This window comes from Flavobacterium sp. FlaQc-57, assembly GCF_044007395.1.
In the GTDB taxonomy this organism is placed as follows: domain Bacteria; phylum Bacteroidota; class Bacteroidia; order Flavobacteriales; family Flavobacteriaceae; genus Flavobacterium.
Map to the genome: position 1 here is coordinate 980,416 of NZ_JBIPDA010000002.1, position 57,671 is coordinate 1,038,086.

At 32.9% G+C, this 57,671-nt stretch carries 49 protein-coding genes and 1 riboswitch (2 of these 50 only partly in view); of the genes, 27 read left to right on the plus strand and 22 right to left on the minus strand.

Annotated features, from left to right (window positions below; all coding sequences use genetic code 11):
- The 6 genes from xrtF to ACHRVZ_RS10225 all read left to right on the plus strand — a co-directional run.
- Positions 1 to 452 carry the 3' portion of an exosortase family protein XrtF gene (gene xrtF, locus ACHRVZ_RS10200; protein ID WP_395422275.1) on the plus strand. Its footprint begins 85 nt before the window's first position, so the window shows 452 of its 537 coding nt (coding positions 86-537); its start codon lies off the left edge, out of view; the stop codon is at positions 450 to 452.
- Positions 442 to 888 carry an exosortase F system-associated membrane protein gene (locus ACHRVZ_RS10205; protein ID WP_395422276.1) on the plus strand — a complete coding sequence of 149 codons (447 nt, stop codon included), beginning with the start codon at positions 442 to 444 and terminating at the stop codon, positions 886 to 888. The genes xrtF and ACHRVZ_RS10205 overlap by 11 nt, the downstream gene beginning before the upstream one ends.
- 44 nt (positions 889 to 932) lie before the next feature.
- Positions 933 to 1,331 carry an HYC_CC_PP family protein gene (locus ACHRVZ_RS10210; protein WP_395422277.1) on the plus strand — a complete coding sequence of 133 codons (399 nt, stop codon included), beginning with the start codon at positions 933 to 935 and terminating at the stop codon, positions 1,329 to 1,331.
- Positions 1,332 to 1,446: 115 nt separating this feature from the next.
- Positions 1,447 to 3,453: a TonB-dependent receptor plug domain-containing protein gene (locus ACHRVZ_RS10215; protein ID WP_395422278.1), complete on the plus strand. Its 2,007-nt coding sequence runs from the start codon at positions 1,447 to 1,449 to the stop codon at positions 3,451 to 3,453.
- A gap of 29 nt (positions 3,454 to 3,482) precedes the next feature.
- Entirely contained in the window at positions 3,483 to 3,824 is a 342-nt protein-coding gene (locus tag ACHRVZ_RS10220) for a heavy-metal-associated domain-containing protein (protein ID WP_395422280.1), read from the plus strand.
- Between the two features lie 131 nt (positions 3,825 to 3,955).
- Entirely contained in the window at positions 3,956 to 4,636 is a 681-nt protein-coding gene (locus tag ACHRVZ_RS10225; protein WP_395422281.1) for a DedA family protein, read from the plus strand.
- A 228-nt stretch (positions 4,637 to 4,864) separates the two neighbouring features.
- Here the strand turns inward: ACHRVZ_RS10225 and rodA are convergent, their stop codons facing one another.
- From rodA to purH, 6 genes are all read right to left on the minus strand, one after another.
- The gene (gene rodA / locus ACHRVZ_RS10230; protein WP_395422282.1) at positions 4,865 to 6,100 is read right to left on the minus strand and encodes a rod shape-determining protein RodA; all 1,236 of its coding nucleotides are present in this window, start codon (positions 6,098 to 6,100) and stop codon (positions 4,865 to 4,867) included.
- A 15-nt stretch (positions 6,101 to 6,115) separates the two neighbouring features.
- On the minus strand, positions 6,116 to 8,065 hold the full coding sequence (gene mrdA / locus ACHRVZ_RS10235; protein ID WP_395422283.1) for a penicillin-binding protein 2: 1,950 nt from the start codon (positions 8,063 to 8,065) through the stop codon (positions 6,116 to 6,118).
- Positions 8,062 to 8,568 (minus strand): rod shape-determining protein MreD, encoded by a 507-nt coding sequence (locus ACHRVZ_RS10240; protein ID WP_395422284.1) that lies wholly within the window; start codon positions 8,566 to 8,568, stop codon positions 8,062 to 8,064. The genes mrdA and ACHRVZ_RS10240 overlap by 4 nt, the downstream gene beginning before the upstream one ends.
- Entirely contained in the window at positions 8,561 to 9,385 is an 825-nt protein-coding gene (gene mreC, locus ACHRVZ_RS10245; RefSeq protein ID WP_395422286.1) for a rod shape-determining protein MreC, read from the minus strand. The genes ACHRVZ_RS10240 and mreC overlap by 8 nt, the downstream gene beginning before the upstream one ends.
- Before the next feature lie 110 nt (positions 9,386 to 9,495).
- Positions 9,496 to 10,524: a rod shape-determining protein gene (locus ACHRVZ_RS10250; protein ID WP_395422288.1), complete on the minus strand. Its 1,029-nt coding sequence runs from the start codon at positions 10,522 to 10,524 to the stop codon at positions 9,496 to 9,498.
- Between the two features lie 54 nt (positions 10,525 to 10,578).
- On the minus strand, positions 10,579 to 12,105 hold the full coding sequence (gene purH / locus ACHRVZ_RS10255; RefSeq protein ID WP_395422289.1) for a bifunctional phosphoribosylaminoimidazolecarboxamide formyltransferase/IMP cyclohydrolase: 1,527 nt from the start codon (positions 12,103 to 12,105) through the stop codon (positions 10,579 to 10,581).
- A gap of 166 nt (positions 12,106 to 12,271) precedes the next feature.
- On the opposite strand from purH, the gene ACHRVZ_RS10260 reads away from it, so the two are divergent.
- The 3 genes from ACHRVZ_RS10260 (at position 12,272) to ACHRVZ_RS10270 (ending at position 15,812) form a co-directional block, all read left to right on the plus strand.
- Positions 12,272 to 13,519, plus strand: coding sequence for an ABC transporter permease (locus ACHRVZ_RS10260; RefSeq protein ID WP_395422291.1), 1,248 nt, complete (start codon positions 12,272 to 12,274; stop codon positions 13,517 to 13,519).
- Between the two features lie 97 nt (positions 13,520 to 13,616).
- A complete protein-coding gene (locus ACHRVZ_RS10265) occupies positions 13,617 to 14,663 on the plus strand; it encodes an NAD(P)-dependent alcohol dehydrogenase (protein ID WP_395422292.1) in 1,047 nt (348 codons plus the stop codon).
- 258 nt (positions 14,664 to 14,921) lie between these two features.
- Complete coding sequence (locus tag ACHRVZ_RS10270; RefSeq protein ID WP_395422293.1) at positions 14,922 to 15,812, plus strand: cupin-like domain-containing protein; 891 nt, start codon at positions 14,922 to 14,924, stop codon at positions 15,810 to 15,812.
- Positions 15,813 to 15,905: 93 nt separating this feature from the next.
- Here ACHRVZ_RS10270 and ACHRVZ_RS10275 read toward each other — a convergent pair whose 3' ends face one another.
- From ACHRVZ_RS10275 to ACHRVZ_RS10290, 4 genes are all read right to left on the minus strand, one after another.
- Complete coding sequence (locus ACHRVZ_RS10275; protein WP_395422295.1) at positions 15,906 to 16,373, minus strand: hypothetical protein; 468 nt, start codon at positions 16,371 to 16,373, stop codon at positions 15,906 to 15,908.
- 201 nt (positions 16,374 to 16,574) lie between these two features.
- Positions 16,575 to 17,429 carry an acetyl-CoA carboxylase, carboxyltransferase subunit beta gene (gene accD, locus ACHRVZ_RS10280; RefSeq protein ID WP_041516538.1) on the minus strand — a complete coding sequence of 285 codons (855 nt, stop codon included), beginning with the start codon at positions 17,427 to 17,429 and terminating at the stop codon, positions 16,575 to 16,577.
- A gap of 75 nt (positions 17,430 to 17,504) precedes the next feature.
- Positions 17,505 to 18,572, minus strand: a complete 1,068-nt coding sequence (gene fbaA / locus ACHRVZ_RS10285) for a class II fructose-bisphosphate aldolase (protein WP_395422296.1) — start codon at positions 18,570 to 18,572, stop codon at positions 17,505 to 17,507.
- 58 nt (positions 18,573 to 18,630) lie between these two features.
- Positions 18,631 to 21,204, minus strand: a complete 2,574-nt coding sequence (locus ACHRVZ_RS10290; RefSeq protein ID WP_395422298.1) for a BamA/TamA family outer membrane protein — start codon at positions 21,202 to 21,204, stop codon at positions 18,631 to 18,633.
- Between the two features lie 37 nt (positions 21,205 to 21,241).
- Here ACHRVZ_RS10290 and ACHRVZ_RS10295 point away from each other — a divergent pair, with 37 nt between their 5' ends.
- Positions 21,242 to 21,970 (plus strand): TrmH family RNA methyltransferase, encoded by a 729-nt coding sequence (locus ACHRVZ_RS10295; RefSeq protein ID WP_395422300.1) that lies wholly within the window; start codon positions 21,242 to 21,244, stop codon positions 21,968 to 21,970.
- 9 nt (positions 21,971 to 21,979) lie between these two features.
- On the opposite strand, the gene ACHRVZ_RS10300 is transcribed toward ACHRVZ_RS10295, so the two are convergent.
- The 4 genes from ACHRVZ_RS10300 to ACHRVZ_RS10315 form a co-directional block, all read right to left on the minus strand.
- Positions 21,980 to 22,690: a porin family protein gene (locus ACHRVZ_RS10300; RefSeq protein WP_395422301.1), complete on the minus strand. Its 711-nt coding sequence runs from the start codon at positions 22,688 to 22,690 to the stop codon at positions 21,980 to 21,982.
- Position 22,691: 1 nt separating this feature from the next.
- Positions 22,692 to 23,423, minus strand: a complete 732-nt coding sequence (gene ubiE / locus ACHRVZ_RS10305) for a bifunctional demethylmenaquinone methyltransferase/2-methoxy-6-polyprenyl-1,4-benzoquinol methylase UbiE (protein WP_395422303.1) — start codon at positions 23,421 to 23,423, stop codon at positions 22,692 to 22,694.
- A 580-nt stretch (positions 23,424 to 24,003) separates the two neighbouring features.
- Positions 24,004 to 24,486, minus strand: a complete 483-nt coding sequence (locus ACHRVZ_RS10310; RefSeq protein WP_395422304.1) for a dihydrofolate reductase — start codon at positions 24,484 to 24,486, stop codon at positions 24,004 to 24,006.
- 12 nt (positions 24,487 to 24,498) lie between these two features.
- Complete coding sequence (locus ACHRVZ_RS10315; RefSeq protein ID WP_395422306.1) at positions 24,499 to 24,843, minus strand: 2TM domain-containing protein; 345 nt, start codon at positions 24,841 to 24,843, stop codon at positions 24,499 to 24,501.
- Between the two features lie 238 nt (positions 24,844 to 25,081).
- On the opposite strand from ACHRVZ_RS10315, the gene ACHRVZ_RS10320 reads away from it, so the two are divergent.
- Positions 25,082 to 25,378 (plus strand): isoamylase early set domain-containing protein, encoded by a 297-nt coding sequence (locus ACHRVZ_RS10320; RefSeq protein WP_395422308.1) that lies wholly within the window; start codon positions 25,082 to 25,084, stop codon positions 25,376 to 25,378.
- A gap of 39 nt (positions 25,379 to 25,417) precedes the next feature.
- Here ACHRVZ_RS10320 and ACHRVZ_RS10325 read toward each other — a convergent pair whose 3' ends face one another.
- The 5 genes from ACHRVZ_RS10325 to ACHRVZ_RS10345 form a co-directional block, all read right to left on the minus strand.
- Entirely contained in the window at positions 25,418 to 26,269 is an 852-nt protein-coding gene (locus ACHRVZ_RS10325; protein WP_395422309.1) for a thymidylate synthase, read from the minus strand.
- 114 nt (positions 26,270 to 26,383) lie between these two features.
- Positions 26,384 to 27,007 carry a bifunctional nuclease family protein gene (locus ACHRVZ_RS10330; protein WP_042566126.1) on the minus strand — a complete coding sequence of 208 codons (624 nt, stop codon included), beginning with the start codon at positions 27,005 to 27,007 and terminating at the stop codon, positions 26,384 to 26,386.
- A 165-nt stretch (positions 27,008 to 27,172) separates the two neighbouring features.
- Positions 27,173 to 28,141: an electron transfer flavoprotein subunit alpha/FixB family protein gene (locus ACHRVZ_RS10335; RefSeq protein WP_395422311.1), complete on the minus strand. Its 969-nt coding sequence runs from the start codon at positions 28,139 to 28,141 to the stop codon at positions 27,173 to 27,175.
- An 87-nt stretch (positions 28,142 to 28,228) separates the two neighbouring features.
- Positions 28,229 to 28,975, minus strand: coding sequence for an electron transfer flavoprotein subunit beta/FixA family protein (locus tag ACHRVZ_RS10340; protein WP_395422313.1), 747 nt, complete (start codon positions 28,973 to 28,975; stop codon positions 28,229 to 28,231).
- A 161-nt stretch (positions 28,976 to 29,136) separates the two neighbouring features.
- A complete protein-coding gene (locus ACHRVZ_RS10345) occupies positions 29,137 to 29,814 on the minus strand; it encodes a GLPGLI family protein (RefSeq protein WP_395422314.1) in 678 nt (225 codons plus the stop codon).
- A 358-nt stretch (positions 29,815 to 30,172) separates the two neighbouring features.
- On the opposite strand from ACHRVZ_RS10345, the gene ACHRVZ_RS10350 reads away from it, so the two are divergent.
- The 5 genes from ACHRVZ_RS10350 (at position 30,173) to ACHRVZ_RS10370 (ending at position 37,869) form a co-directional block, all read left to right on the plus strand.
- A complete protein-coding gene (locus tag ACHRVZ_RS10350) occupies positions 30,173 to 31,150 on the plus strand; it encodes a pyruvate dehydrogenase complex E1 component subunit beta (RefSeq protein ID WP_041516526.1) in 978 nt (325 codons plus the stop codon).
- 68 nt (positions 31,151 to 31,218) lie between these two features.
- Positions 31,219 to 33,720, plus strand: a complete 2,502-nt coding sequence (locus tag ACHRVZ_RS10355; protein WP_395422315.1) for a DUF5686 family protein — start codon at positions 31,219 to 31,221, stop codon at positions 33,718 to 33,720.
- Positions 33,721 to 33,954: 234 nt separating this feature from the next.
- Positions 33,955 to 34,554 carry a DNA-3-methyladenine glycosylase family protein gene (locus ACHRVZ_RS10360; protein ID WP_395422316.1) on the plus strand — a complete coding sequence of 200 codons (600 nt, stop codon included), beginning with the start codon at positions 33,955 to 33,957 and terminating at the stop codon, positions 34,552 to 34,554.
- Positions 34,555 to 34,664: 110 nt separating this feature from the next.
- Positions 34,665 to 35,195: an inorganic diphosphatase gene (locus ACHRVZ_RS10365; RefSeq protein WP_395422318.1), complete on the plus strand. Its 531-nt coding sequence runs from the start codon at positions 34,665 to 34,667 to the stop codon at positions 35,193 to 35,195.
- A 112-nt stretch (positions 35,196 to 35,307) separates the two neighbouring features.
- Positions 35,308 to 37,869 (plus strand): sodium-translocating pyrophosphatase, encoded by a 2,562-nt coding sequence (locus ACHRVZ_RS10370; protein WP_395422319.1) that lies wholly within the window; start codon positions 35,308 to 35,310, stop codon positions 37,867 to 37,869.
- Between the two features lie 91 nt (positions 37,870 to 37,960).
- Here ACHRVZ_RS10370 and ACHRVZ_RS10375 read toward each other — a convergent pair whose 3' ends face one another.
- Together ACHRVZ_RS10375 and ACHRVZ_RS10380 are read right to left on the minus strand one after the other, a co-directional pair.
- Positions 37,961 to 38,575, minus strand: coding sequence for a deoxynucleoside kinase (locus ACHRVZ_RS10375; RefSeq protein WP_041516522.1), 615 nt, complete (start codon positions 38,573 to 38,575; stop codon positions 37,961 to 37,963).
- On the minus strand, positions 38,575 to 39,390 hold the full coding sequence (locus ACHRVZ_RS10380) for a hypothetical protein (RefSeq protein ID WP_395422320.1): 816 nt from the start codon (positions 39,388 to 39,390) through the stop codon (positions 38,575 to 38,577). Before ACHRVZ_RS10380 ends, ACHRVZ_RS10375 begins: the two co-directional genes overlap by 1 nt.
- Positions 39,391 to 39,614: 224 nt before the next feature.
- Here ACHRVZ_RS10380 and ACHRVZ_RS10385 point away from each other — a divergent pair, with 224 nt between their 5' ends.
- The 4 genes from ACHRVZ_RS10385 to ACHRVZ_RS10400 all read left to right on the plus strand — a co-directional run bounded on the left by ACHRVZ_RS10385 (position 39,615) and on the right by ACHRVZ_RS10400 (position 47,194).
- Positions 39,615 to 40,520 (plus strand): GLPGLI family protein, encoded by a 906-nt coding sequence (locus tag ACHRVZ_RS10385; protein WP_395422321.1) that lies wholly within the window; start codon positions 39,615 to 39,617, stop codon positions 40,518 to 40,520.
- Positions 40,521 to 40,562: 42 nt separating this feature from the next.
- Positions 40,563 to 43,250, plus strand: coding sequence for a carboxypeptidase-like regulatory domain-containing protein (locus ACHRVZ_RS10390; RefSeq protein WP_395422322.1), 2,688 nt, complete (start codon positions 40,563 to 40,565; stop codon positions 43,248 to 43,250).
- A 92-nt stretch (positions 43,251 to 43,342) separates the two neighbouring features.
- On the plus strand, positions 43,343 to 45,565 hold the full coding sequence (locus tag ACHRVZ_RS10395) for a hypothetical protein (protein WP_395422323.1): 2,223 nt from the start codon (positions 43,343 to 43,345) through the stop codon (positions 45,563 to 45,565).
- A gap of 162 nt (positions 45,566 to 45,727) precedes the next feature.
- Positions 45,728 to 47,194, plus strand: coding sequence for a M28 family metallopeptidase (locus ACHRVZ_RS10400; protein ID WP_395422325.1), 1,467 nt, complete (start codon positions 45,728 to 45,730; stop codon positions 47,192 to 47,194).
- Positions 47,195 to 47,307: 113 nt separating this feature from the next.
- Here ACHRVZ_RS10400 and metK read toward each other — a convergent pair whose 3' ends face one another.
- Positions 47,308 to 48,558, minus strand: a complete 1,251-nt coding sequence (metK, locus tag ACHRVZ_RS10405) for a methionine adenosyltransferase (protein ID WP_395422327.1) — start codon at positions 48,556 to 48,558, stop codon at positions 47,308 to 47,310.
- A 534-nt stretch (positions 48,559 to 49,092) separates the two neighbouring features.
- On the opposite strand from metK, the gene ACHRVZ_RS10410 reads away from it, so the two are divergent.
- From ACHRVZ_RS10410 to thrA, 7 genes are all read left to right on the plus strand, one after another.
- Entirely contained in the window at positions 49,093 to 51,939 is a 2,847-nt protein-coding gene (locus tag ACHRVZ_RS10410; RefSeq protein ID WP_395422328.1) for a TonB-dependent receptor plug domain-containing protein, read from the plus strand.
- A gap of 423 nt (positions 51,940 to 52,362) precedes the next feature.
- Positions 52,363 to 52,551, plus strand: a complete 189-nt coding sequence (locus ACHRVZ_RS10415; protein ID WP_395422329.1) for a hypothetical protein — start codon at positions 52,363 to 52,365, stop codon at positions 52,549 to 52,551.
- A gap of 54 nt (positions 52,552 to 52,605) precedes the next feature.
- Complete coding sequence (locus tag ACHRVZ_RS10420; protein ID WP_395422330.1) at positions 52,606 to 53,910, plus strand: O-acetylhomoserine aminocarboxypropyltransferase/cysteine synthase family protein; 1,305 nt, start codon at positions 52,606 to 52,608, stop codon at positions 53,908 to 53,910.
- Between the two features lie 207 nt (positions 53,911 to 54,117).
- Complete coding sequence (locus ACHRVZ_RS10425) at positions 54,118 to 55,206, plus strand: aspartate kinase (protein ID WP_395422331.1); 1,089 nt, start codon at positions 54,118 to 54,120, stop codon at positions 55,204 to 55,206.
- 557 nt (positions 55,207 to 55,763) lie between these two features.
- A complete protein-coding gene (locus ACHRVZ_RS10430) occupies positions 55,764 to 55,967 on the plus strand; it encodes a hypothetical protein (protein WP_395422333.1) in 204 nt (67 codons plus the stop codon).
- A 188-nt stretch (positions 55,968 to 56,155) separates the two neighbouring features.
- A riboswitch (SAM riboswitch) is annotated at positions 56,156 to 56,264 on the plus strand.
- 78 nt (positions 56,265 to 56,342) lie between these two features.
- Positions 56,343 to 57,326, plus strand: coding sequence for an alpha/beta fold hydrolase (locus ACHRVZ_RS10435; RefSeq protein WP_395422334.1), 984 nt, complete (start codon positions 56,343 to 56,345; stop codon positions 57,324 to 57,326).
- A 1-nt stretch (position 57,327) separates the two neighbouring features.
- Positions 57,328 to 57,671, plus strand: the 5' end (the start) of a protein-coding gene (thrA, locus tag ACHRVZ_RS10440) for a bifunctional aspartate kinase/homoserine dehydrogenase I (RefSeq protein ID WP_395422335.1). 2,071 nt of this gene lie beyond the right edge of the window; 344 of the gene's 2,415 nt are visible here — the first part of the coding sequence; the start codon lies at positions 57,328 to 57,330; its stop codon lies beyond the right edge, outside the window.

A 57,671-nucleotide genomic window follows, 5' to 3' on the forward strand; every position in this document is an offset into this window, starting at 1 on the left:
ATAAATTTTATCTCAACAGTTTTGGCCCCAATGATGTTGACGGAATAACAGTTACCGTTGGAAAGAATGTAGAACAATTAATGCAGATGTTTAATTGTGATATTAAGGTTCATAAAAACAGAGTTGATTCGTGGTTAGAGGTCTGGTATAATGGTAAATATTACGTCCGAATTGTTGAAGGATGTAATGCCGTTAGTGTAATTGTTTTGTTTGTCTCCTTTGTACTTGCCTTTTCTGGAAAATTTAAAACCACATTGTCTTTTATCTTATCGGGAGTGCTGTTAATTTATATATTGAATGTTGTTCGTATCGCTTTGTTAATTGTTTTATTGTTCAATTTTCCTGAGTACAAACACTTTTTGCATGGTACTTTGTTTCCTTTGATTATTTATGGATTGGTTTTTCTTTTGTGGATTTTTTGGGTAAACAAATTTTCGAAATATGCTAAATAAAATCCTTCAGCATAAATTGAAAGTGGTAATAACAATTTTAATCGTATTGTGCTTTGCTATTATCAGGAATTTTGAAAGTCAATTGTTTTACGATCCTTTTTTAAATTACTTCAAATTCGATTTTAAGAATTTGCCGTTTCCAGAAGTAGATTATGTTAAGCTTTTTTGTGGACTTTTGGTTCGATATTTATTAAACAGTTCTTTATCACTACTATTGATTTATGCTTTGTTTCAGGATAAGGATATACTCAGGTTTAGTGCATTTTTATACGGATTCTTTATAATAATCTTGTTGGTATTATTTTTTGTAATTATTGAGTTCTTTCCTCAGTGGAACTGGCTTCTTTTTTATGTTAGACGATTTATTATCCAGCCCATATTTGTAATATTATTTATTCCGGCATTTTACTATCAGCAACTAAATTTGAAAAAATAATTTTTTAGTACAGTTTTTTAAAGTCTTTTGGATAATTTTGCAATATGAAATTAAAGAAATGCACAGGATTATTTTTAGCGTTCCTATTGTTGGTTTCCAACATTGGGTTTGCTTTTGATGTGCATTATTGTGGAGGTGAAATAGCTTCGGTTTCATTAAAAACAGCAACTTCAGCCTCTCCTGAGAAAAAGTGCTGTGGTTCATCTGAAAAAAAATCATCTTGTTGTAAAGACAAAGTAGTTCATTTTGAGAAAAAATCTGATAATGCGACTTTTAAGATTTTCTTTTTTCAATTAGCTTTTCCTCTAGTAATTGAGGAATATCAACCAATTGCTTTTTTGTCGATTCCAAATTTTAAAAGCAATCAGATCATTTCGTATTATTCTGATGCGAATGCTCCGCCTTTATTTAAACTATATCACCAATATATTTTTTATTCCTGATTTTAATGTTTAGAATCAAACTATAACATAGTTTGTGTAATGCTTTGTTGGGTACTTTTTATTTTAGAAGTTTCCAAAAAAAAGTAAATCTAATTCAACATTAAAATAATTTTTTATGCAAAAAAATATAATGCTTTTTGTTATGTTTTTACTTTCTGTTTCAGCGTTTTCACAAGAAGATCTGAAGGAAGTGAAAATTACAAAGAAGCAAAAGGGAATTAAAAAATCCTATACACTTACCGGTAATACAACTGTTATTACTAGCAAAGAACTGCTTAAGGCAGCTTGTTGCAATCTGGCTGAAAGTTTCGAGACAAATCCTTCAATCGACGTGAATTTTTCTGATGCTTTAACAGGAACGAAACAAATTAAAATGCTCGGGCTAACAAGTCCGTATTTGTTAATTGCCGAAGAGAATATTCCTTCAGTTCGAGGAGCTTCACAAGCTTATGGATTGTCATTTACTCCCGGGACATGGATAGAAAGTGTTCAAATCACAAAAGGAGCAGGGAGTGTTATCAATGGTTACGAGAGTATTTCAGGACAGATAAATACAGAGCTTTTAAAACCTTTAAGTGACATTCCGTTTTTTTTAAATGTGTATGGTTCTACTGATGCTCGTTTTGAAGTGAATACTCATTTTAATAAAAAACTTTCTGATAAATGGGCAACGAGTTTGTTTGTACACGGAAATGCCCGTGTGGCAAAAAACGATATGAATGATGACGGATTTTTAGATAATCCGTTAGGAAAACAAATCAATGTATTGAATCGATATCAATATTATAATCCAGAAAGTGGCCTGGTGAGTTTTATCAATTTCAGATATATGAATGATAAAAAACAAACAGGAGAAGTTGATTTTGATAAAGATACAGATCGCGGAACCAAAAATCATTGGGGATCAGAGATAAATACAGAACGTTTTGATGTTTCGACAAAGATTGGTTATGTATTTAAAGATATGCCGTATCAAAGTATTGGTTTTCAAAATGCTTTTAACAGTCATAATCAAAACTCTTATTTTGGTTTAAATATTTATGACATTAGACAGAATAGTTTTTATTCCAACTTAATGTTCAATTCTATTATTAATAACACAAAACATAAATTCACTACTGGTCTGAATTTTACATACGATCAATATCAGGAATTTGTGAATGTAAACGATTATAGTAGAATTGATAATTCCGTTGGTGCATTTTTTGAGTACACTTACGACAATACAGGTAACTTTAGTTTGATCTTAGGTGGACGAGTTGATAATCATAATAGATTAGGCTTTTTTGTAACGCCTCGTCTACATATGAGATACAATCCATGGAAAAATGGAGTTATTCGGTTTTCTGCCGGAAGAGGAAAACGTTCGGCTAATATTTTTGCAGAAAATCAACAGCTTTTTGCGAGTTCCAGAACTTTTTCGATTCTGGACAATAGTGGAAAAATTTATGGTTTGAATCCTGAAATTGCTTGGAATTATGGCGTGAGTTTTTCTCAAAAATTCCATCTTCTTAACAAAAATGCAGAAATTGGGTTTGATTTCTATCGCACCGATTTTAAAAATCAAGCAGTTGTCGATTTGATGCAAAGTCCTCAAGAGGTGTTATTCTATGATTTAAAAGGAAGTTCATTTGCAAATAGTTTTCAGGCCGAGTTTAATTATGAGTTGATTCATAATCTAAATTTAAGAACAGCTTATAAGTATTACGATATTCAGACAGATTATTTAAGAGGAACATTTCAGCGTCCTCTGCAGGCAAAACACCGTTTTTTAGGGAATTTAGAATATGAAACAGCTTTAAATGACGATAAACAATGGAAATTCGATTATACCTTTAACTGGTCTGGAAAACAGCAATTGCCTTATACTGCATCAAACCCTGCTGCAGATCAGTTTCCTGATTTTTCGCCTTCTTATGCTGTTATGAATATTCAGGTAACAAGAGTTTTTTCTTCTGTTTTAGAAGTGTATGTGGGAGGAGAAAATATTGGGAATTACAAACAAGAAAAAGCGATTTTGGGAGCTGCAGATCCATTTGGCCCTAACTTTGATGCTTCTGTTGCATATGCTCCAATTTTTGGGCAAATGTATTACGCAGGATTACGATTTAAAATAAAATAATAAATTTATAAACTTTAATATTAAACAAAATGAACAAAATAGTTTTAATTGCTCTAGTGACTTTTTTAGGATTTTCAGCACAAGCTCAAACTAAAAAAAATAAAAATTTAAAATATACCACTGAAGTAAATGGCAATTGTGAGCAATGTAAAAAGCGTATTGAAAAAGCTGCTTTTGGTGTTCCGGGTGTTAAAACTGCAAGTTGGGATATTAGCTCTCATCAGTTGACTGTAATTTTAAATGAAGAAAAAGCTTCAACTACAGATTTAAATAATGCGATTGCAAAAGTAGGGCATGATACAAAAGAGGCAAAAGCTACGCAAACAGATTATGATAATTTACATTCTTGTTGCAAGTACGTAAGAGAATAAAAAAAATATAAGAACCCAAGTCTAAACTTGGGTTCTTAATAGTTAATTTATCTTTAAAATATGGCATTTTATTGTGGTTGAAACAAATTATTGTTAATTTCACCAACTTATAAATATAACCAAACGCATTTATGAATAATTTTGATTGGACTCAATTAATTAACCCTGAATTTTATATTACACTAAGTATTGGCGGTTTTCAAATTGGTTTATTTATTGTTTTGTTTATCGTTTTTGCAGAAACAGGTCTTTTTGCAGGCTTTTTTCTACCGGGCGATAGCTTGCTTTTTTTAGCAGGTATCTATAGTCGTGATTTAATGTTGAACGTTGTTGATATTCCTTCTGATTTTTTAAACGTATTTATACTTTCTACTCTGGTTGCAATAATGGGAGTTTTAGGTAATATGACCGGATATTGGTTTGGGCACAAAAGCGGATATTATTTATTTAAGAAAGAAGATTCTTTTTGGTTTAAGAAAAAGTACTTGTTGCAATCTAAAGATTTCTTTGAAAAGTATGGTGGGAAAGCTATAATTTACGCACGTTTTCTTCCAATATTCAGAACCTTTGCGCCAATTATTGCAGGTATAGTTTCTATGGATAAAAAGAAATTCATGTTCTATAATGTTTTAAGTTCATTTTTATGGTCTTTTATATTAATCTTCGCAGGGCATTATTTATATGGAGTGTTCTTGAAGCAAGGAATAGATTTAAAGCATCATATTGAATATATCATTATTATAATTGTTATCATATCTACATTCCCGGTTTTGGTAAAACTATTGAAAAAGAGACCAAGCGAAAAAATATAATTAATATAGTATATAATACAAAAAAGTCCGAAGTTTTAAACTTCGGACTTTTTTTATATATGAATGTGTATGATTTGTTTTAATTACCGTTAAAGGCTATTTATCGAGTAATGTTGTTGGATCTATTGAGACGCTTAGAAAGACCTTATTTTAGTTTATTAAGATCTCTACATGATAATCTTTGTTTGGGAATTAGATTTTCTTATTGGATAAATTTACCTCGAAAAACTACCACTCATTTACTTTGTTGGCATCCATTTTTAAGAAAATAAACAACAAAATAGTGAATCCCCAAAGTCCGGAACCTCCATATGAAAAGAATGGTAACGGAACTCCAATTGTTGGGAAAATACCAATAACCATGGCAATGTTTACGAAGAAGTGAGTAAATAAAATACCCGCAACACAATAACCGTAAACTCTACTGAATTTTGTTTTTTGTCTTTCGGCCAGATAAATAACTCTTAGAAAAAGTCCGGCAAAAAGAGCAATTACCACTAATGATCCAACAAAACCCCATTCTTCACCAACAGTTGTAAAAATGTAATCTGTATGTTGTTCTGGTACGAATCCGCCTTTCGTTTGAGTTCCTTCTAAGAAACCTTTTCCTATCCATCCTCCAGATCCAATTGCGATTTCTGATTGGTTTGTATTGTATCCAATACCTTTCATGTCTACACTCTTTCCTAACAAAATATTGAAACGGTCACGGTGGTGTTGCTTGAAAATGTGATCAAACACATAATCGACTGATAAGACAAAAGCTGAAATAATAGCTAGTAATATTGCACTTAGTATTATGTTTCGATCAACGACTCTTCCTTTAAAATGTAAAATGATTAAAACTCCGAGCGCTATTAAAATAACGGCATAGGGTTCTAAAACAAGTGTTAGGACAAAAAGTAAAATAGTAATAAAACCAGTCCAAACATACCAAGAAGGAAGTCCTTCGCGATATAAAACAACTATAAAAATACTGTAAATTAAGGCGCTTCCCGGATCGGGTTGAGGTAAAATCAATAATACAGGTAAAAACACAATTGCTAATGCTTGTACTTGTCTATTTACATCTTTTAGATTGATTTGTGTATCACTTAGATATTTTGCTAATGCCAATGATGTAGCAGCTTTTGCAAACTCAGAAGGTTGTAAAGTAAAACTTCCTATCGCATACCAACATCTTTGACCTGCTATAGTTTTTCCAAAAACAAATAAACCCAAAAGCGATAATAGTGAGACTCCAAAAATAATACTTGCGTATTTTTCGTAAAACTTTCCGTCAACAAAAAGTACGACAAAAATCAATGGAATTGTACAGCCAATAAAAATTAGTTGTTTTTGATAAGTCCCTTCAGTTGATAGTAGTGATGAGGAATAGATATTTAGCCACCCTAATACCACTAACGAAATGTAGATAAAAACGCTTATCCAGTCAATGTTATTTTGTACACTTTGATTTTTCATTTGAAATAATCTTTATTAGTTGTCTTTAGTGGTGTCTAAAGGTGTCTTTTTAATTTCTACTTGTGGTTTGATCATTTTGGCTTTCATAAGTGAATCTTTTGGAGTAGATTCAATCGCACTCGCTTCATTCATTCCTCCTAATTTTGCGTATTGACCTGCCAGGCTCTTATTTAAAACCCGAATTTCTAAATCATTTCGGGTAATTTTCTTCTTTAAATATTTTTCGATCATCAAACTTGCGATTGGACCTGCAATTGAAGCTCCAAAACCACCATTCTCGATCATAATTGCTATAGCAATTTTCGGGTTGTCCTTTGGGGCAAAAGCCACAAATATAGAGTGATCTTCAAGTTTTACTCTTTTTCCTCCAATTTTAGCATAGTTTTCTGCAGTTCCTGTTTTTCCACAAATATCAATTCCTTCGACTCTAAGTCTACTTGCTGTTCCTAAATTATAAACGTCAAACAAACCGCTTATAACAGGAGGGAAATACTTCTTGTCAATTGTAGTCTCGTGTTTAGTCGTAAATTTAGGATCTATTTTTTTACCTTCAATCTTTTTAATGATGTGAGGAGTATAATAATAACCTTGATTGGCTACTGTTGCCATCATATTCGCTAGCTGAATTGGAGTCATTAAAACCTCTCCCTGACCAATTGAGTTCGACACAATTGTTGTGCTTCGCCAGCCTCCGTTAGGATAGATTTTTTTATAGGTTTTAGAGGTTGGAATGTTTCCTTTCTTTCCAGTAGGTAAATCATAGCCCATAAACTGGCCTAATCCAAAGCTTTTTACGTGGTCACTCCACACATCAACGGCTTTACCAGGATTTGCATATTTGTTAATAGTCAACATGTAGGCCTGTGCAAAATAGGTGTTACAAGAATTATAAATTCCGTTGTGTAATTGGTGTGGACCAAAACCATGGCATTTCATAAAACGACCTCTACCATAGCTAAATCCATGGTGACACATAAAGGTGGTTTGTTCATTAATCACGCCTTCCTGAAGTGCTACTAAACCAGTTAAGATTTTAAAAGGAGAACCAGGAGGATATTCAGCTAAAAGGCCTCTGTCGTACAGTGGTTTTGCTATAGAATCGTGATATAAAAGTGTATAATTTTTGGATCTTTGTCTTCCAACTAAAATACCGGGGTCGTAAGATGGTGCAGTAACTAGAGCTAAAATCTCGCCAGATTTTGGTTCGATAGCTACAATTCCACCTCTTTTATTAATCATTAATTCCTCGCCGTATTTTTGAAGTTCGGCGTCGATTGTTAAATTAATATCTTCTCCGGCAACGGCAATAGTATCATATTTACCTTCTTTATATGAGCCAATTTCTCTATTGTATTTGTCTTTTTGAATGTATTTCACCCCTTTTATTCCGCGTAAAACTTCTTCGTAACTTTCTTCAACTCCTTGTTTTCCAATTAAATCGCCACTATTGTAGTAAGGGTTCTTAGCAATTAATTTTTCGTTTACCTGAGTAATGAATCCAAAAATATTTGCGCCATAGTCTACTTCATAATCACGAAGCGATCTTTTTTGAAAATAAAAGCCTTCAAATTTTCTTATTTTTTCCTGAAAAGCAGCAAATTCACTTTTGTTTAACTGAGGTAGAAATACGGAAGGTAGCCTGGGGCTATAAACCTTGGCTTTTGCAATTTTTTTTTCGTAATCTTCTTTTGTAATATTTAATAAAGTACAAAGTTCAGTGACATTAAGATCTTCTTTAATGTCTCTTGGGATGACCATAATATCGTAAGATGCCTGATTAGCAACTAATAATTTTCCATTTCTATCATAAATATAGCCTCTTTCAGGATAGTCATATACTTTTTTTATCGCGTTACTTTCTGATTTTAATTTGAATGAATCATCAATAATTTGAAGATAAAATATCCTCATCACTAGCAAAGATGCTGCAATAATAATTAAAGAGGGCAGCAGAACTTTTCTCATCTTTTATTGGGCTTAATAAGATAAATTATAATGATTGAGGTAATTATTGTAAATATTGTGCTGAATAGTGTTCGCAGTAAAATGTCCAGAATAAACTTAAACTGAAAAGCTTCCAGTGTAAAAAGTACAATGTGATGGATTAAAACAGATACTAGAATAAATGAAAATCGCTCAGGTGTTAATGATTCGTTTAATCTAATGGTTTGATATTCATAGCTTAATCCGAAAGAGAACTTAAAGATGTAAGGCCTGTAATAGGCTAGTATGACACAAGCTGTAGCGTGAATACCTCCGGAATTGCAAAACATATCCATTATTAAACCAAGTAAAAAACTAGAGACAATTAAACCTGTTCTATTGCTGTTTACCGGATACAAAATGATGTATAGCAGGTATGGGAAGGGACTTATATACCCTAAAAAATTCATATTATTGAAAATAACAATCTGAATTGCTAGTAACATAATAAAACGAAAAATATTGACTAACAAAGCGCTATTCATCTTTTCCTTTTTTTTCTAAATTAATAAGTTCTTCTCTGTCCTTACTTTTGATAATATAAACGTGGCCTAAGTTCGTCATATCGTTAAATAGTTTAACGTTTATGAAGTAATAGCTGGTGTTTTCTTTTGTTTGTATTTTATCAACCGTACCAATATTTATTCCTTCTGGGAAAATTACAGACTGTCCTCCAGTAACAACGGTATCACCTTTTCTTATCGAAGCTAAACGAGGCACATCTTCCAATTGAACAAAACCTGTGCTTTTTCCGTTCCAGGTGAGTGAGCCAAAGTGATTTGATTTTTTCAATTTAGCATTAATCTGTGACTTCATATTCAAGATACTAATAACTGTTGAATATCTTGGAGAAGTATTGTCGATAACACCAACAATTCCTAAACTGTTTATAACGCCCATGTCTGGTTTAATACCATCATTTGCTCCCGAATTTAAGGTAAGGTAGTTTTCGTGCGTATTGTATGAATTGTGAATTACTTTTGAAACAATAATATCTGCAGGTTTTACTCCTTTAATACTGTCAGGCAAAGGTAGTTTTGTAGTGTCTTCTTTATTGAATAATAGACTTTTTAATCTTGCGTTTTCAAGTACAAGTTCGTCATTTTGGGTTCTTAAATTCAAATATTCATCAATACGATTAATTCTTTCATAAACACCTCCGCTTAAAAAATTAGCAGAACTGATTACTTTGCTTCTATGATATGAATGTGATTGAATTGTGAGCGCCAACGAAATACCTAAAAGCAGCAAAAACAGCAATCGATTACTGTTTCTTATAAGAAAATTAAAAATTTGCTGCATTTCTTGTTCGGTTATTTTGTTTCAGGATATGCTTAATGTTTCAAGTTTTATAAGAGTCAAATTTTATTAATTTGACTCTTATAAAAGTATATTGATTGTTATTACGAATCTTATTTAATTAAGATACTTTTAAATTTTGAAATGTTTTTAAGTGCCATTCCAGTTCCACGAACAACAGCTCTTAAAGGATCTTCAGCAATATAAACAGGTAAATCTGTTTTTTGTGAAATACGTTTGTCAAGACCTCTAAGCATAGATCCACCACCCGCTAAATAGATACCAGTATTATAGATATCTGCTGCTAACTCTGGAGGAGTTTGAGATAACGTTTCCATTACAGCATCTTCAATTCGTTGAATAGATTTGTCCAATGCTTTAGCAATTTCACGGTAAGAAACATCAACTTGTTTTGGTTTACCCGTAAGTAAATCTCTACCTTGAACAGACATATCTTCTGGTGGGCTCTCTAAATCTTCGATCGCGGCACCAATTTGAATTTTTATTTTTTCAGCAGTACTTTCTCCAACAAAAAGGTTGTGTTGTGTACGCATATAATAAACGATATCATTTGTAAAAACGTCACCTGCAATTTTTACAGATTTGTCACATACAATACCACCTAATGCAATAACAGCAATTTCGGTTGTACCACCTCCAATATCAACAATCATGTTTCCTTTTGGTTGCATAATGTCAATACCAATACCAATCGCTGCTGCCATAGGCTCATGAATTAAGTAAACTTCTTTGCCGTTTACTCTTTCGCATGATTCTTTTACAGCTCTCATTTCAACCTCAGTAATACCAGACGGAATACAAACTACCATGCGCAAAGCAGGAGTGAACATTCTTTTTTTCAATGCAGGAATACTTTTAATGAACATGTTGATCATTTTTTCTGAAGCATCAAAATCGGCAATTACACCATCCTTCAAAGGCCTTATGGTCTTGATGTTTTCATGCGTTTTACCTTGCATCATATTGGCTTCCTTACCAACAGCAATGATTTTGCCTGATATTCTATCACGTGCAACGATCGACGGACTATCAATAACAACTTTATCATTATGTATGATTAAAGTGTTTGCGGTACCAAGGTCTATCGCAATATCCTCGGTCATGAAATCAAAAAATCCCATAAGTTTTTTAGGGGTTTAAAATGTTATAAATTATTTTGAACAAAGTTAAACAAATTAATGTTTAAAATGACGAGTTCCAGTAAATACCATTGCAAGATTATTTTCATTGCAATAATTTATGCTTAATTCGTCTTTTATTGAGCCTCCTGGCTGAATTACAGCAGTTATTCCTGCTTTTTTGGCTAATTCTACACAATCCGGAAACGGAAAAAATGCATCGCTTGCCATTGAAGCGCCGGTTAAATCAAATCCAAAAGCTTTTGCTTTGTCAACTGCTTGTACTAATGCATCTACTCTTGAAGTCTGACCTGTTCCTGACGAAATTAATGTTCCGTTTTTTGCAAAAACAATCGTATTTGATTTTGTGTTTTTACAAATTTTTGAAGCAAATATTAAATCTTCTATTTCAGAAGCAGTAGGTTCTGTAGTAGTAACGGTTTTTAAATGCTCTTTAGTATCTGTAATATTATTTCTGTCCTGAATTAACAAACCATTAAGACAAGTTCGTACTTGTCGTGAAGGTAATTCTACTTCATTTTGAATTAATATAATTCTGTTTTTCTTTTCTTGTAAAACTGCAATTGCATCATCATCATAACTTGGAGCAATCACTACTTCACAAAACAATTTGTTGATTTCCTGAGCTGTAGCCAAATCAATTTTTGTATTTGCAATCAAAACTCCACCAAATGCTGAAGTTGGATCGCAAGCTAAAGCTGCTAAATAAGCCTCGCTAATAGTTTTTCTGGAAGCTAAACCACAAGCATTGTTATGTTTTAAAATTGCAAACGTCGGTCCGTCAGTTTTAAACTCATTTATTAAGTTTACTGCTGCATCAACATCTAATAAATTATTGTAAGATAATTCTTTTCCGTGAACTTTCTTGAACATTGCATCAAAATCTCCAAAAAAGAAACCTTTTTGGTGGGGATTTTCTCCATATCTTAAAATCTGACCATTGTCGATACTTTCTTTATAGATCGTTTCGTCAGTATTGAAGTAGTTAAAAATAGCACCATCATAGTGAGATGAAACGTGAAATGCTTTTGTTGCAAGCAATCTTCTGTTTTCTAAAGTTGTAGCTCCGTTTTGCTCTGTAATTAAATCTAAAAGTAAGCTATACTCATTTACTGAAGCAACAATTACAGTGTCTTTGAAGTTTTTTGCACCTGCGCGAATTAGTGAAATTCCGCCAATGTCAATTTTTTCGATGATATCTTGTTCACTGGCACCTGAAGCAACAGTTTTTTCAAACGGATACAAATCAACAATTACCAAATCGATTTGAGGAATATCAAACTCCTTCATTTGTTGAACATCACTTTCATTGTCCTGGCGGTTCAAGATTCCTCCAAAAATTTTTGGGTGTAAAGTTTTTACTCTTCCTCCAAGAATCTCAGGGAAAGAAGTAATGTCTTCAACAGGAACTACTGGGATTCCAAGGTTTTTGATGAAGTCTTCAGTTCCTCCAGTCGAATAAAGAGTTACATTTTGTTCGTGTAATTTTCTAACGATTGGCTCTAGTCCATCCTTCGAAAAAACTGAAATTAATGCTGATTGTATTGTTTTAGTTGTGCTCATTGTGTAGTTATGATTTTTCAGACTGCAAAAGTAGTTTTTTTAAATATTATTTTAAAGAAAAATACTGTAACATTATGCTAAAAAAATCTACTGATGAGTTAGTTAACTTTTATTAGGTTTTTGTTTTTAATTTATTGAATTTTACTTTAATGAAAAATACACATACATGCTGGTTTATCTAAGGTTATTAAAAGAAAGTTTTCGCTTTGCTATAAATGCTTTGCGAAATAATAAATTACGTACGTTGTTGTCGTTGTTGGGTGTTACGATTGGTATTTTTTCAATCATTGCTGTTCTGGCAGCGGTAGATTCTTTAGATAGAAAAATTTCAAAAGATTTGAGTAGCTTAGATAAAAATACAATTTATTTAATGAAGTTTTGTTTTGGTCCGTCAGAAATTCCGCAATGGAAAAGAGAACAGTTTCCAAATGTAAAATATGACGAATATATTGCTTTGAAAAATTCCCTTAATAATACAGAGCAAGTCGCCTATCAGCTTTTTGTAAACCATGAAAGTTTAAAGTACGATTCAAAAACGGTAAGTGATGTAAATATTATTCCTTCGTCAAACGAAATGGTCGATATTGACGGATTAAGTTTTGATAAAGGAAGATTTTATAATGAGTCTGAATCAAATTCAGGAACTGCCGTAATTGTTTTAGGATATGATATTGCCGAAGGACTTTTTGGAACAAGTGATCCTATCGGGAAAAATATTCGATTGTACGGTCAGCGCTTCACGGTAATTGGAGTAATTGCAAAACAAGGTGCTGGATTTTTTGGAGATAGTAATGATACATCAGTTTATTTACCGGCTAATTTTTTGCGTAAAATGTATGGTGACAGTGATGCAATGACGCCAGTAATTGTAATAAAACCTGAAAAAGGGGTGGATATGGATGCTTATAAAGCACAAGTGGCCCAGAAATTAAGAGCAGTGCGCGGAATGAAAGCCGGAGAAATGGATAATTTCTTTGTTAACGTGCTTTCTGGTTTTACTGATTTTATTGATGGTATTTTAGGAAGTTTAAGAGTCGGCGGAATTGGGATAAGCTTTTTCTCTTTCTTGGTTGGAGGTTTTGGAGTGGCCAATATTATGTTTGTTTCTGTAAAAGAACGTACCAATTTAATTGGTATTCAAAAATCTCTGGGAGCGAAAAATCGATTCATACTCTTTCAATTTTTGTTCGAAGCTATAATACTTTGTTTGATTGGCGGGATAATTGGTTTAGTTATCGTTTGGCTTTTGTCAATTCTATTGACCAATTTATTAGATTTTGAATTTGTCTTAAGTATTTGGAATGTAATTATTGGAGGCGGATTGTCAATTTTTGTTGGATTAATTTCAGGAATCTTGCCTGCAATTTCAGCTGCAAAATTAGATCCGGTTGAAGCCATAAGAACCGGGATGTAAAAATCAAATTCTAAAATTTATATTTTAATAGCCTTAACTTTCTGTTTCTTGTAGAATTTTGTCGTAATTTTAATACCCTAATTAAAAAAATGATAATATGATACCAGTAAAAGCTTATGCGGCATATGATGCCGTAAATCCGTTAAAACCCTATACGTTTGAAAGAAAAGAAGTTGGTGCTCATCAGGTTCAGATAGAAATTTTATACAGTGGCGTTTGCCATTCAGATATTCATACAGCAAAAGGCGATTGGGGTCCGGTAGATTATCCTTTAGTTCCAGGACATGAAATTGTTGGCCGAATTGTAAAGGTTGGGAGTGAAGTTTCTAAATTTAAAGTGGGGGAATTAGCCGGAGTTGGTTGCTTTGTCGATTCGTGTAGAGTTTGCCCGAGTTGTAAGTCAGGCGAGGAACAGTTTTGCGATGAAGGAATGACAGGTACTTATAACAGTGTAGAGAGAGGAACTAATATTCCGACCCGAGGCGGATATTCAACAAGTATTATTGTTGACGAAAGTTATACACTTCACGTTTCTGAAAAATTAGATATAAAAGGAGTTGCTCCGTTATTATGTGCAGGAATTACAACATATTCTCCATTGCGTTATTTAAAAGTAGGTAAAGGTCATAAAGTTGGAGTTTTAGGTCTAGGGGGATTGGGGCATATGGCGGTGAAATTTGCCGTTTCTTTTGGTGCCGAAGTTACAATGTTGAGCCATTCTCCATCTAAAGAAGCTGATGCGAAAAAATTAGGAGCGCATAAATTTGCCTTAACTTCAGATCCTGCAACAATGGAATCTCTAGCCAATAGTTTTGATTTTATACTGAATACTGTTTCTGCAAAACACGACCATAATGCTTATTTGAATTTATTAACGACTAACGGAACGATGATTGTTGTTGGAGCACCTCCGGCACCGGCTGAAATCCCTGTTTTTACTTTAATTATGAAAAGAAGAAGCATTATTGGAAGTTTGATTGGTGGAATTAAAGAAACTCAGGAAATGTTAGATTACTGCGCTGAACATAATATTACTTCAGATGTTGAAATTATCGATATGTCGTACATTAATGAAGCTTACGATCGTATGAATAAAAGTGATGTAAAGTATCGTTTCGTAATTGATATGGCGTCTTTAAAATAGGTTCAAAGTTGTAGAGTAGCAAAGGTTCAAAGGTTTCTTTTATTGAGTTAATACTTTGTGTCTTTAAAGAAACGTAAAACAAAAAACCGAAGAATATTTCTTCGGTTTTTTTTATGATCTGGAATTTTGTCTACATAGTAGTTAATGATGAAGTTATTACAATTGCAAAACAATGCAATTGTAATATTTTACTGTAAATTTTGTAAGCTGGAAATAATTGGATAAATTTGGTAATAGACAATTTAAATTACTGATTAAATGAGCTTTATACTTAAACCTGTTGATGTTGTTGAGTCTATTTCTAGAAAAGATTTTAAAAAGAACTATTTAGATAAAAGAAAGCCTTTGATTATAAAAGGGTTGTCAAAAGATTGGCCTGCGCGTGAAAAATGGTCAACAGATTATTTTAAGCAAATTGCAGGAGATATTGAGGTAAAGCTTGTTGATAATTCTAAAGCAGATCCAAGAAAAGTAATTAATGCCTCAATTGCTACTATGAAATTTGGTGATTATCTGGATTTGATAAAAAGAGAGCCAACAGAATTGCGTATATTTTTCTTTAATCTTTTTAAACACGCGCCGGAATTGGTTCACGATGTGAAAGTTCCCAAAGAGTTAATGGGCGGTTTTATAGAAAGCATGCCGGCAATGTTTTTTGGAGGATCGAGTGCGATAACCTTTTTGCATTATGATATCGATTTGCCGCATCTTTTTCATACCCATTTTGGAGGAAGAAAACACATTATATTATTTGATAATAAGTGGAAGAAAAGACTTTACTGCGTTCCAAATACTACCTATGCCTTAGAAGACTATGATGTTGCCAACCCTGATTTCGAAAAATTTCCAGCTTTAAAAGGTGTTGAAGGTTATGAAGTTTTTCTGGAACATGGTGACACATTATTCATGCCAACCGGAATGTGGCATTGGATGCGTTACATCGATGGCTCTTTCTCTCTTACTCTTCGTGCATGGGATCAGTCTATAGTTAGAAAAATGGCTAGTGTTTGGAGTTTATTTATGCATGGCGCAGTAGATAGTACCATAAAAATAGTTTTTAGAGAGCGTTATGCGATATGGCGTGAGAAACTTGCTTTTAAAATTGCCGAAAGAGAATTGAGAAATGACAGGCCAAGAAATATTCGGTAGGAATTAAATATTGGTAGCAACGGAATTTTTCCGTTGTGAGATAAGGTGATACGTTAAAAAGTTCCGTAGAAACGATATATTAATGATCCAATATTAGTTCTTATTTGGGAACTTAATTTTAGTTCGGTCCCATTTTATAGAGTCAGAATAATAGTAGTCATTATTATTGGTTTTGTATTTTAAAACAGTATCTTCTTCTTGAGTTGTTCTTCTTATCGCATAAGCTTGCAGTTTATTTTTATTTATAAAATTGAAAAAAGAAGTATTTTTTATAGTGTCATTTTGAGAGGCAACAATTAATATTCGTCTGTTTTTCTCTTTGTTTAGAATGTTTTCTGATAAAAAATCATCTAAGCTTGTTTCGGGGATTTTGACAATGTCTTTCGGTTGTAGATCAAGAAAATGTGGAAGTGTATCTTTTTCACTACCATAACTACAAAATTCAAGGAAGTATCTTTTTTGATAAAAATATAAATTCCCTTTTTTGTCAATTATTAATTGGCTTTCTCCATAGAAACCTTTTGGAGGAAGAGGAATATTTCCTTTTTTTAAATTTTGCAAAAATTTCCGATTTTCAGATGAAATAACGTAAGACTTATTTTTCTCAACAATCTTTTCTTCTTTCTTGCTACAATTGAAGAGAAAAAGACAAATCATAAAAACAATAAAAAGTCTTGTCATAATTTAAGATTTAAAATAAAGATATAAAAAAATCCCATTTGCCGAGGCGAATGGGATTTTATATGTTAAGAAGTTCGAGAACTATCTAATGTCATTATTTTGAATCAAATCGATATACAAGTTAATTTTGTCTTTCAATTCTTTTCTAGGCGTGATAAAGTCTAAGAAACCGTGCTCTAAAAGAAACTCAGCAGTCTGGAAGCCTTCCGGTAAATCTTTTCCTGTAGTATCACGAACAACACGAGGACCAGCAAAACCAATCAAAGCACCCGGCTCAGAGATATTAATGTCTCCTAACATTGCGTATGATGCAGTTGTTCCTCCAGTAGTTGGGTCAGTACAAAGAGAGATATAAGGTAATTTAGCTTCGGCTAGTTGAGCCAATTTTACAGATGTTTTTGCTAATTGCATTAATGAATAAGCAGCTTCCATCATACGAGCTCCACCAGATTTAGAAATCATTACAAAAGGCAATTTGTTTTTGATCGCGTGATCAATACCTCTGGCAATTTTTTCTCCAACAACAGCTCCCATAGATCCACCAATAAAGGCAAAATCCATAGCACAAATTACAAGTTCTTTTCCTTTAGATTTACCCACTCCAGTACGCACAGCGTCTTTAAGGTGAGTTTTCTCCATTACATCTTTCAATCGTTCTGCATATTTTTTTGTATCCACAAAATGCAAAGGATCTTTAGAGGTCATGTTTTTGTCTAATTCAACAAATTCATTATTGTCGAATAAGATTTCAAAATAGGTTGCGCTTCCAATTCTAACGTGAAAATCATCTTCAGGACTCACAAATAAGTTTCTCGCTAATTCGTCAGCATCAATAATTTTTCCGGTAGGAGATTTGTACCACAATCCTTTCGGAACGTCCATTTTATCTTCAGTCGCAGTCGTAATCCCTTTTTCCTGTCTTTTAAACCAAGCCATATTGAATGTTTTTTTTGTTTCAGGTTTAAAGCTTAAAGTTGTGAAACATTAAACCTGAAACTTTAAACTTTTATATTATAGTGTATTCACATTATTTAAATCTGCAAAAGCTTGCTCAAGTCTTGTGTTGAATGTCACTTCGCTTTCACGAACCCATCTTCTTGGGTCATAGTATTTTTTGTTAGGAACATCAGCACCTTCTGGGTTACCAATTTGAGTTTTTAAATAGTCAATGTTTTTAACCATATAATCACGAATTCCTTCCGTATATGCAAATTGTAAATCTGTATCAATGTTCATTTTGATAACTCCGTATCCAATAGCTTCTCTAATTTCTTCAATTGTAGAACCTGAACCTCCGTGGAAGACGAAATCTACTGGGTTAGCACCAGTTTTGAATTTGTCTTGAACGAAATCCTGAGAGTTTTTTAAGATTTTTGGAGTTAATTTTACGTTTCCTGGTTTGTAAACACCGTGAACGTTACCAAAAGCTGCTGCAATTGTAAATTTAGGGCTTATTTTAGAAAGCTCTTCGTAAGCATAAGCTACTTCTTCTGGTTGAGTGTATAATTTTGAGCTATCAACATCAGAGTTGTCAACACCATCTTCTTCACCACCTGTAATACCAAGTTCGATTTCTAATGTCATACCCATTTTGCTCATTCTAGCTAAATATTCTTTACAGATCTCAATATTTTCTTCGATTGGCTCCTCAGACAAATCGATCATATGAGAACTGAATAATGGTTTTCCTGTTTCTGCAAAATGTTTTTCAGAAGCATCTAATAAACCATCAATCCAAGGTAATAATTTTTTTGCACAGTGGTCAGTATGTAAAATTACAGTTGCACCGTAAGCTTCTGCCAATGTATGAATGTGTTTTGCTCCGGCGATTCCTCCAGCGATTGCTGATTTTTCACCTGCGTTAGATAATCCTTTTCCAGCGTTAAATTGTGCTCCTCCGTTAGAAAATTGAATGATAACTGGCGCGTTTAGTTTTGCTGCAGTTTCAAGTACTCCATTGATTGTGCTAGACCCTGTAACGTTTACAGCTGGTAAAGCAAAACCTTTTTCTTTTGCATAATTAAAAATTTCCTGAACCTGATCTCCTGTAGCTACTCCCGGTTTAATATTGTGTGCCATTGTAATTTTTTTTAGTTGTTTTTAGTTTTTAGGTTGCAAAAATAAGAATTAATTAGCATTAGAACGGATAATTTATTCCAAAATTTAAAACCGAGTGCCCAAAATTGTATTCTTTAAACCAACGATCTCCTTTGTCATGTGCTGGATTATAGGTCTTAAAGCCTAAATCTAGACGAATAACAAAAAAGCTTAAATCGTAACGTAAACCAAATCCTGAACCCAAAGCAATTTCAGCTAAATCGTTTACGCTGTCAAATTTTGCCTTTTCGTCAACGACATTATCGAGTACATTCCAGATATTTCCGGCATCTGCAAAGATGGCTCCTTTGACATCTCCAAACACTTTAAAACGAAATTCAGCACTAAAAGCGATTTTCATATTTGCCTCGTTAAAATCTCGTACTGCATTTGTGCTTCCGGGACCAAGAGAGTACGGCTGCCAGGCTCGATTATCATTTGAACCTCCTGAATAATAACTTCGTGAAAACGGAATATAATCTGAATTGCCAAAAGGAATTGCGATTCCAAAAAAGCTTCGTACAGCTAATACTTTTTCTTTTCCAAAATCCCAGTGCTTAATATAATCAAATTCTGTTTTTATATATTCTGAGTATTCTAAATTGAAAATTTCATAATTGCCTCTTGCATTCTTGGGTAAATTTCCAAGACTCGAAATCGCTGACAATAAAGTTCCTGCTGATTCTACTTTAGTTTTAAATTGGTAAAACGTGTTGTCGGCAAGATCTTTTTTAGTTGTTTTAGTAAATGTATAACTGGTGGCAAGAATAAAATCATTCTCAGTTAATCTTCTTCTTCTTTCTTCAATGCTTTCTACGTCTTTATATTCAGCCATTCCTGGCTTTAAAGCTGTTTTATCAGTTAGTACATCAGTAGTGAAGCCTGTAGTTCCTTTAGGAATGGTTAGATTTTTTTGAAGTTGTTGAGCAGGATCATCTCCCCAGTTACTGAGTGTTTCATTGTAATCTTTACCAATATTATTTAATTCGTCGTAAGAAGATGTATAAACATTAAAGTAATTGTCCGGATTTAAATTACGGACAAATTGGGCGTTTAACAATTCAAGTTTTGCGGTATTGTTTCTTTTTGGAGACCAATTGTAAGCCAATCCACCAGTAAAGTTTTCTTTGTCAAGACCTATGTTTCTTTGTTTTGAGAAACCAGCTGAAATACTGGTAGAAGGGATCATTCTTTTTGGAATAATTTTCTCTGTTCCAAAAGGCATTAAAATTCTTGGAAAATTTAATTTTAAATCAACACCATATTCTGAAACATTGAAAAAGTTGTTATTGGGGTTTGCCATGTCTTTTGAAGAACCCAAATTTAAACGCGTAGAAATTTCCAGAGTTTCAGCCCTGTTAAAAACGTTTCTAATTGTTTCAGAGATACTGGCGCCAATACCAAAATCCTGAATATTAGAGTGTGTCACGTCAAAAGTCGCACCAAAACTATATTTCTTTCTTGGTGTCAAGTAAACTTTTGCAATTAAAGACTGTGCCGTTGAGTCGCGTTTATCAACTTCATATTGAATCGAAGGATAATTAAAGATTTTTAAGTTGTTTAAATATCTTGAAGAAAGTGTTGTTCTGGTGTCAGAAAAAGTACTTCCTTTATTAATAAAAACAGCGTCTGTAATGGCGCGAGGTTTATATTTTAACTTTTTGTAGCTGTATAAATTAAAGTTGTTGTACGTTGTGCTGTCAGTGATTTTGGTTTTTGCATTTGCCGCCGAATAATCGGTAAAAATGTTTACATCACTTATTTTATACAATTTAAAAGGTTCGGTTCTGCTTGAATCTTTTTCCTGGATATTATTATTGTTAATAATTAAAGTCACATTTGCTTTGTTCTTCTTGCCAATTGTGTCAATGTCGAAAGTTATGTAAGTTGGCTGAAAAAAGTAAGCACCGTGATTTCTAAAATAAGTGGTAAGACGATTTTTTTCTTCTTCAAAATCAGAGGTTTTGTATTGGTTTCCTGATTTTAAAAATGAAGGTTCAGTATTGTTTCTGTATAATGAATCTAATGCAGGAGTCATTATATTGGTTTTAATAGTATCTAAAGTATATGCCGGTCCGGTTGTAATATTGTAATTTATTTTGGCTTTTTTCTTTGCGATACTATCAATGGTGTAATCTGTTGTAACATTAAAATAACCACTATTGAAGTAGTAAAACTTCAAACGTAAAAGAGATTTTTTTGTTTTTGCTGTATCAATAATTACAGGAGCTTCTCCAGTGTTTTTTAGAAACTCATTAAGGCCTTTATTCAAGAAAGATTGTCCGAGACGATCTACTTGTTTTGCTGATAAAAGTTTTGCCTGACGCTCATATAAGCCCGGATGTTTTTTAAATTTTGCCTGATAAGTTGAGTCTGGGTTTAAGTTGGCCAAATTGTATAAGTTCAAACGTAAGCGATACCCCAACAAAGTACCATTTGGTTTTTGATACATTTGGTTAGAAGCAGTTTCGTCACTGGTAGCCTTGCCATTTACAAGGATATTATTTTTAACAAGAAGGTTTTTTCCATCAGGAACTCTTTTTACAGCATTACAAGCACAAATAAATGTTGCTATTAGAATAAATGCTATTATTTTTGTGGAATTCTTTTTCAAGTGTTCTTAAATATTTAATTCAAAAGTACATTATTTTATGGTTAGTAAAAACCAAATAAAACTTATCTCAAGTTTACATCAAAAAAAGCAACGTTTTGCAAATCAATTATTTTTCGCCGAAGGAGTAAAAGTAATTCAAGAATTGTTGCAATCCAATTTTGAATTAGAGCATTTATACACGACTCTAAATGATTTTGAAGCAGTTCAATCTTCAAAACGCACTTTAATTAACGCACAAGAACTTAAAAAAATAAGTGCTTTGGCTACTCCAAATACTTGTTTAGCGGTGTTCAAAATGCCTGTCGAAAATAAAATTATCAATTCAGGTTTAATCTTGGCTTTAGACGACATTCGTGATCCAGGAAATTTGGGCACTATTTTACGTCTTTGCGACTGGTTTGGTATCAAACAAATTATCTGCTCAAAAGAGACTGTCGATATTTACAATCCAAAAGTTGTGCAAGCAACAATGGGGTCAATTACCAGAGTAAACGTAAATTATGTTGATTTAAAAACTTTTATAAGCCAAACAAAGCTATCTGTTTTTGGAACCTTTATGGACGGCGAAAATATTTATCAATCAAGTTTGCCAAAAGAGGGAATCATTATTATGGGTAATGAAGCCAACGGTATTTCGGCTGAGATTGAAGAAATGGTTACAAGCCGTCTTACAATTCCTAGATTTGGAGAGTTACAAAAAACAGAAAGTTTAAATGTAGCTACAGCAACCGCAATTATTCTTAGTGAATTTAAACGAAATAGTTAAGGATTTGTTTTAATGAAAGGTGAAATTTATTAAAATCGCTCTCGATTTCATAGAATCAATATTATCTGTCCATTGGCTAGGTCCGTTTGCGGGATTGTCACGAATTAATTCGTCAGTAATACCAAACATACCTCTAATTGAAGGAGAGAAAATAAAATACTCTGAAAAGATATCTATTCCAAAACCTAGTTCATAGGCAGCAGTCCATGGTTTAACCCTGAATTTCCCTTCAAAGTTATCATCTTTTGATTTCGAATTACTGGATAGATTTAATGTTGTCGACATTCCTCCAACTAAATACGGACGGATATTTCCTGTACGCAAAGCAGAGAATTTTAATAATAAAGGGAAGTGAATGTATGTACTGTTCACTTCTCTTAAATACTCTTTTTCTAAAGGAATTTCAGGAAAATATAGATCACGTTTTGTGTAATATAAACCCGGTTCAAAACGCAAGTTAATATATTCTTGCAATCGTAAATCAGCAACTACGCCCACGTTAAAACCAGTAGTTTTTTTTACCTGAATATCCGGACCGGGAGTTTTGTAGTCGAATTTAAAATCAAAACTGTTGAATCCTAAGTAATATCCAAAATAAAGACGCTGTTTTTGCCAGTTTTCAAGATTGATAATAGGATCCTTGCTAAACATACTTTTAGCAAATTGAGAATATCCCTTTGTCGTTAAGACTAATAAAATTAAGACTACAATTTTTTTCATACTATTTTTTAGATGCAGAATAAATAGTTGCAACGCCAAAAGTTTGAGGCATAGCTACAACATCTATAAACCCAATTTTTCTTAAAATATTGTTCAGTGCTTCTCCATACGGAAAAGCTGCAGCAGATTCAGACAAATAACCATACGCTGAATTGTCTTTAGAGAATAATTTGCCAATAAGAGGCAGGATATTTTTGCTGTAAAAATTATAACCTTGTTTGTAAGGTGTTTTATCAGGAACCGAAGTTTCTAAAATTACAAATACACCATTTGGCTTTAAAACTCTCAAAATTTCTGCGAAACCTTTTTCAAGATTTTCAAAATTTCGAACACCAAAACCAACTGTGATAGCGTCAAAATAATTATCGTCAAAGGGAATTTTTTCTGAATCTCCTAAAACCAAATCTATAACATTTGATAAACCTTTTGCTTCAACTTTCTTTTTACCTACTTCAAGCATACCTGCAGAGATATCTAAGCCAATAATTTTTTCTGCTTTAGTTTGTGTCATTAAAATAGCCAAATCACCAGTTCCGGTTGCAATATCAAGAATGTTTTTTGGTTTAGTGTCTGAAACTATTTTTAATACTTTTTTACGCCATTTTGTGTCAATTCCAAATGAAATTACACGATTTAAATTATCATAGTTGCCAGAGATGTTATCAAACATTTGGGCAACTTGCTCTTTTTTACCTAAAGAAGAGTCTTTATATGGGGTTATTTTTTCAGACATTTTTTTTATTTACGCAAATATAAACAATCTAGTTTAACTGTAATTGTGTTTTTTTAATTGTAATTCAAATGTATGTAGAAAGAGATTTTTAATTACCGTTTAATTGATAATTGTTGCGCATCACCAAAAGTAGGTATTTTGAAAAAATCACTAAAAGTGGGTATTGCACGAAGCTAATTTTATGATCACTTTTGTCAAAGTAAAAATGATAAATTAACGATTGATAATACAATGACTTAAATCAAATGAGTGTTTTTTGCGCTAATACTTTGTTTGTTCTTGTAGGTAGTTTTGAAAGTATTGTTCTTGGGGGTCAATACTGTTTTTAGAGTGCAAAATACGTTCTTAGGATTAAATTTGTTTTTGGAAATTTTAATTTTCTTGCCTTTAATATCTTAGTGGTATTTGTTGTTAAAGGCTTTTTTTGAGATTCGTTCTCAATTAACATTTAATGTTATTCAGTTATTTCAAATGTCTCTTTGATATTTGTTATTTTTTTTTACCAAAACTATTTCTCGAAAGAGTCATATTTAAAAATCAATCTTTTTTTTAAGAACATCCTCCCTAAAGAGGATGTTTTTTATTTTCTAATGTAAGTTTCGTAAGTGTAATCGTAAAGGTGTTTTTCGTCTTTAAAGTTTTCTTCTGATTCTACCAGTTGCCATTCGCTTTCTTTTATTTTAGGAAAAAATGCATCAGCATCAAAAGTATGATGAACTTTGGTTACTTCTATAATATCAGTATATGGTAAGCCCAGATTATAAATTTCGCCTCCACCAATGATATATGAATCTTCATTTTCAGGACATGCGGCAATTGCGTTTTCTATACTGTCAACAACAACGCAACCTTCCGGATGATAATCCTTTTGGCGTGTTATTACAACATGAACTCTGTTGGGTAATGGTTTTGGAAAACTTTCAAAAGTTTTTCTTCCCATAATAATATGGTGATTCGTGGTAAGCGATTTGAATCTTTTGAAATCATTTGGTAAATGCCAAACTAATTCATTGTTTTTTCCAAGGGCATTATTTTCGGCTACCGCCGCTATCATTATAATCATGGCATTCTAAAGCTAAATTTTACTTTCGGTATCTTCATTTACTCGAGATTCTAATTGGCTGATTCTTTTTTGCTGTAACGCAACAAGTCTGTCAATTTGTTCTCTTTCCCATTTTTTATTCATAAAACGATCAGTAATATAGACTTTTATAAAGTGCAGAATAAAAATAAAGAACCAGATAGTTATGCCCCAAATACACCAATTTTGGCCTGTTGCAGTACCAAAGCCAAAAAATCTATTGGCAATAAATAAAAACAAGCTTCCTAAGAGAAAAAGTACAAAATGAAAATATAGGATTTTCTTTTGTCTAAGTCTTCTTCTGGCATATTCGTACTGTTCGTGCACTTCTTTTTCCATAAAGTATAAATGAGATCATAAAGTTAAAATTTATTTTGAAAACACAATATTTTGACTGCATAATATTTGTTTTAAAATGAGTTATGAATTTGAATTACAAAATTAATCGTGCTTAAAATTACGGATACGATTAAAATGTCATTCCGTTTTTGCTATTATCACAAATCGATCAGAGGAATGTTGAATGTTCAGGCGATTTTGTTTAATTTAGATATATAAATCTAAAAACTAAATAGTTATGTCTTTAAAGAAGCAATTTATTAAAACAAAACCAGTATGTAAAGTTACATTTTCTGTAGAAGCTAAAGATGCAAGTTCAGCAGCTGTAGTAGGAGATTTTAACAATTGGAATGTAGAAGAAGGAACTTTGAGTAAATTAAAAAACGGAACTTTTAAGGCAACTTACGATCTAGTGAAAGATGCAATTTATGAGTTTAAGTACGTAATCGATGGTATTTATATTAATGATCCTGAAGCCGATTCGTATAAGTGGAATGACTTTGCAGGAAGCGAAAATGGCGTTTTAGTAGTATAAAAAAATCCGCTTAAATTTTAAGCGGATTTTTTTTTGTATTTATACAGCAACACTTCCTTTTATTCCGGCATGCGGCTCATAATCCAGAAGTGTGAAATCATTATAATCAAAATCAAAAATGTTTTTAATCTCAGGATTTAAAATCATTTTTGGTAATGGTTTTGGTTCACGTGTCAATTGTAATTCTAATTGTTCAAAGTGATTGTTGTAAATGTGTGCATCTCCAAATGTATGAATGAATTCACCATATTCTAAATCGCAAACCTGAGCAATCATCATTGTTAATAGTGCATAAGAAGCAATATTAAAAGGAACTCCTAAAAATATATCAGCGCTTCGTTGGTACAATTGACAAGAAAGTTTTCCTTTTGTTTCACCTTTTTCAGGATCAGGACTTGCAACATAAAACTGAAAAAAAGCATGACAAGGAGGTAATGCCGCTTTATTGTTGGCTACATTTTCTTCAAATGACTTTTTAGTATCAGGTAAGACCGATGGATTCCATGCTGAAACTAACATTCTTCGGCTATTTGGATTTGTTTTTAATTCTGTAATTAATTCAGAGATCTGATCAATTTCTTCACTATTCCAATTGCGCCATTGATGACCATAAACAGGACCTAAATCACCATTAGAATCTGCCCAGGCATCCCAAATTTTTACTCCGTTTTCCTGAAGATATTTAATGTTGGTATCGCCTTTTAAAAACCAAAGCAGTTCATAAATGATAGATTTTAAGTGTAACTTTTTAGTAGTAACCATTGGGAAACCTTCACTTAAATCAAAACGCATTTGGTAGCCAAAAACACTTTTGGTTCCCGTTCCTGTTCTATCTCCTTTTTGACAACCGTTTTCTAAAACGTGTTTTACTAAATCTAAGTATTGCTTCATGATGCTTTAAGCTTTAAGCTTTAAGCTTTAGGCTTTTCCCAATGCTTAAATCTTGTTTTTTTATATTTTGTGCTTTGGCTTATAGCCTAAAGCTTATGGCTTATTGCCTTAAAATTATCTTTTTGAGATTTCGTCTCTAATCTTGGCTGCTTTTTCATAATCTTCCTGAGAAACTGCCTGATCTAAAAGTTCATTTAGTTCTTGCAGACTATGTTTTGCATATACATCTCCAGATTGATTACTTTCTTCTTCGTGACCAAAAGTTTCAGGATTCGAAAGGACATCGTCAATTTCCTGAGAGCCTTGATCAGTTTCGGCAGTATTTGATTTTAAATAAATACCAGCTTTATCCAAGATGTTTTTATAAGTAAAAATAGGTGCATTAAAACGTAATGCTAGTGCAATTGCATCAGATGTTCTGGCGTCTATAATTTCTTCGATTTTGTCTCTTTCGCAAATCAAACTAGAGTAAAATACGCCATCAACAAGTTTGTGAATAATTACCTGTTTTACGACAATATCAAATCTTTCGGCGAAGTTTTTGAATAAATCGTGTGTTAATGGGCGAGGAGGTTTGATTTCTTTTTCTAAGGCAATAGCAATTGATTGTGCTTCAAAAGCACCAATAACTATAGGTAATTTTCGTTCGCCATCAACTTCATTCAAAATTAAGGCATAGGCGCCATTTTGAGTTTGACTGTATGAAATTCCTTTTATTGATAATTTAACTAGACTCATATATATGGGTAAAAAAGGGCAATTAATGCCTCATTTTAATACTTTTTTTGATTGAAAAATAAAGGTGCAATTTTAATCAAAAAATATGGAACAAAAAAGCCACCTAAAGCAAAGATACGATTATCTTATTTTTAGGCAGCTATATTTTTATAGAGAATTTTTAAATTAAGAATGTTGAGCTTTAAAAGCTTTTAGTTTCTCAATTAATTGTGGTACAATTTCAAATGCATCTCCAACAACGCCATAATCAGCAACTTTAAAGAAAGGAGCTTCAGGATCATTATTGATAACTACTTTTACTTTTGATGAGTTGATTCCTGCAATATGCTGAATTGCTCCAGAAATTCCGATGGCAATATATAAATTAGTTGCTACTGGTTTTCCTGTTTGTCCAACGTGCTCGCTGTGAGGTCTCCATCCTAAGTCAGAAACGGGTTTAGAACATGCAGTTGCAGCACCTAGTACCGCAGCCAAATCTTCGATTAATCCCCAGTTTTCAGGTCCTTTTAATCCACGACCTCCAGAAACTACGATATCAGCATCGGCGATAGAAACTTTTCCGGAAACTTTTTCTACAGATTCTACTTTTACACCAAAGTCATTGTCTCCAATTGATGGGTTAAAATCTTCTTCAGTTGCAGATCCTGCACTTTCAAAAATTCCGTAAGAGTTTTTAGCAAGACCAAGAACTTTAACATCTGTGCTAATTTCTGTGATATTGAAAGCTTTGTTAGAGAAAGCGTTTCTTTTTACCTGAAAAGGTGAAGTGCTTATTGGTAATCCAACAACGTTAGAAGCAAAACCAGCATTTAAAGCCACTGCGACTAATGATGAAAGATAAATACTGTCTGTTGTAGAAGAAAGTAAAACTACTTTTGTACCTTCTTTTTCAGCAGCTTGTTTGATCACATCGGCATAAGCTTTAGCTGTAAAACCGGCTAATTTATCGTTTGTTACTTTTAATACTTTATCAACTCCGTATTTAGATAATTCGCTTACATCGCTTATGTTTACGGTTAAAGCAGTAACTGTTGTTCCAAGTGATTCTGCTACTTTTTTAGCGTACGAAGCTAATTCAAAAGCAACTTTTTTAAATTTTCCTTCTGCAGATTCTGCATATATTAATATTGACATGATTTTTTGTTTAGAAGTTATGAGTTTCAGGTTTCAGGTTTCAAGTTTGTAAACTGTTAACTGAGACTGAAAACTAAATACTGATTACTAGATTACTTTTGCTTCGTTGTGTAATAAATTGATTAACTCATCTAAATTATCAGGAGAAACTAATTTCACTGCTGATTTTGGAGCTGGTTTTTCAAATTTCACCGCTTTTGTATTTACAGGAGCGTCAACTGGCTCAAGAATAGTAAGTGCTTTTGTTCTAGCAGTCATAATACCTCTCATGTTCGGAATACGCAAGTCTTTTTCTTCAACAAGACCTTTTTGACCACCAATGATTAAAGGCAAAGTAGTACTTACAGTTTCTTTTCCACCATCAATTTCGCGAACTGCTTTAACATTGTTTCCGTCAACTGTAATAGCTGTACAAGAGTTTAAAAAGTTAGAACCTGTAATTCCTGCAATCATTCCAGGAACCATTCCTCCGTTATAATCTAACGATTCTTTACCTGCAATTACTAAATCATAACCACCATTTTTAATTACTTCAGCTAATTGTTTAGCTACGAAAAAACCATCAGTTGGATTAGCATTTACACGAATAGCTTCGTTTGCACCAATTGCCAATGCTTTACGCAAAGTTGGCTCTGTGTCAGGACCACCAACATTTACTACAGTAACAGTTGCGCCTTGTTGTTCTTGAAACCAAATAGCACGAGTTAAACCAAACTCATCATTAGGATTAATTACATATTGTACACCATTGGTATCGAATTCTGAATCACCGTTGGAAAAGTTGATTTTTGAAGTAGTATCAGGCACGTGGCTGATGCAAACTAATATTTTCATAGGTATATATTTTATATTTCTAAAAATTCATTATCACAAATTTAGAATATTATTTGGAATAATTATACTATGCATGCATAATATTTTTAAAAACTATTACGATTTCGAAGATTGTTGAGTTTGTTGATGATTTATTGCTTTTAAAATTAAAATCCTTCTAATTATTTTAATTTTGCTTGGTATTCTTCAAAACTTAATTCATTTGCACTGTTATTTGGTATTTCGATTTCAGTACTTTCACTTTTAAAAGCTAATTCTTGAAATACTAAAATGGAATTATCGTCAATTTCTAATTGAATAATAAAACCAGGTAACCCACTATAAAACATTGGTCCATCTTTTATCGGAATTTCTTCGGTATACCAAGCTGTAATATTTTGTTTGGTAATAAATGCGGTATTTTTTGTTGTAGCTTTTTTACAAGAAAAGCCATTAATAATTTTAGTTTCTGATAAAAGTTCCCATGTATGTGTTGGAAGTTTTGTTTTTACATTTGAATCAATCCCGTCATTGGTCATAAGGACTTTGTATATTTTGGAGTCAAAATCCTTATAATTAATTACTTCTGTGGATCGACGAATAGTACGGCTTGCAAAAATTTTGCCCGCTGTATTTTCAATTACAGTATTGTCAGTAGTTGTTTTTTGAATAGTAGTTAGCTTTTGTATCGACTTGTTTTTAGAATAGGTATAGCTAAATACTTCAGGCGTTTTAGCTTTTTCTAGAATTCTGCCTTCCTTAGTTTTTAGCTGTTGTCTAGTGTAGGTCCCAACGAGGCTCTGAGAGTTTACTTCAATTGAAAATAGTAAAATAAAAAAAAATAATATAGTTATTTTCATGGTTTAAATTTTAAGATTATGCTTACGAAGTAAAGGATAATTAATTTAGCAGCAAAGAGAAAAGAAACTCAATTTTATAAACGAATATGTTTATTAAAATAATTTTAGATTTCAATCGTTTATGTAAAAGAGTTTACTAAATAGGAATCAAACAAATAAAGTTGAGTTTGTCTAAAAAATGTTTTTTCAGATAGAAATATGCTTAATAATATCGATTTCGTAAATATCACAATAAAGCTTAAAAAGTTAAAACCTGTATAGAGAAAGAAGTTCATGCGATTTTAAATTTAATTTATGCTTTTAAGTGATTTAAAATATTTATTTTTGCTCTTCAGAAAATTCAACATACAATATAAATATGAGAACAATACAATTTAGAGAGGCCATTTGCGAAGCGATGAGCGAAGAGATGCGTCACGATGAATCCATATATTTAATGGGCGAAGAAGTTGCAGAATATAATGGAGCATACAAAGCTTCAAAAGGAATGCTTGCTGAGTTTGGCGAAAAAAGAGTAATTGATACTCCAATTGCAGAGCTTGGTTTTACAGGAATTGCAGTAGGATCAGCTATGAATGGTTGTCGTCCTATTGTTGAATATATGACTTTCAACTTCTGTTTAGTAGGTATTGATCAAATTATAAATAATGCTGCTAAAATGCGTCAAATGACAGGAGGACAATTTAATGTGCCTATCGTTTTTCGTGGACCAACTGCTTCTGCAGGGCAATTAGGAGCTACTCACTCTCAGGCTTTAGAGAACTGGTTTGCAAATACTCCGGGTCTTAAAGTTGTTGTGCCTTCAACTCCTTACGATGCAAAAGGACTTTTAAAAGCTGCAATTCGTGATAATGATCCTGTGATTTTCATGGAATCTGAGCAAATGTACGGTGATAAAGGTGAAGTGCCAGATGGAGAATATACAATTCCGTTAGGAGTTGCTGATGTTAAACGTGAAGGAACAGATGTAACAATCGTGTCTTTTGGTAAAATTATCAAAGAAGCTTTTATCGCTGCTGATGAATTAGCTAAAGAAGGAATTTCTTGCGAAATTATCGACTTAAGAACAGTTCGTCCAATGGATAAAGATGCTATTCTTGCTTCAGTTAAGAAAACAAATCGTTTAGTTATTTTAGAAGAAGCTTGGCCATTTGCAAGTATTTCATCTGAGATCACTTATATCGTACAAGAACAAGCTTTTGATTTTCTTGATGCGCCAATTCAACGTATTACAACAGCTGATACTCCTGCGCCTTACTCTCCTGTTTTACTAAAAGACTGGTTGCCAAATGCAGCTGATGTAGTAAAAGCAGTAAAAAAAGTAATGTACAAATAGTCAAATAAACAATACTCTTAAAACTTCATCAGTCATAATTAATTGATGAAGTTTTTTTTTGCCAGATTATGAAAAAATTAATTTTACTCAGCCTGTTTTTTGTACTTGTATTCGCGAGTATCGCTACTGCACAAACTAAAGTGAGCGGAATTGTTTTAGATAAATCAAATCAGCCTGTACCTTTTGCAAATGTTGTTTTTAAAGGATCAAATACAGGAATAGTTTCTAATGAAGATGGGCGTTTTTATCTGGAATCACCAAATACTTATAATGCTTTATTAGTCAGTTCAGCTGGATTTTCAGATAGGGAAGTTCCTTTAGAAAAAGCAGTAAATTATGATTTTAAAATTGTTTTAAGCGAAGCCGAAGTACTAAATGAGGTTGTAATTTATACTGGAAAAACATCTAAAAAGAACAATCCGGCACTTGATATTTTGAGAAAAATATGGGAGAGAAAGCGTAAAAACGGACTTTATCAGTTCAATCAATATCAAATGCAAAAGTACGAGAAGGTCGAGTTTGATATGAACACGATTGATAGTGCGTTTATGAAAAACAAACTCTTTAAAGGAATGGAGTTTGTGTTCAAACATGTTGATACTTCTGATGTTACAGGAAAAACATATCTTCCAATCTTTATTAATGAATCTGTTTACGATGTTTACGGAGATAATAAATTAAAGAAGGTAAAAGAAAATATTACCGGAAATAAAATGTCTGGTTTTAACGGAAATCAGCAGATTTTATCTTTCGTAAAAGACCTTTATTCAGATTATAATATTTACGACAATCATCTTAAGTTTTTTGATAAAAGTTTTACAAGTCCACTTTCGAGAACAGGAATCGACGTGTATAATTATGTCCTGAAAGACAGTGCTTATATTGATAAAAAGTGGTGTTACAATATTGTTTTTTATCCAAGACGTAAAAATGAATTAACCTTTAAAGGAGATTTTTGGGTTAATGATACCACTTTTGCGATCAAAAAAATTAATATGGGCGTGACTAAAAGTGCTAATATTAACTGGGTAAAAGATATTTATATTGAACAGGAATTTGATGTAGAGAACGATTCAACTTTTTTGTTGACGAGGGATTACATGATGTCTGATTTTGCTTTGAATAAAAAAGAAAAATCAAAAGGAGTTTATGGTAAAAGAACAACATTATACCGAAACCATAAATTCAATCTTCAAAAACCGGAGAAATTTTATAAAGAAGAAGTCAATTATATAGACAATGCTGTATATGATCGACCGCCTGAATTTTGGGATGAAAATCGTTTTGAAAAATTAAACAAAGATGAAGCAGGTATTTATAAAATGCTTGATACTTTGCAAACGGTCAAAAGATTCAAGCAGTTGTATAGTCTCGTTTCTATTTTAGGAAGTGGTTATGTAGAGTTTAAAAACTTTGATTTTGGGCCAATATTTTCAACATTTGGTTACAATGAAGTCGAAGGTTTAAGGATTCGCGCCGGAGGAAGAACCTATTTTGGACCAAACGATCCATGGCGTATACAAGCTTATACAGCTTATGGATTTGATGATAATAAATTCAAATATGGAGCTTCAGGTAAATGGATGATTGACAAGAAAAACCGAATCATTATTTCTGGAGGAAACAGGCGTGACATCGAACAAATTGGTGCCAGTTTAACCACTACAAATGATGTTTTAGGACGAAGTTTTGCATCCTCAGCTTTATTTACAACAGGTAGTAACGGAAAATTGACCAACATTAATTTGAGTAATGTTTCAGTCGAAATGGAGCCAATAAAGAATTTTGTTGTTCAGGCAGGACTTTCGTACAGAACATTAGAATCCGCTTCAAGTACATTTAGTTTAGATTATTATACTACTTTACCTTCAGCAACAAATCCTGCGGGAGTGATCGAAAGTAAAGTAACACAATCAGAAGCGAATATTCAGTTCGAGTTTATGCCAAACCGTAAAACAATTGGCTTTGGAGTAGAACGAAGTCTTGTTGATAGCCCGTTTAGTCATTTCTTTGTTAACTTTAGTTATGGTTTAAAAGGAGTTTTGAATAGTGATTTTGCTTATGAAAAAATTCAGCTGTATTATAAACAGCCTATAATTATTGGACCATTAGGAAGATCGAATATTATTCTTGAAACCGGAAAAACATTTGGTACAATACCGTTAGGATTAATGAGTGTAATCCCTGGTAATCAGACTTATTTTACAATAGAGAATACGTTTAGTAACTTAAATTTCTATGAGTTTGTAACAGATCAGTATACTACTTTGCAATGGAATCATGATTTTGGAGGAAGATTATTTGCCAGAATCCCATTTATGAGAAAATTAAACTGGAGAGAATTTGTTGGTGTAAAAGGAGTTTACGGAACGATTTCAGATGCTAACAGAGCGATAAATGCTTCCGGGCTTCCATACAATGCACCTGAAAATGTGTATTGGGAATACAATGCAGGAATAGGGAATATCTTTAAAGTGTTTCGCATTGATTTCTCTTGGAGAGGTAGTTATTTAAACGATCCCGGAGCCAATAAATTTGCAGTAAAAGGATCTTTCGGATTCTATTTCTAATTATATAAGATGCAAAGCATCAAAGTTACAAAGTCGCAAAGGTTTAAATTCTTTGCGGCTTTTTTTGTAGAATAGTATTTGTTTCACGCAGATTCTGCATATTTAGCGGATAAATAAATGTTTAAAAATACAAATCTGCTAAATCTGCAGAATCTGCGTGAAAAAAAACTTAGTGACTTGGCGCCTTTGAGAGATTCTTTTTTGTTTAATTTTGAGTAGACTTATAATAAGATAATGCAAGAAGCAATCGATTTTCTATCAACCAAGAATCCCGTATTTCAGGAAATTATCGAGAAATACGGATTGCCGCCAATCCCAAAACGCCCTCAGGGTTTTGAAACTTTAGTATTGCTGATTCTTGAGCAGCAGGTTTCTATAGATTCGGCGAAAGCCACATTTTTAAAAATCAAAGCTTTTACGATTTGCAATCCTGAGAAAATGTCGGTTTTATCAGATGAAGATTTTCGGGCTTTAGGCGTAAGCCGTCAAAAAACAAAATATATTAAAGTTTTAGCAGAAGCCGTTTTGAGTAAAGAACTGGATATTGAAAGTTTGGCTTTAAAATCGGCAATACAAGTTCGGGAAGAACTCATAAAACTAAAAGGAATCGGAAATTGGACTATTGATATTTACCTGATGTTTTGTCTTCAGGAGCCGGATTTAATTCCATTAGGAGATATTGCAGTCGTAAATACAATCAAAGAATTACTAGATATTCATGACAAACAAGAGATGGAAATTCATACGCAGCAATGGAGTCCGTATCGATCTTATGCAACATATTTGCTTTGGCATTATTACTTAAATAAGCGAAATCGAAAAATTACATATTAACTGTCTGTTATTTAAAAGAAAAGTAAGTAGATTAATGTAGTTTTTCATTGTAAAAAAGGATTCTTTAGTTACTTTTGCAATCGAAATTATAGAAAAAATAAAAAACGAAAATGACCGCAGACAAACTAACGACTTTCGATGTATTAATCGAAATACCAAGAGGAAGCAGAAATAAATATGAGTACGATTTTGATATCAAAAGAATGCGTTTCGACAGAATGTTATTCTCTTCAATGATGTACCCTGCTGATTACGGATTTATTCCTGAAACTTTAGCTCTTGATGGTGATCCACTTGATGTATTGGTTTTAGTAAACGAACCAACTTTTCCTGGATGTGTTATGGAAGTAAAACCAATTGGTGTTTTCCATATGGCAGATGATAAAGGACCAGATGAAAAAATTATTTGTGTACCAGTTTCAGATCCAATTTGGAATTCTTTGACTGATCTTTCAGATATGAACCCACACTTAGTAAAAGAAATCGAACATTTCTTTCAGGTTTACAAAGATCTTGAAAACAAAAAAGTAGATGTAGAAGGATGGGGAGACGTAAACGAAGCTTTTGCAATTATTGCTGAGTGTACTAAGCGTTTTGATGATATCGAAAACAAACCAGAAGGATTATTTAGTATTAAATAATTTTTAGATTCATATTTTATAAAAAAAGCAATATTCCGTTAGGAGTATTGCTTTTTTGTTTAAATTCGTTTTAGTTAGTTTATTGACTATTAACCAAAACCATTAAAATATTATGAATGCATTTATGATTTACTTGCCAATTGTTATGGCAATTATAGGATTACTTTTCATGGGAATAAAAAGGACTTGGGTTTTAAAACAAGATGCTGGCGATGGCAAAATGAAGGAAATCTCAGATCACATTTATGAAGGTGCACTTGCCTTTTTAAAAGCAGAATATAAATTATTGACAATCTTCGTAATTATTGCAAGTGTTGCTTTGGCGGGAATTACTTTTATTCCTGGAGTTAAAACGCATTTATTAATAGTTGTTGCATTTATTTTTGGAGCATTTTTTTCGGCTTTGGCTGGAAATATGGGAATGAAAATTGCAACCAAAACAAATGTTAGAACCACTCAGGCAGCACGAACAAGTTTGCCGCAAGCTTTAAAAGTTTCTTTTGGAGGTGGAACTGTAATGGGGCTTGGAGTTGCAGGTTTAGCAGTTTTAGGTTTAACTTCTTTTTTTATAATTTTCTTTAATTTATTGTCTGGCGGAGTTTGGAAAGATACAGAGACTATGACAGTAGTTCTGGAGACTCTGGCAGGATTTTCGTTGGGAGCAGAGTCAATTGCTTTGTTTGCTAGAGTTGGTGGCGGAATCTACACAAAAGCGGCAGATGTTGGTGCTGATTTAGTTGGTAAAGTTGAAGCTGGAATTCCGGAAGATGATCCTCGTAATCCTGCTACGATTGCTGATAATGTTGGAGATAATGTTGGAGACGTTGCAGGTATGGGAGCCGATTTATTTGGTTCGTATGTAGCAACTGTTTTGGCAGCGATGGTTTTAGGGAATTACGTGATCAAAGATATGGGCGGTAATATTCAAGATGCCTTTGGCGGAATTGGTCCAATTTTACTACCAATGGCAATTGCCGGTTTCGGAATTTTATTTTCGATTATTGGAACGATGTTGGTGAAAATTTCTGATGATAATGCAAAAGAAGCACAAGTACAGAAAGCATTAAATATAGGAAACTGGGTTTCGATTGTTTTAACAGCAATTGCTTGTTTCTTCTTAGTACAACATATGTTGCCGGAAACCATGCAAATGAGCTTTTTTGGAGAAGGTTCTAAAGACATCTCATCAATGCGTGTTTTCTATGCCACTTTAGTTGGATTAGTTGTTGGTGGAGCTATTTCATCAGTAACAGAATATTATACAGGATTAGGTACAAAACCCGTTATGGCAATTGTGCAAAAATCATCTACAGGTGCCGGAACAAACGTTATTGCCGGTTTGGCAACGGGAATGATTTCTACTTTTCCAACCGTATTATTGTTTGCAGCGGCAATTTGGGTTTCGTATGCTTTAGCAGGATTTTATGGAGTGGCGCTTGCAGCTTCAGCAATGATGGCAACAACAGCAATGCAATTAGCGATTGATGCTTTCGGACCAATTTCAGACAACGCTGGAGGAATTGCTGAAATGAGCGAATTGCCAAAAGAAGTTCGTACAAGAACCGATATTTTAGATTCAGTAGGAAATACAACGGCAGCAACCGGAAAAGGATTTGCAATTGCTTCGGCAGCATTGACTTCATTGGCTTTATTTGCAGCATATGTAACTTTTACAGGAATTGACGGAATTAATATTTTTAAAGCACCTGTTTTAGCCATGTTATTTGTTGGCGGAATGATTCCGGTAGTTTTCTCGGCATTAGCGATGAATTCTGTTGGAAAAGCTGCAATGGATATGGTGTATGAAGTTCGTCGTCAGTTTAAGGAAATTCCGGGAATTATGGAAGGAACCGGAAAACCTGAATACGGAAAATGTGTTGAAATTTCGACCAAAGCCGCTTTACGCGAAATGATGTTGCCAGGAATCCTAACGATTGGTTTTCCAATTGCAATTGTACTTTTAGGAAAATTAGTTTACGCAGACAACAATCAGTTAATTGCTGAAATGTTAGGCGGATATATGGCAGGAGTTACCGTATCTGGGGTTCTTTGGGCAGTTTTTCAAAACAATGCCGGAGGTGCTTGGGATAATGCTAAAAAATCTTTTGAAGCTGGCGTTATGATCAATGGCGAAATGACTTATAAAGGTTCTGATGCGCACAAAGCAGCAGTGACTGGAGATACAGTTGGAGATCCGTTTAAAGATACTTCTGGACCATCGATGAACATTTTAATTAAATTGACTTGTTTGATTGGTCTTGTAATTGCTCCAATTTTAGGAGAAGGACATTCTGCTTCGGCAATGACAGAAAAAGGTTCTTGTTGTGCAAAAACAGAAATGCATGCCGGAGGACATTCGTCTAAATGTGATATGTCAAAAATGGCAACAATGACTAAGGAAGAATGTGCCCAAATGTGCAAAGAAAAAGGATGTACAGCTGAGGAAACTGCAAAATGTTTGGCTAATTATGATGCTAATGGAAAATACATGTACCAAAAAACAGATTGTTTCGATACAAGTAAATACAGTAAAAACAGATTAGAAGTAAATTTGTCTACCGTTAATGGGGTTACAGTTGGAACGGTAACGAAAACAGCTAATGGAAAAACAACTACTGAAGTTTATGAAGGAACGGAAGCTGAGGTAAAAGCTAAAATTGAAGCTGCGAAATAAAATAACTTTGACAAAGTTTCTTAAAAACTAAAAAAGCCTCTAAATATTTAGAGGCTTTTTTTTATTTGTATAAATTGATGTAATTGGCGTTCTAAAATAAACCGTTCAATTCAGCATCAATTCTATTAATGATGTTTCCTAGATCTTCAGGATTATCAACGAAGTTAATATTGTCAACATCGATAATTAATAATTTTCCTTTAGTGTAAGTCTGAACCCAAGCTTCATATCTTTCGTTCAAACGGCTTAAATAATCAATAGAAATTGAATTTTCGTAATCACGTCCGCGTTTGTGAATTTGTCCCACTAAATTTGGAATAGAACTTCTTAAATAAATCAATAAATCAGGAGCTTTTACCAATGATTCCATCAACTCAAAAAGAGAAGTGTAATTTTCGAAATCACGACTAGTCATTAATCCCATCGAATATAAGTTGGGAGCAAAGATGTAAGCATCCTCATAAATCGTTCTGTCCTGAATGATTTTTTTTCCGCTTTCTCTAATTTGCAGTACCTGACGGAAGCGGCTATTCAAGAAATAAATTTGCAAATTAAATGACCAACGTTCCATTTGATGGTAAAAATCATCTAAATAAGGATTGTCAACTACATCTTCATAATGTGGTTCCCATTTAAAATGTTTCGCCAATAATTTAGTTAAAGTTGTTTTTCCTGCCCCTATGTTTCCTGCTATCGCTATGTGCATTACGGTGTTACGATTTTATAATTTGTTATTTCTTTAACTGTAAAAATAGATAAAATTTGGTCTTTGTAGCAGAATTTGTCAAACGATTTTTCTAAAATTTCAATTTCAGAAAAAGCATTTGAATTTGTACCTGTGATGTCTTTAAAATACAACAAATTAGCTTTGCTAAAAAGATATTGATGATTGTTAATTATTTCGATCGAATCAAAATCAGGAAGTTTTCCTAAAGAAGTTACTTTTCCGAAAATATCACACGAAAACCAGTTGTTTTTTTTATCAATCCAATAAAAAGTATTGAAATCGGTTTGATAATATTTAATGGTTTCTGTAAACGGAGTCGAAACCGTTTTGTATTCATTTTTTAAATAATCGAAAAGTCCAATTTGTTGGTTTAGTGTATTGTAAATCCAGAGTTGATTCTGGGTTGACATTCCAATTGCCGAAACAACAATTGGGGTATTATTTAAAGAAAAATTAATCTCAGTAATTTTATTCAGTTGATTGTCTAATAAAACTGTCGTATTGAAATCTTCGTAGAACAAGACTATTTTAAGCGGGTTTTGTAAATCGACTTTTGTAATTTTTCCTAACGAGATATTTTTGTATTCAAACAACTCTTTGCCTTTGATTTTACTGAAAACATTGTTTTTTATTTGATAATAAAATCCAAAAGAATCATAGCCTAAAAATTCATCAGAATCATTTGCAAAATGAGAGATCGAAGCTGCTTTTATTTCTGAGTTTTGCGAAAAAAGAGCTGAAAAAGAGCTGACGATAAATAAAAAACATAAAAATGTATGTGTCGTTTTGCTCATGAGATTTGGTTTCTAAACAGCCAAATTACAAAAAACAACAGAACAAATTGTCTAAATCATTCGAGATTTAATTTTAAAACCTTATTAAATCGTAATGGTCTAACTAATAGTAGGTTTTGTCTATATCTTACAGGTATTGATATATTTAACGTTCAATAATTTAAAAATAAATAATACATTTGAGTGTAAGTTTTAAGGGCTTACTCAATTTTAAAGAAAACGAAATGAAAAAAGGGGTTTATTATATTTTCTTGATGCTCGCGTTTACTCAAATGCAAGCGCAAAAAGATTTTCAGGGAATGGCGGTTTATGAATCAAAAACGCAAGCACCCAAATTTGATGGTATACGAAGTAACCGAGATATCACGCCCGAGATGCAAAAGAACATGGAAGAGCGAATGAAAAAAATGTTAGAAAAAACCTTTATTCTAAATTTTGATAAATCGGCGTCAATTTATAAAGAAGAAGAAAAACTTGAAGCTCCGGGACAGCAAGGAGGCGGAATGCGCATTATGATGAATTCATTTATGGGCGGAGGAGGAACTTTTTACAAAGATGTAAAAACGAAGTCGTATACAGTAGATAAAGAATTTATGGGAAAAGAATTTCTAGTAGTAGATTCTTTGCCAAAACTAAACTGGAAATTAGAACAAGAAACCAAACAAATTGGCGGTTATACCTGCTATAAAGCAACTACAGTAAAAGTAGCGAGTAAAACTGATTTTAGAAATTTCAGACCTAAAAATAACGACGATAAAAAACCTGAAGAGAAAAAGGACGATACGAAAAAAACTTCGGGGGAAACGAAAACTAATTTTGAAGATAATTTTGAAATGCCTAAAGAAATTATCGTTACAGCGTGGTATTCACCAGAAATTCCGGTAAATCAAGGTCCTGAAAACTATTGGGGTTTACCAGGTTTAATTTTAGAAGTAAACGATGGAAAAACTACTATTTTATGTTCTAAAATTGTTTTGAATGCGAAAGATAAAGTAGAAATAAAACCATCTAAAAAAGGAAAGGTTATTTCTCAGAAAGATTATGATGAAACTGTACTTAAAAAAATGAAAGAGTTTAGGGAAATGAATGGTGGACGTCCGGGTGGGCCACCTCCTATGATGGGAAGATAAGAACTTCTGATTCTGAAATTTATTTATACTAAACCTTTTTTAATGAACAAGATACTTTGTTTCTTCGCTATTTTATGCACTTGTGTTTCCTTTTCACAAAGTGTACGTTTTGATGGTTTTATTCAGGACGAACAAAAAAATCCGTTAGAAATGGCCAATATTATGGCGATAAACATTGGCACAAAAGCAATGGATTCATACGGAATTACCAATGATAAAGGGAAGTTTCAATTGACCTTAAAGCCCAATACTTCTTATTCTGTGAAGGTGAGTTATCTTGGCATGAAATCTAAAGAAATTACAATTGCAACAAAAACTGAAAACATCGTTCAGAATATTGTTATGGATGATGCCGGAATCGAATTGGAAGGTGTTGAAATTGTACGTGAGATGCCTGTTTCAATAAAAGGGGATACCATTGTATATAATGCTGATTCTTTTAAATCAGGAACAGAAAAGAAACTTGAAGATGTCTTAAAAAAACTTCCCGGAGTTGAGGTAAATGCCGATGGCGAAATTGAAGTTGAAGGAAAAAAAGTCAGTAAATTAATGGTTGAAGGAAAAGATTTTTTTGACGGAGATACAAAACTTGGCGTTAAAAATATTCCTGCAGATGCTATTGATAAAATTCAGGTCCTTAGAAATTACAACGAAGTTGGCGCATTAAAAGGTTTAGAAAATGATCAGGATAATGTGGCCATGAATATTAAACTGAAAGAAGGTAAAAAGAATTTTTGGTTTGGAGACGTGACTGCCGGAATTGGAGTTGCAGAGCTGGATAGCCGTTATATCATTAATCCAAAACTATTTTATTACAGTCCAAAATACAGTATTAATTTAATTACCAATTTTAATAATATTGGCGAATTGCCGCTTACGGCTCAGGATTATTTTAAGTTTACAGGCGGATTTAAAAATATGATGAAAAAGGGTGGAAGCAATTTTAATGTTTCCTCTAATGATTTAGGGATTTCGATTTTGAGAAATAACCGTGCAAAAGAAATTGAAACCAAATTTGGAGCAACAAATTTTGCTTATTCCGTTACAAAAGCTTGGAATATAAGCGGATTCGGAATTCTTTCTGCATCAAAAACAGATCTTGAAACCAAATCTCAAACTACGATTTTAGATTCTGGAGATCAGCAAAAACGTGATGAATTAACGCATCAAAAGAATAATTTGGGTCTTTTTAAGCTGAGTTCAACTTATAAACCAAACGATAAGTTTCAGTTTGATTATGATATCTTAACCAAGATATCCAAACAAAATGAAAATACAGATTTATTACGCGAATCGGTTGTAAGCAATGTATCAACAACAGAAACTATTTTTACCAATAAAAAACAAGATCCAACATCTATAAATCAAAATTTGAGTTTGTATTATACGCAGAGCCCAAAGAATATTTTTGCTTTTGAAATGCAACATTTATATCAAGACGAAAATCCTTTTTATAATGCCAATTTACGTACACAACCTTTTGATTTATCGGGATATACTTCAGGTCAGCAAAGAAACGACCTGAATCAGAATCGCTTTGTAAAAACCAATAAACTAGATGCCAAATTGGATTATTATTATATGGTAACGCCAAAAAGTAATATCAATATCACACTTGGAAACACGTTCTCGTATCAGGATTTTAATTCGCATATTTTTCAAATGTTAGATAACGGAGATCGAAATGATTTAAATGATCCTGAAAACAATAATCAGGTAAAATATAATTTCAATGATACTTTTTTAGGATTTCATTATAAAATTCTAAGTGGGAAATTCACCTTAACTCCAGGTGTCAGCGTGCATTCGTACACCATGAAAAACACGCAATTAGGAACAGATTATTCGGAAAATTTCACGAAAGTGCTGCCTGATTTTTTTGCTTTATATCAAATCAAAAAATCAGAAACTTTGACCTATAATTTTTCTCTAACAAATGATTTTACAGATATTAATCAATTGGCAGCGGGTTATGTTTTGTCAGATTATAGTAGTTTGTTTAGAGGAAATCGCTATCTCGAAAATGCGACTTCGCAGGTGCATTCGTTGCGTTACTTCAAGTACAATATGTTCAACTTTGAGAATATTTTTGCTAATGCGACTTACACGAAAAAAGTTGATGCTATTAAAACCAAAGTTGATTTTACAGGAATTAATCAATCGTCATCGCCATATAATTCTAATTTGGCAGATGAAACTTTCTCCGGAATGGGAAATTATGGACGATCATTTTTAAAGAATTATAAAGCCTCTGTCAATGCAAGTTTCAATTGGTCAAAATTCAATAATATTCAAAACAACGAATTGGCTACTACCGAAAGTTTTGTACAGAGCTATACAGTAAGAGCTTCAACAAATTATAAAAATGCTCCGAATATCGAATTTGGTTACAATGCGTTAATCAACAAATACAGTGGATCAACATATTATACAGATAAGCCTTTTGCAAGATTAGATTATTATTTTCTGAATAGTTTTTCGTTTGTTTCAGAGTATGAGTTCTATCATTATTATAATGGAAATAAAACAGTCGATAATGAATATGATTTTTTAAGTGCGAGCTTGATTTATCAAAAAAAGAACAGTAAATGGGAATATAAAGTTTCGGCAACTAACTTGTTAAATACGACTTATCTAAACGATGACAGCTTCTCGCAATTCTCAACGAGAGTTTCTCAGTACACGGTGCAGCCGCGTTATATTATCTTTTCGATGAAATATAATTTATAGTATTTTAATTACATAATTTTCTGTTTTTGAGAGTTTATTTCAACTAGAATCAAATATCTTTGCGCGAGATATTAACAATCAAATTTTAAGTCATGCGCAATTTTATATGGAGTTTTTCAATATTTTTCTGTTTAATATTTACTTCTTTTTCTCAGACAAAAGGCATTGAAAAAGGCACTTATATATCTACCAACAAAGGTCAAAAAATCAAATTAAATTTATTAGACAATAATAAATATGAATTGGTTTTTTATTCTGGCGATTATAAAATCAAAGGAGATTCGTTGTTGTTTTTCCAAACTGAGAAAACAGAGAATTCTTTTAATCTGACTTTTAAGAATGACAAGAAAGCTAAAAAAGTTAAAATTAAATTTTTAGATCCGTCTTATTATTCATTTTATATAGGGACGCAGAGCGGTTCTGAGCCTGTTCAATATCAAAAAATATCAGATATTAAAGCAAAGGTTGATCCTGATTGGGCAACTGTAGATGTCGATTTCGAAATTGATCGTCCGGATTATTTGTATTTAATAGATGAAGGGTTTGAAAAGGAAAGCAAAATTTTTAAATATGCTTTGCCAAAAGATGTTTCAGAAGTGACTATCAAATACGAGCTTGATGCATTGGGAGATTTAAATATTTCTGGCTTTTTTGACAAGAAAACAAACGAACTAATGATCACAGAGCAAACTGGGAAAAATCCGATCGCTTTTTTGAATGAAAAAGACACTCCGCCAGCTGCTGCTGTAAAAGTTAAGCCAATTGAGAGTCAAAATGTTTTAAACTGGACGTATCCAGGAAAAGAAGCTGTAGCTAAAGATAATTATGAAGTAGCTGCTGATAGCACTGTTGTTGTAGATAGTGCTGCTTATGCTGTAAAAGGATTTGATTTTAAATTTAAAATCGAGGATAATCTAAAAAGTGCTATTGCATCAAATAAAAATGATAAAACCAAATTTTTAGTAGTATCGGTTGATAGTAAAAATGTTTCTGCTCAATCTGATTTTGATACATTTATTAAAGATCATGAATCTCAAATGGGTGATACAATGTATGATGTTTATCATCCAGAATACGATTTGTTTAATTATTATCTGGCTACAGCCGATGATAAAAAGTGGTTGAAAACAAATAAAATTACTGATAGTCCGGTTTTACTTGTTTTAAATAACAATGGTAGTATTTTGGCCACTGCGAAATCTAATTTACTAGATAAACGTTATCAGTTTTACTATTATGATGAGTTGTATAAAAAGCTGCAGAGAACTGACGGATTGATTTCTTTTAATAAAACCTTGAAAAATAAAAAAGCGACAGATACCGATTTAATCTTAGCTTTTAATAAGGTTGCACTTCTTGAAATACCATATGACTACGATACAACCGATGAAAATGATGCCGAATTTAAGTTTGTAAATACTGCAGTCGATAAAAAAGAGGTTGCTCAAATTTGGAAAAAGCTAATTGAGGCACATCAAAAAGATAAAACACCCAATATGTATTTGGTTGAAACTATCTTGAGAGAAATTAAAAATCAAGGATTCTCAAAGCAATTTTTAAAAGATGACAGAGTTCTAAACGACACTGATTTTCTTTCTATAGATTATTTGATAAAACATTATGACGCGATTGATGCGGGACGTCAGGCTTTTACCTCGATCGAAAGTGAAACACATTCGGTTGGAGCTTTGAATACTGAAATTGCCAATGCATTGCAACAAAACAGATATATTTCAGAAAATGAAGTTTCAGGAGAATCTAATCAAAGTAAGGTGATTTCAGTTTATAAAAAATTAATTGCAGCAGGAAAAGGAAGCTTTGAATGTTATCAAAATTATTTTACTTATTTGGCTGAAGCCGAAGATAAAGATGGTTCAAATACAAGTTACCTGAAAGAATTTAGTATTTATTTTAATGCAAATTTAGTAACAGATAATGAAAGTCCAATTGAACGACTAGACAATATGTTTACTTCTTTAGATTCAAGTTCTACGTACTCTTATGATGGATGGAGTTCTTTTAAAGAGTATCATTCTAACTTATGTAATTCGGCAGCGTGGACAGTGGTTTTAAAACCCGCAAATTCAAGTTTTATAAAATCAGCGATTATTTGGTCTGAGTATAGTTTGGCAGTTACCAAAAACAATCCATATTATTTAGATACGTTGGCGCAATTGTATTACAAAGACGGACAAAAGGAAAAAGCGATTGCTACTCAAACATTAGCGGTTAAATATTTAACTTCGGATGTTGAAGAAGAAACAGCAATTGAAATTAGAGAGACTTTGTCCAAAATGCAAAACGGAACGTATTAAAAGAGATTAAAAAAGATAAAGGGATGGCTGTCAATTTTGGCAGTCATTCTTGTTTAAAATCGGTTTATTTTTGATTTTTTGCCGTTTTAGAAGTAAATGTTTTGAAATTGAAGGTCAGATTTCTTCACAAATTATTAAGTTTGGATAACTAAACTTAAACATATGAAAAAGAAAATGATCTTAGGTTTGATTATTTGTGGAGGACTTGCTTTCTCGCAAAATATCAAAAAACCTTTAGTTACAGCAATCACTGAAAAAGATCTTAGAACTGATATGTACCAGATGGCTGGTGATCATTTTAATGGTCGTGAAGCCGGAACTTTAGATGAATTAAAAGTGTCGATGTGGTTGGCAAATAAAGCCAAAGAAGCAGGAATGTTACCTGCGGGGGATGATGGAACTTACTTTCAGTTTTTTGATTTGTACAGACATCAGGTGACTCCAAATACAAAATTTAAAATCGGGCAAAAAGAATATAAATTATGGAAAGATGTTCTCGTAGCCGAAACCACAAATATCAAAGTCGATGCGCCATTAGTATATTTGGGAGCGGCAACAAAAGCAGAAATCGAGAAAGCTGATGTAAAAGGTAAGGCAGTTGTTTTATTGGCTTCAAAAGAAGGAATTGCAGATGATATTTCGTTATTTGACAGGCGTTATCCAGGTCTTGTTCGAAATAAATATTATGATCTTGTTGTAAAAAAAGGAGCAGTAGCACTTATCATGGTGGCAGATCAATTAGCAGAAGAAAGCTGGTCTCAGGTAGAGCCACAAATGACAAGAGGTATTTATGGAATCGAAGGTTTTCGTGATAAAATTGGCGCAACAATGCCAGTTTTTTGGGTACACAACAATCAACTGGATTATCTGAAAACGACTAAAGATCTTTTGTCTACAGAAGTAATTTCTGAAACGTATAAATATCCTTCAGTAAACGTAGTTGGAAAAATCGAAGGAACAGATCCTAAATTAAAGAATGAATACGTTCTTTTTAGCGGACACCAAGATCATGATGGAGTAAGACAAAAATATGGTCAGGATTCCATATATAATGGAGCCGATGATAATGCCAGTACTTGTGTGGCAATGTTAGCAATTGCAAGAGCGTATAAAAAACAACCGGCAAAAAGAACTGCTTTATTTGTATTTCACGGTTCAGAAGAGCGTGGCTTATTAGGATCAAGATGGTACGCATCGCATCCAACGGTTCCTGAAAAGGATATTATTGCAGTTTTGAACGGAGATATGATTGGCAGAAATAATGTAAATCAGGCAGCTCTTTTAGGTTCATCTTCTCCTCATGAAAATTCTTCAGATTTAGTTGCTATTGCTAAAAGAGCAAATGACGAAGGACCAAAATTTGATTTGGATAAACTTTGGGACAGACCAGAACATCCTGAATATTTTTATTTCCGTTCAGATCATTTACCGTATGCAAAAAAAGGAATTCCATCTGTTTTCTACACTAGTGTTTTGCACAGTCAATACCACACGCCGATGGATGAGTCTGAAAATATTGATTTTGTGAAATTGCATAAAATGACCGAATGGATTTACCGTACAGGTTGGATTTTATCAAATGATACAAATCGCCCTAAAACATTACCCAATGTACAATTGGAGCGATAAAAGGTATTTTTTGCTAAAATAAAAAAGCCGATTTCTAATTTTAGAAATCGGCTTTTTTTTATGTTTAACGAACTAAGTTGTCTAGCAATCTAAGTAAGTCTGATAATCTGAATTTACAATCCAAATTCAGCTTTTACTTTGTCTACGAAATCAAGTTTTTCCCATGTAAACAATTCAACAGTAACTGTTTTCTCATTTCCTCCTGGAGCAGAAAAAGTTTTAGTTACAGTTTCTGGCGTACGTCCCATGTGTCCGTAAGCAGCAGTTTCACTATAAATAGGGTTTCTTAATTTCAAACGTTGCTCGATAAAGTAAGGACGCATATCAAAGATAGCTTCTACTTTTTTAGCAATTTCACCGTTAGTTAATTTCACTTTTGAAGTTCCGTAAGTATCAATGAAGATTCCCATTGGTTCAGCAACCCCAATTGCGTAAGAAACTTGAACTAAAATCTCATCAGCAACACCAGCTGCAACTAAGTTTTTAGCGATATGACGTGTAGCGTAAGCAGCACTTCTATCAACTTTACTTGGATCTTTTCCTGAGAATGCACCACCACCGTGAGCACCTTTTCCACCGTAAGTATCAACAATGATTTTTCTTCCTGTTAAACCAGTATCTCCGTGAGGTCCTCCGATAACGAATTTTCCTGTTGGGTTAATGTGGTAATTGATTTTATCATTGAATAAATGAGCGTGAGCTGGATTTTTAGCAATGATTCTTGGAATCAAGATTTCGATAATATCTTTTTTGATTTTAGCCAACATCGTAGCTTCTTCATCAAAATCATCGTGTTGAGTCGAAATTACAATCGCATCAATACGAGTTGGTTTATTATCGTCACTGTATTCTAAAGTAACTTGAGATTTAGCATCAGGGCGTAAATAAGTGATTTCCTTATTTTCACGTCTTAAAATCGCTAATTCTTGTAATAATTTATGAGATAAATCTAGTGCCAAAGGCATATAGTTTTCAGTTTCGTTCGTTGCATAACCAAACATCATTCCTTGGTCACCTGCACCTTGCTCTTCTGGCTTAGCTCTGTCAACACCTTGATTGATATCTGCTGATTGCTCATGAATCGCCGAAAGAATTCCACAAGAATTTGCCTCAAACATATATTCGCTTTTAGTATATCCAATTTTACGGATTACTTCGCGAGCAATTTGCTGCACATCAAGATAGGTATTCGATTTTACTTCACCAGCTAAAATTACCTGACCAGTTGTAACAAGAGTTTCACAAGCTACTTTTGAGTCAGCATCAAATGCCAAAAAGTTATCAATTAATGCATCCGAAATTTGATCTGCAACTTTGTCTGGATGCCCTTCACTAACAGATTCTGACGTAAATAAATAAGCCATAATAATTTTTTAAATTAAAATTAAGTGAGAAAAAATAATTGCTAAAAAAGGCTAAAGGAGAGTTTCTGCTTTAGCATTTTTTACTACTGAAATCAATTTTCCAGTATTCATAACGAACCATTTCATTATGAAGAGGTTGCAATCAGTTCAAATTTTTCCTCTGTATTCGGGTGCAAAGGTATAAAACCATTTTGATTTGCAAATCAAAGTTCAACTTTTTTTACTTTTTTAGGTAGAAATTTAACATAAACATACTAGATTGATAGGGTAATGGAAATTATTTATGTTTTTGTTTGGTCGATTAAAAAATAGTTCGCAAATTTGCCTCATCAAAATAATAGAAAAAATGAAATTAACAGTTTGCAATAAGCCATGTATGATGCCGGAGCCTTCCGCAGAGATGCTATTGTAGTTTTTTTTCAGGAAAAATATAAATAGAACCTCTGCAAATTGCAGGGGTTTTTTTGTTTCAAAAAGAAACTAAACCGTAAAAAAACAATTTAAACCAAAACATTAATTAATCAGAAAAAAGTAATGAAAAAAAATGTACTACTTGCATTAGGTCTTTTAACATTTTCCGGTATTTATGCTCAGGATAATAAAAAAGAACAAGACAGTTTAAAGAATAACGAATTGTCAGAAGTTACAATAGTGGGATCTAGAAGTAAGAACAGAGTAAAAACAGATGTGCCGGTTCCGGTTGATGTTTTTAATATTTCTGAGATAACAAAAGGATCTCCACAAACCAGTGTCACTCAAATATTAAATTATGTTGCACCATCATTTACCAGTAATGCAACTTCAACTGCTGATGCTACAGATCACGTTGATCCGGCACAATTGAGAGGTTTAGGCCCGGATCAGGTTTTGATTTTGGTAAACGGTAAACGTAGACATACAAGTGCATTGGTAAATATTAATGGTTCTCCTGGTAGAGGATCTGTTGGAACAGATTTAAATGCGATTCCGTCATTTGCAATCGAAAGAATTGAAGTTCTTAGAGATGGAGCTGCGGCACAATACGGTTCAGATGCAATTGCGGGTGTTATTAATATTGTATTGAAAAAGAATGCTAATTTTATTTCAGGAGGTATTCAATACGGTACAAATTTATCTTCAGGATCTAATAATTTTAAAGGAGGTGCCGATGGTCAAACCTTGCAATTAGACCTAAACTACGGAACTTCTCTGGGCAAAGCAGGAAGTTTTCTGAATATTACAGGTAGTGCAGTTACCAGACAAGCAACAAGTAGAGCCGGAATTAGAAACAATGGTATTTTTAATGCTTATAATGCTGTCGAAAATAGAGCTGCTCAAAATGGTGTTGCTATTAACTCCTTATTTAGCAATATTAATAATACACCAAATACCGCGCAAATTCTGAGTTCGTTAAAGCAATATGCACCGCAGGTTGGCTATTTTACACCGGCACAGCAAACTGCAATTTCATCAGCAACAACACTTGCTCAAATGCAGACAGCCTTAAATTTTGATACCACAAACAATGAACTTGCTTATAGAGGTCAGCAGAGAAGCGACTATAATATGAGTGTTGGTCAGTCAGAATTGGCATCAGGACAAGCTTATTATAATTTAAAATATCCTTTAACAGAAATTACATCTTTATATTCATTTGGAGGAGTATCCTACAGAAACGGAGATTCTTATGCATTTAACAGATTGCCAAATGGCTCGGGAACATTCACACAAGTGTATCAAAACGGATTTTTGCCTCAAATAGAATCAAAAATTTTAGATGCTTCATCGGCAGTAGGACTTACAACACAATTGTTTGGTTTTGATACTGATATTAGCACAAACCTTGGAACGAACTCTTTTAGATATGATGTGAACAATACTATTAATGCAACTTTAGGAACCAATTCGGCCACAAGTTTTGATGCCGGTAAAGTTTCGTTTTTACAAAGTACAACCAATTTAGATTTAACTAAAAAATACGATGTTTTACAAGGATTAAACGTTGCGTTTGGTGGAGAATTTAGATATGAAAACTATCAGATAAAATCTGGAGAAGAAGCTTCTTATGGATTGTATGATATAAATGGAAATTTGGTTTCTGGAATTTTGCCAAGCAATTCACCGTTAATTGTTACTGATTTTTTTGGTAATAAACGTGGAGCAGGAGCACAAGGTTTCTCCGGATTTCAACCTTCAGATGCTAAAACAAAAGACAGAAAAAGTGGCGCGGCATATGTTGATTTAGAATTGAATGCTACTGAAAATTGGCTTTTAAACGGAGCAGTTCGTTACGAGAATTATTCTGATTTTGGAAGTACAGTAATCTTTAAATTAGCATCTCTTTTAAAATTGAATGACAACATCAATTGGAGAATTTCTGGGCAAACAGGTTTTAGAGCGCCATCGCTACAACAAAAATATTTTGAAGCGAGTTCAACACAGTTTATAAATGGTTCGCCATATCAAGTAGGATATTTTACAAACGATTCGCAAGCAGCAAAAAGTATTGGTGTTGAAAATTTAAAACCTGAAAAATCTAAAAGTATCAGCACAGGATTTACATTCAAAATTCCTGAAGCAAACATTACAATTGCAACAGACGCCTATTTTACAAGAATCGACGACAGAGTAGTGTTAACAGGTCAATATGCAAGACCAACAGATGCGCAAATAAATGCCGCAACATCACCGGAACAAAAAGATGCCTTGACATTGTTTCAACAGGCATTTGACCTAAAAGGAGTAGAAAGAGCTTCATTCTGGACAAACGGAATCAACTCTGAAACCAAAGGTGTTGATGTAGTAATTTCTCAAAAATACAATGTCATTCCAGATTTTACTATCAGAAATGATTTTGCTTTAAGTTATAATGAAACAAAAAGAGTAGGAGATTTAAATGTTCCACAATCTATTATTAATGCTGGTGGAGAACCTTATAAATATTCATTTTTCCCGGAATCAAGCAGAATTTATTTAGAAGAAGCAATTCCGAAATTGAAAGCGAATTTAATGACAACCTTCAGTATTAAAAAACTGGATATTTATTTGAGAAATAGTTATTTCGGAAAAGTGACTGATCCAGGCGCAACAGATGTAAATTTAGACGGATCATCTTCAGTTTACGAACACCCGGAGTACAGTTCAAAAATAGTTACTGATTTGTCTCTTGGATATCAAATCAACGACAAGTTTAGATTCACAGTTGGATTTAATAATATAGGAGATGTTTATCCGGATAGAAATAATCCCGCAACTCCGGCATTTACAAATACAACGCCAACATTGACGCCTGCGCCGAGCACAGATTTAACAAATGCAAATCAGTTTGCTTATTCAAGAGCAGTTTCGCAATTTGGATTAAACGGAAGATTTGGATTTGCCAGATTAAGTTTTAAATTCTAAACAATTAAAAAGAGTGAGCCACAGATTAAGCGGATTCAATGGATTAAAACAGATTTCAATCATTATAATCCTTTAATCTGTGGTTTATTTTAAAGTAGTAAAGCAAATAATTCTAGTCGTTATAAGGCTTTAAAAGAAATTTATGTTAAATGTTATTTTTTGATTTGGTAGTTCTAAAAATAGTTTATATATTTACTCTATCAAATTAGTCGAGTTTAAAAAAAGAGAATTAATTTAAATAAAATGAAAATGAAAACAATAGCGAATAATATGATGATATGTTGTGAGATGATGCAAATGTGCATCCCAAATCGCTGTTGCTAAAAGTGAAAGAGTAAATCTTTGTTATAGTTAGAACTATAAGCCCTTTTGGTAGCCATCCGAAAGGGCTTTTTTTTATTTAAACATTTTAAATTTTAAACCATGAACACATTAGATATAAATACAATCGCATTTCATTATTTATTGAGAACAGATTCTCAAAAGAATAACAATAAAACTGAAGAGTTAAAAACGGAAACTTTAAAGTACAATCCAGAGCAATATATAAAGGAGCAAAAATCTTTATTAGCTCAGTTGTACAATCTGGAAGAAGAAGATCTTTTTATATAAAACAATTTCAATAACAATATATAGTATTAATAATACCTAAAAAACTAAGAAATCATGAGCACACAAAAATTTGCAACAAACGCACTACACGCAGGACACGATGTTACTAAAAATGCAGGAACAAGAGCAGTGCCAATTTATCAAACTTCATCATATGTATTTAATGATTCAGATCATGCCGCCAATTTATTTGGTCTTGCAGAATCTGGATTCATTTACACTCGATTAAATAATCCAACAAACGATGTTTTGGAACAACGGCTTGCAGCGCTTGAAGGCGGGATTGCGGCTGTTGTTACAGCATCTGGAGCATCGGCAATTTCGACAGCTTTATTGACTTTACTAAAAGCAGGAGATCATATTGTGGCATCAAACAGTTTGTATGGAGGAACATATAATTTACTCAATGTAACTTTACCACGTTTAGGAATCACGACTACTTTTGTAGATCCATCAAAACCGGAAAACTTCACAAAAGCCGCTAAAGAAAATACAAGAGCTTTTTTTGTAGAATCTTTAGGAAATCCAAAATTAGATGTTTTGGATTTGAAAGGGATTTCGGCGGAAGCCAAAAACTTTAAAGTGCCTTTCATTGTTGATAATACTGTTGCTACTCCTTATTTGTTGAGACCAATTGAGCATGGCGCCAATATTGTAATTCATTCTTTAACCAAATATATTTCAGGAAATGGAACTTCATTAGGAGGCGCAATTATCGATGCCGGAACTTTTGACTGGTCTAACGGAAAATTCCCTGAATTTACAGAGCCTTCAGCCGGATACCACGGATTGGTGTATCACGAAGCTTTAGGAAATGCAGCTTTTATTGCAAAAGCAAGAATTGAAGGTTTGCGTGATTTTGGTGCGGCTTTAAGTCCGTTTAATGCTTTTCAAATTATTCAGGGATTAGAGACATTGCCAATTCGAATTCAAAAGCACAGCGAAAATGCTTTGGCTTTGGCATCTTGGTTAGAAAAACAAGATGAGGTAGTTTGGGTGAATTATCCAGGTTTAAAAACCAATAAATACTACGATTTAGCACAGCAATATTTGCCAAAAGGACAAAGCGGTGTCATCACATTTGGACTAAAAGGTGGTTTTGAAGCAGCTAAAAAAGTAGTAGATCAAACAAAACTATTCTCACTTTTGGCCAATATTGGTGATACAAAATCATTAATTATTCATCCGGCAAGTACAACACACCAACAATTGTCTGATGCGGATCAATTAGAAACAGGAGTTTCAAAAGATTTAGTTCGACTTTCTGTTGGAATAGAAGATATCGAAGATTTAATAGCTGATTTGCAAGCTGCGTTCGCAAGCGTTACACAAGCTCAATACAGCATTAATAAAAATTAGGTTTTTTTGTTTTTTGTTTGAAAAATTGCCTTTAGTAGCGTGAGTTCTACTAGAGGTGATTTTTTATAATAAAGGAAATTCAGTATAAAAATTTCACCATATAGGTAGAGACGCGCAGCAGTTCGTCTAATTTATATAAGTTGATAATATTAAATGAACTTATATCACTCATATGGTTTAATTAACCCCCAATTAAATTAAAAAATTATGTCAAAGCTTAAAATAAATATCATCCTTTTCGGAATTGGAAATATCGGAAGTACTTTGATCAATCAGATTATCGAAAGCCAGGAGTTTTTTCTAGAAAGTAAAAATATAGATTTTCATTTTCCGATAATCACCAATTCGACAGTTGCTTTTTTTGAAAAAGAAGGTGTTGGATATTCTTGGGAAACCAATTTTCTGGAATTAGCAGTTCCGTTTAAAGTAGAAGATATTATTGAATTTGCAAAAGAAAACGAATTTGAAAATCTAATTGCTGTTGATGCAACTGCCAGTGATGAATTGATTCGTCACTATAATACGTTAATAGAAAACGGGTTTAATATTGTAGCAGTAAATAAAAAAGCAAATACACTGCCGCTGGATTTGTATAAAGAGATTAGAACGAATCTTAAAAAATATGATAAGGAATTTTTATATGAAACTTCAGTAGATACAGGCTTTCCGGTTTTGCAAACACTAAGAGATTTGTATTATTCAGGAGAAAAAATCACCAAAATCAGAGGCGTTTTTTCAGATAATCTGAGTTATGTCTTTAATCGATTTGCAAATGAAGAAGCAACTTTTTCTTCACTTTTAAAAGATGCCAGTTTACTCGGATTAATGCGTTCGACTTTTAAAGAAGATTTATCCGGAAATGATACAGCCAGAAAGCTATTGATATTGACAAGAGAAATTGGAAAAGATTTTGAACTTTCAGATATAAAAATCAACTCTCTCATTAAAGACGAATTTTTAGAGCAAAATGGTATTCTGAATAAAGAAGCAATTGATAAATCGTTTAAAATTGCCAAAATCACCCAAGCTGACAATCATGTGTTGAGATACGTTGGAGAATTTGATGTTGAGAAAAATAAGCTTGAAGTTAAACTAGTTTCAGAACCTATTTCGTCAGCCATTGGGCAATTGAAAGGATCAGATACCATTTTTGAGATCTATACGCAGTCTTATGCAGATGTTCCGATTGTGATTCAAAGTGCATCAGCATGTAAACAAGCAATTTCAAGAGGGGTAATAACTGACATTTTGAAAGTGGCTGAAAAAATTAAAAACAAGGAGGCAGTTTGGTTGTAAGTGGTTTTTAATGTTCGTTAGTTGTTCTTTGACAGATTGAAACAGGAAAGTTTATATGTTGATTTTTTGTAGGTTTTTATATATGTTTTTTGAAAAGCCAATTTTGTAAGATGTTTTTTAACGATAAAAAGGTGTTTTTTAACGTTTTTTAAGATTAATTTGCTGATTCTCACTTGGATTATTGAAAAAATATTCGCACATTTGTAAGGCCTAGAAATTATAAGAAGGCCATTAGTATTTTGATCCCTAAATGGGAAATGAATAAAAGTGTTTCAGTAATTTCAGGAAGCTTATTAAAATAAAACAAATGCAAGAATTTTTTAAAATAGCAAGTAAATCAAAGATGAATAAATCCCTACAGATGAACAAGATGTTTAATGTCGCACGTATTTGTGTACGCGTCTGTTGATACTAAAAGTATATATAAGTTTTAAAAAACTTAAACCCTTTTGGTATTAAAAACCCAAAAGGGTTTTTTTATTCCATTTAGTAAGCATAACATAAAAATAAAGAATTAATAAAGATTATAAAACGCAACGAACTTAAACTTAAATATCATGAGCACATTAAACTACTTAACAAAGACTTTTTCAACATTGAAAAACATAAGGGCTAAAAGAAACAATCCGCCACCGACAAAAAATGAATTAGTACATCCTAGATTCGGTATTACTGAGGCAGATAAAGTAGCGGAGAAAAAAGAACCGAACTCATTATTATTTTTGATGTATTCAAAAGAGAATGAAACGCTTTTTATCTAAATCAAAAAGTATCATAAAATAGGGGTATACCTGCTTAATTTTACTGGGCTAATTGTTCGGTAATTTTTTGCGTACAATAGTTTCTGTTTGAATTATCTTTATGAAATTGCAGAATCAGTTTCGATAAAATTTGTTAGTTTAAGAAATAAGTAGTTAATTTGCACCTTTAAGTTCAAAAACGTATTGAAATGTTATAAAGAAAGGACGAGGGATTAGACCCGATGAATCCTTAGCAACCCTTCGTTAATTCGAAGAAGGTGCTGCATTCTACCACGCCCAAACGTGGAAAGATAACAACAAGAATTTTCTAGTTTCACTCTAGTACTTTCTTTCTAATATTTCCACATACAAATCAATTAATAAAAAGATTTGAAATTGGAAAATATACCAAGTCCCATTATAATTCAAGATTTCATCACAGAAAGTGGTGCATCATATTCATCATTGCCATTAAGTTTTACGCTTTCCGGTTTACCACTGCATAGCGCGCCTATTGTTTTGGTCAATCATGCTTTAACAGGAAATGCACAAGTTACTGGTGAAAATGGCTGGTGGAATGATTTAATTGGCGACGAAAAAACAATAGATACCCACAGATATACCGTATTAGCATTCGATGTTCCCGGAAATGGGAACAATTCGTTTTTAATTGATAATTATCTGGATTTTACCACAAGAGATATTGCCCGAATTTTTATAAAAGGTTTGCGGGCTTTAAATATTACTCAATTACATACCATTATCGGAGGTTCTGTTGGTGGCGGAATTGCGTGGGAAATACTCGCGTTAGAACCAAATATCACTCAAAATCTAATTCCAATTGCAACCGACTGGAAATCGACCGACTGGATGATCGCGAATTGCTACTTACAAGAGCAAATCCTGAACAATTCTTCAAAACCCATAGAAGATGCCAGAATTCATGCAATGTTGTGTTACAGATCTCCTGAATCATTCAAAGAAAAATTTCAACGAACAGTCAACAACGAGCTGCTGATTTTTAATATAGAAAGCTGGTTGGCGCACCACGGAAAGAAATTGCAAAAAAGATATCAATTGTCATCTTATAAATTGATGAATCAATTGCTTAAAACCATAGATATTACCAGAAATAGTGAGGATTTCGAGACGCTATTGTCAAGAACAACTGCCGCGATTCATATTATCGGAATCAACTCAGATTTGTTTTTTACACCAAAAGAAAATCGTGAAACTTATAATGAGTTAAAAAAGTTCAAAGAGAATGTCTTTTACAGCGAAATAGATTCGGTACACGGACATGACGCTTTTTTAATCGAGTACAAACAATTAGATCATTTACTTGCCGATATTTTTAAGGCAGAAACAATAGAAAAATAAAATGAAAATATTAAAATTTGGAGGTAAATCGTTATCAAACGGAGAAGGACTTAATAAAGTAGTTTCAATCATTTCTGATAAAGTAAATCAAGGAGAACAAATTGCTGTTGTCGTTTCGGCACGTGGAAATGCAACAGATGAATTGGAATATATTTTAAAACTTGCTGCTAAAAACGGTGATTATAAAACATTATTAGAAAATTTTAAAACCTATCAGGTTTCAGAGTATCCGCAGGTTGATTTGTCTGAGGAATTTAATGTTTTAGATAAACTTTTTGAAGGCGTTAGTTTAATTGGAGATTACAGCAACAAAATCAAAGATCAGATTTTATCTAAAGGTGAGTT

Excerpts from the sequence above, each read along its gene's own strand:
- ACHRVZ_RS10205 (WP_395422276.1), top strand. The coding sequence starts at position 442 with ATGCTAAATAAAATCCTTCAGCATAAATTGAAAGTGGTAATAACAATT.
- ACHRVZ_RS10210 (WP_395422277.1), top strand. The coding sequence starts at position 933 with ATGAAATTAAAGAAATGCACAGGATTATTTTTAGCGTTCCTATTGTTG.
- ACHRVZ_RS10215 (WP_395422278.1), top strand. The coding sequence starts at position 1,447 with ATGCAAAAAAATATAATGCTTTTTGTTATGTTTTTACTTTCTGTTTCA.
- ACHRVZ_RS10220 (WP_395422280.1), top strand. The coding sequence starts at position 3,483 with ATGAACAAAATAGTTTTAATTGCTCTAGTGACTTTTTTAGGATTTTCA.
- ACHRVZ_RS10225 (WP_395422281.1), top strand. The coding sequence starts at position 3,956 with ATGAATAATTTTGATTGGACTCAATTAATTAACCCTGAATTTTATATT.
- rodA (WP_395422282.1), bottom strand. The coding sequence starts at position 6,100 with ATGAAAAATCAAAGTGTACAAAATAACATTGACTGGATAAGCGTTTTT.
- mrdA (WP_395422283.1), bottom strand. The coding sequence starts at position 8,065 with ATGAGAAAAGTTCTGCTGCCCTCTTTAATTATTATTGCAGCATCTTTG.
- ACHRVZ_RS10240 (WP_395422284.1), bottom strand. The coding sequence starts at position 8,568 with ATGAATAGCGCTTTGTTAGTCAATATTTTTCGTTTTATTATGTTACTA.
- mreC (WP_395422286.1), bottom strand. The coding sequence starts at position 9,385 with ATGCAGCAAATTTTTAATTTTCTTATAAGAAACAGTAATCGATTGCTG.
- ACHRVZ_RS10250 (WP_395422288.1), bottom strand. The coding sequence starts at position 10,524 with ATGGGATTTTTTGATTTCATGACCGAGGATATTGCGATAGACCTTGGT.
- purH (WP_395422289.1), bottom strand. The coding sequence starts at position 12,105 with ATGAGCACAACTAAAACAATACAATCAGCATTAATTTCAGTTTTTTCG.
- ACHRVZ_RS10260 (WP_395422291.1), top strand. The coding sequence starts at position 12,272 with ATGCTGGTTTATCTAAGGTTATTAAAAGAAAGTTTTCGCTTTGCTATA.
- ACHRVZ_RS10265 (WP_395422292.1), top strand. The coding sequence starts at position 13,617 with ATGATACCAGTAAAAGCTTATGCGGCATATGATGCCGTAAATCCGTTA.
- ACHRVZ_RS10270 (WP_395422293.1), top strand. The coding sequence starts at position 14,922 with ATGAGCTTTATACTTAAACCTGTTGATGTTGTTGAGTCTATTTCTAGA.
- accD (WP_041516538.1), bottom strand. The coding sequence starts at position 17,429 with ATGGCTTGGTTTAAAAGACAGGAAAAAGGGATTACGACTGCGACTGAA.
- fbaA (WP_395422296.1), bottom strand. The coding sequence starts at position 18,572 with ATGGCACACAATATTAAACCGGGAGTAGCTACAGGAGATCAGGTTCAG.
- ACHRVZ_RS10295 (WP_395422300.1), top strand. The coding sequence starts at position 21,242 with ATGGTTAGTAAAAACCAAATAAAACTTATCTCAAGTTTACATCAAAAA.
- ACHRVZ_RS10300 (WP_395422301.1), bottom strand. The coding sequence starts at position 22,690 with ATGAAAAAAATTGTAGTCTTAATTTTATTAGTCTTAACGACAAAGGGA.
- ubiE (WP_395422303.1), bottom strand. The coding sequence starts at position 23,423 with ATGTCTGAAAAAATAACCCCATATAAAGACTCTTCTTTAGGTAAAAAA.
- ACHRVZ_RS10310 (WP_395422304.1), bottom strand. The coding sequence starts at position 24,486 with ATGATTATAATGATAGCGGCGGTAGCCGAAAATAATGCCCTTGGAAAA.
- ACHRVZ_RS10315 (WP_395422306.1), bottom strand. The coding sequence starts at position 24,843 with ATGGAAAAAGAAGTGCACGAACAGTACGAATATGCCAGAAGAAGACTT.
- ACHRVZ_RS10320 (WP_395422308.1), top strand. The coding sequence starts at position 25,082 with ATGTCTTTAAAGAAGCAATTTATTAAAACAAAACCAGTATGTAAAGTT.
- ACHRVZ_RS10325 (WP_395422309.1), bottom strand. The coding sequence starts at position 26,269 with ATGAAGCAATACTTAGATTTAGTAAAACACGTTTTAGAAAACGGTTGT.
- ACHRVZ_RS10330 (WP_042566126.1), bottom strand. The coding sequence starts at position 27,007 with ATGAGTCTAGTTAAATTATCAATAAAAGGAATTTCATACAGTCAAACT.
- ACHRVZ_RS10335 (WP_395422311.1), bottom strand. The coding sequence starts at position 28,141 with ATGTCAATATTAATATATGCAGAATCTGCAGAAGGAAAATTTAAAAAA.
- ACHRVZ_RS10340 (WP_395422313.1), bottom strand. The coding sequence starts at position 28,975 with ATGAAAATATTAGTTTGCATCAGCCACGTGCCTGATACTACTTCAAAA.
- ACHRVZ_RS10345 (WP_395422314.1), bottom strand. The coding sequence starts at position 29,814 with ATGAAAATAACTATATTATTTTTTTTTATTTTACTATTTTCAATTGAA.
- ACHRVZ_RS10350 (WP_041516526.1), top strand. The coding sequence starts at position 30,173 with ATGAGAACAATACAATTTAGAGAGGCCATTTGCGAAGCGATGAGCGAA.
- ACHRVZ_RS10355 (WP_395422315.1), top strand. The coding sequence starts at position 31,219 with ATGAAAAAATTAATTTTACTCAGCCTGTTTTTTGTACTTGTATTCGCG.
- ACHRVZ_RS10360 (WP_395422316.1), top strand. The coding sequence starts at position 33,955 with ATGCAAGAAGCAATCGATTTTCTATCAACCAAGAATCCCGTATTTCAG.
- ACHRVZ_RS10365 (WP_395422318.1), top strand. The coding sequence starts at position 34,665 with ATGACCGCAGACAAACTAACGACTTTCGATGTATTAATCGAAATACCA.
- ACHRVZ_RS10370 (WP_395422319.1), top strand. The coding sequence starts at position 35,308 with ATGAATGCATTTATGATTTACTTGCCAATTGTTATGGCAATTATAGGA.
- ACHRVZ_RS10375 (WP_041516522.1), bottom strand. The coding sequence starts at position 38,575 with ATGCACATAGCGATAGCAGGAAACATAGGGGCAGGAAAAACAACTTTA.
- ACHRVZ_RS10380 (WP_395422320.1), bottom strand. The coding sequence starts at position 39,390 with ATGAGCAAAACGACACATACATTTTTATGTTTTTTATTTATCGTCAGC.
- ACHRVZ_RS10385 (WP_395422321.1), top strand. The coding sequence starts at position 39,615 with ATGAAAAAAGGGGTTTATTATATTTTCTTGATGCTCGCGTTTACTCAA.
- ACHRVZ_RS10390 (WP_395422322.1), top strand. The coding sequence starts at position 40,563 with ATGAACAAGATACTTTGTTTCTTCGCTATTTTATGCACTTGTGTTTCC.
- ACHRVZ_RS10395 (WP_395422323.1), top strand. The coding sequence starts at position 43,343 with ATGCGCAATTTTATATGGAGTTTTTCAATATTTTTCTGTTTAATATTT.
- ACHRVZ_RS10400 (WP_395422325.1), top strand. The coding sequence starts at position 45,728 with ATGAAAAAGAAAATGATCTTAGGTTTGATTATTTGTGGAGGACTTGCT.
- metK (WP_395422327.1), bottom strand. The coding sequence starts at position 48,558 with ATGGCTTATTTATTTACGTCAGAATCTGTTAGTGAAGGGCATCCAGAC.
- ACHRVZ_RS10410 (WP_395422328.1), top strand. The coding sequence starts at position 49,093 with ATGAAAAAAAATGTACTACTTGCATTAGGTCTTTTAACATTTTCCGGT.
- ACHRVZ_RS10415 (WP_395422329.1), top strand. The coding sequence starts at position 52,363 with ATGAACACATTAGATATAAATACAATCGCATTTCATTATTTATTGAGA.
- ACHRVZ_RS10420 (WP_395422330.1), top strand. The coding sequence starts at position 52,606 with ATGAGCACACAAAAATTTGCAACAAACGCACTACACGCAGGACACGAT.
- ACHRVZ_RS10425 (WP_395422331.1), top strand. The coding sequence starts at position 54,118 with ATGTCAAAGCTTAAAATAAATATCATCCTTTTCGGAATTGGAAATATC.
- ACHRVZ_RS10430 (WP_395422333.1), top strand. The coding sequence starts at position 55,764 with ATGAGCACATTAAACTACTTAACAAAGACTTTTTCAACATTGAAAAAC.